Genomic DNA, 57,671 nt, shown 5'->3' with positions numbered 1-57,671 from the left:
GGTTCTCTTCTCGTAGCCCTGGAGATTCACCACTCTCAGTGCCCACTGAACGCGCTTTGTTACCTCCTCCTCACTCAAACCGAGGTTCTTCGGCCCGAAGGCAACCTCCCTGAAGACGTCCTCCTCAAAGAACATATGCTCGGGGTTCTGAAAGACGTAGCCGACGACTCGCGAAAGCTCTGCAACCGTGTGTTCCCTCGTGTCCATGCCGTCTATGGTTACCTTTCCCCGGGTGGGCTTTAAAAGGCCGTTCAGGTGTTTGGCTAGCGTCGTTTTTCCGCTTCCGTTCTGTCCGACGAGCGCCACTATCTCCTCGCTCATCTCAAAGTCTACGCCCCTCAGGGCCTCCCTCCCGTTCTCGTAGACGTGCCAAAGATTTTTAACCCGGATCATCGTGAACCTTTCAAGTTTTAAGTTTAAAAACTTTGCAAGGTGGACGGGATGAACGGCAGAGATGTGGCATTCACGGCGCTCTTTGCGGCCCTAACCGCGGTCGGTGCCCAGATAAGCATACCCATAGGCCCGGTTCCGATAACGCTTCAGGTTCTGGTCGTTCTCCTGAGCGGGCTCGTCCTCGGGGCGAGGCTCGGCTTTCTGAGCCAGCTCGTTTACGTGGTCATGGGTGCCGTGGGGCTCCCGGTGTTCGCCGGTTTTCAGGGCGGGTTCGCGGTGCTCTACGGGCCGACTGGGGGTTACATAGTCGCGTTTCCAATAGCGGCGTCCATAGCGGGGTATGTGGCCGAAAAAACTGGAAAGAAAAGCGGCATGCTCGGAGGCTCCCTGGTCGGGGTCGGGGTAATATACCTCCTCGGCTGGCTGAGGCTCGGCCTTTTCCTTGGGGGAGACTTTCAGAAGGCCTTCCTCCTTGGGGTGATGCCGTTCCTGCCCGTTGATGCAATAAAAGCTGGAGTGGCGGTTTTGATAGCAGACAGGGTCAGAAAAGCAATAGAAATAGGGTGAATGGCAGATCACCAGTCGGCCATTCCCTCTTCAAGTATTCCTACTGCCTGCTTCTGGTGAAGCGCCGCCTTTCTCAGGTCTATGAAGATGTAGATCCTCGGGAAGTTCGCAACAACTGGCCCGTACTGGCTCGCGTTGGCATAGTAGTCAGCGGCTGTGTCGTTCTGTATTGTCGCCAGACCGAGGGTTTCGTTGTCCAGCCCCCCATCGAGGGCCTCCCCGTAGAGGGTGTTGTATCTGTCGAGGTTCCTGTGGTACTGGATGTAGTAATAGAAATTGAATAACATCACGTTTATTCCCTTTTGAGCCGGCGCCTCAGGTGTGGGAACCACTTGGGAGTAACCTAGGTTGTTCAGTATCATCTCCCTGTAGAACGCCTCCCATTCGGGCCCCTTTCTTGCGACGCTGTATTCGATGGTAAGGCCTGTTACAAACACCCTGCCGTTTCCAAGGGTGTAGACTGCAGTGCTCGGCCTGCCGTATTCGGGAGTTCCCGATGGTGCCTGAACTGTAATTATCTCCGCGTCGGCGGGAAGGTTGTTGAGGTAGGCGTGGCTTGCGTAACTGCTGGCGAGGGTCGTGTTGTTGGCGATAACGTAATCCCTGCGCGAGTAGCTCTTGGTCAGCGTCACGTCCCTGGGCAGGGGTGTCGTCCACACTCCACCGCCCCAGCCCCAGTTGGCGGCGTGGATTTCGAGGACCCTTCCTGCCCTTACGTAATCCTCCAGCTTGCCCATCTGTGGCCCTATCTCGTCATAAAAGTCCTGGGACTGGTCGCTTACAATGATAATCATGTCGTACGCATCTATTAGGTTCTGGGTTGTTCTGTTCTGAAGTTCAGCGCTTGTCATAACGTCGTAGGGGATGCCCATGTTCGTGAGCGTGTTTTCAACGCTGGGAGAACCCCAGGCGTCAGAGTTCTTTAGAACCAGCACGTTGTAATCCGTCAGGGGCTTTGCGGAAGCCGACGGGGGCCCCAGCACTGCCACCAGACTGAAAAGCATGAGCAGCGATACCGCTGCGCTCAAAATTTTTTTCATAATACTCTCTCCTTTTTGGTCCGAACCGAGCAGAAGAACTTTTCGGGACTCCTACCCTTAGTTTATTGTAGGCTTTGCACTATTTAAGTCTTCTTACACAATTTTGAAGGATTTCCAATCAAATTTGGCCTCTCATCTTTTCCAGCGTCTCCTCCGCGAACCTGACGTCGAAGGAGTTCCTCACCCTGAAGAAGCTCAGCGTGACCTTCGGGTTCCTCTTCGCCAGTTCCTCAATTGGCAGCGGTTCGTAGTCGAGGAACTCCACTACCCTGCCCAGGCTCCGGTAACCCTCGGCCATGGCCGCCTCAATGGCATCGGAAAGGGCGTCAGGCTCGTAAACCGCATGTGTAACCTCCGCCGTTCCATCCCGCCAGACGGGTATCAGGGCCTCCGGCTCGTTCTCGTAGAAGAGGCCCGTCATGTAGTTCACGAGGAAGGGCATTATCAGCGGCATGTTGCCTTCGACGAGAAAAAACGGCGCTTTCGGGAGGGCCTTCAGAAGAGCCTCCATCCTGCTCCTCGCGGAAACAGGAAGGGGATTCGAGACGTGAAGGGAATATGTCCTGAGCCTGTCCCTCCTGACCACAGTGATGACCTCGTCTATCCTCTTGCTGAGCCTGAGCCTCCGCTCCGTCAGCCCAACAACCGGCTCACCGGCAACTGGCAGGGTGTAGTTCTCCCATCGCTTCTCCGGAAACGCCAGGATGTATGCCTTCATGGGCCGGACTACGACCGGACGCTTAAAAACCTTTTTCCGGCTTTCTGTCATTCAGACAATTTCGTCTCCAAAAATCTTAAGTAATGCCAGTTCTTTGCCATTTTGGTGGGATGAATGATACCAAGAACGATGAGTACTCAGCATCCTGACAACGTATTTATCCCCTTTTTTGCCGGCAGTCCGACGATGGGCGGCGAGGACGAGGTGGTCGAGGCCTTCTACGCCTTCAGCGTCCTCGGCATAGAGGAGCAGATGTGGGACTTCGAGGGCAAGGAAGTGGACGAGTTCGTCGTCAAGAAGCTATTCGAGCGCTATGGATATTTCTTCAAGCACAGAAAGCTCGGGAAGGAGCTCAGGCTGACGCCGCGAGTCCCCAACCCCAGTGTCGAGAGGGCGGAGGCGAAGCTTCTCCTGGAAACGTTGGAAGCGATACCTCGCTCGGCAGACTACGCGAGATTGTTCTACGGTGAAGAGCTTCCGCCCATTTTCGAGGTTATCCTCCCGATGACGACCTCGGCCGAGGAACTGAACAGGGTTTACGAGCTTTACAGACACTACATAGCGGGAAAGCAGTACAAAAGGGTTCACGACATCAAGCTCCACGAGTGGATAGGGGAGTTTTACCCCTCGGAGATAGCGATAATCCCGCTCTTCGAGAGCCGGGAGGCAATACTCCACGCGGCGGGCATCGTCCGGCGGTATCTGAGCGGGAAGGAGGTTGAATACCAGCGCGTTTTCCTCGCCAGGAGCGACCCGGCCATGAACTACGGCCTAATCAGCGCGGTGCTCTACGACAAGCTGGCGCTCTTTGAGCTGCAGGAGCTTGAGGAGGAAATGGGGTTGCCAATCTATCCGATAATCGGCGTCGGTGGCGCTCCGTTCAGGGGACACCTCACGCCGGAGAACGTCGAGGCGGTTCTCAGGGAGTATCCAAGCGTTCAGACCTTCACGGTACAGAGCTCCTTCAAGTACGACAGGCCTCCCAAGGAGGTCATAAGGGCCGTTGAGAGAATCAGGGAATCCAGGAGAAAGGAAGCCCAGCCCGTTCCGGGGGAGGTCTTTGAAATCCTCGGTAAGTACGAGCTCAGGTACTCCACCGAGCTGAGGGCCCTGGCACCCCTGATCCGTGAGGTGGCGAAGTTCGTTCCATCGAGGAGAAGGAGGAAACTGCACATAGGCCTCTTCGGCTACTCCCGCGAGGTCAACGGCTCAGCGCTGCCGAGGGCGATCAAGTTCACGGCCTCGCTCTACTCCCTGGGAATTCCACCGGAGCTCCTCGGGCTGAGCGCGCTGGGTGAGGGGGAGCTTGAGTTCCTCGGCGAGCACTACCTCGGTCTTTACAGGGACATCGAGTTCGCCTTCCGCTACTTCAACCCGAAGGTTGCCGAGAGGTTCCCGTTCCTCAGGCCCCTCGCGGAGATGGCCAGGAACTACGAGAGGGACGAAAGGCACCTGGAGATAACATCAAGAATCCTGGCCGGAGAGCTGAGCGGTGAACTGATAGTGGAGGCGGCCGGGATTAGGGGCTTTTTGGGGTGAAAATGGATTCTTTCGTCTTTTGTATGGATTTTCCATTTTCGGAAAAATCTGTTCTTGCGGTTGCCTTTCTCCGGCGAAAGTTTTATATACTAAAAGTTACTAAAATTCTCGCGAAGAAAACGGAGGTGATGGCAGTGGCGGAGATGGTGATTCCGTATCCCCAGCTCCAGAAGATACTCGAAAGAACCTGTGAGCTGGCCGTTATTAAGCCCCGCGCCGAGGAGATGATGGAGATAGTCGAGAAAAAGCTCGCTGACCTCTTCGAGGTGGCCTACGAAAATGCCAAGGCCGAACGCTCAAGCACGATAAAGCTCAGGCACATACCCATCACAAAGGGCTTCAGGAACAGCCTCAACCTCTTTAGAGCGGTCATCGAGGACGAGAAGGTTCAGATCGAGCCCATCAGGAAGTACGTCCTCAGGAAGATACCCGGCGACATTCCCCTTGAGGAGGAAGTCGTAAACGAGCTCCCAATAATAGCGGGAACCCTCTTCGTGCTCGTCGGGAGGGTCATCAAGGCCCTGCACCCGGAGATAAAGAACGTCTACCCCGAGCACATCGAGGAGGCCAAGAGGGTTCTGGACTACACGCTTTGATGCCCTTCTTTTTTCTCCGAGCTGAGCCTTAGCCCCTCGAACTCCTTCCTTATCCACTCGAAGTGCTTATCCTCCGTGACGAGCCTCAGCCCCCTGTTCATCGCCACGGCGGCAACTATCGCGTCAACCGCCGGGACAGGCGTCCCCCTCCTCACCATCGCCTGCGATATTTTAATCGCCAGCAGGTAGTCTTCGAGGCTCGGCGTTATCACCGTCAGTCCAAGCTCAAGAGCCCTCGGGAACTCCACGACGTTTAGAACGGTTGTGTATCCGTTCAGCTTTTTTCCGGATTTTGCCGCTTCAATCAGGACGTTGGTGTCGTAGAGAGCCTCTTCCATTCCGCATCCCTCGTTTTCCCGAGTGCCTTCTCGTATTTCTCAAGGGGGGTGCTCTCAAGCTCCCTCCTGAAGTCCTCGCCGAGAAGGTACAGTATCTCCTCCGAACCCAGCTCCTCGGCCTCGATTTTGGCCAAATACTCCGCTATGGCCTTTCTCGCTACCTCACTCCACTTTATTTCGGGGTGTTTCTTCATTCGCCTGTAGAGGTCGGGGGGGATAGAGAGGGTTATGTTCGGCATAGCATCACCGCACTGGAATATGTGGGTTCACGTATTTAAGTGTTGCGAAAAAATGGAAAGGCTCACTCCTTGAGCCACCTCTCCATCCACCCGGCAATCAGCTCCAGACGCCTAACGCGGTGCTTCGGCTTTCCGCCCCTGCTGAGATCGTGGTTCTCGCCCGGGAAGAGGGCAAGCTCAACGGTCTTGCCGAGGTACTTCAAGGCCGTGTAGAACTGCAGAGCCTCCGGCAGCCAGCAGCGGTAGTCCTCCATGCTGTGGATTATGAGGAGGGGCGTTTCGACGTTCGGCGCGTACTTCAGCGGGCTCTTCCCCCAGTAGCCCTCCCTGTTGCTCCAGGGGTCGCCTCCTATCTGATCCGGCGCGAAGAAGTAGCCGATGTCAGTCGTGCCGAAGAAGCTCACCCAGTTGGAGATGGAGCGCTGGGTTACAGCGGCCTTAAAGCGCTTCGTGTGTCCAACTATCCAGTTGGTCATAAAGCCGCCGTAGGAGCCGCCGGTGACGCCGATTCTCTCTAGATCGATGAAGCCGAAGCGCTTTAAGGCCTCGTCCACAACGTCCATCAGGTCCTTATAATCGCGCTCGCCGTAGTGCCCCCTGATGTCGGCAAAGTCCTCACCGTAGCCGTCGCTGCCGCGCGGGTTGGAGAAGATTACCACGAAGCCTTTGGCAGTAAAAACGTGGAACTCGTGCATGAAGGAGTAGCCGTAGGCGGTTTTAGGCCCGCCGTGAATCTCCAGAACGGCCGGATACTTCTTTCCGGGCTCAAAATCAACGGGCCTCATTATCCATGCGTCTATCTCAACGCCATCGCTGGCTTTAACCTTGAAGTGCTCGGGCTTCGAGAGGGTATACTCTCTTATCCAGCCGTTGAAGTCCGTGAGCTTTTTCTCCTTCCCGTCGCGGAGAATGTAAAGTTCCAGTGGTGTAACCGCGTCCTGGGCGGTGAAGGCTATGTAGTCACCGATGGCGAAGCTCTCGACGCTCCTGTCACCACCGATGACGCGCTCTATCTCCCCCCCAAGGTTCACCCTGAAGAGGTTCGCCCTCGGGCCGTCCGTTGCCACGTAATAAACCCAGCCGTCTTTAAAAGCCAGCTCCGCCCTCTGAGGCCCTCGAACATCGCAGTTCAGGGAGTTGTAGGCTGAGCGGTCGAGCTTAGCGGTGAGCTTCCTTAGCTCTCCCGTCTCGGGGTTGTAGTGGTAGATGTGGGTGTTCGTGGGAATACCGCGCTCGCGGGTATTGGCCTTGAGGATGAAGGTTCCATCGTTGAGGGGAATGAAGTCACTCACGCTCCACTCCCCGGGGGTTAGTCTCCTTGCCTTCCTCCCCTCGAGGACGTAGAGGTCGCTCACCATCGGCTTCCTCTCGCGGTCCTCCTGAGCCACAAAGTAGAGCCTGCCACTGTGGAAGCGTATCTGCAAGACGTCAAGGTTTTTCGGCGTCAGCCGTCTCTTCCTGCCGGTCTCGATGTCCACCAAGTAAACGACGCTCCTCTTCCCGTAGATCCAGCCGACGCCGTTGAACCAGAAGGGAATTTCCCTGATGACGTGGACGTCGTCCTTTGGTCTCTTCTCAATGTCTATCGGCGTGACGACCGCTATTCCCTTCCCGTCCTCGGTGAAGCGGAGGTTTTTGATTCCGTACTTGAACCTTACTAAAAGCCTCGCCTCCCCGCCGTCCGTGGGGATAACGTAGAGCTCGGCCTCCCTGCTTTCCCTATCGCGCTTTGAGGTGAAGGCTATCAGCTTTCCGTCCGGGGAGAAGCGCGGGTTCGCGTCCTTCTTTCCAGAGGTGAATGGTTTAACTTTCCTCCCGTCGTAGAGGTAAAGCCTTGAGAAGTAGTCGTCCTTCTCCACGCTTATTTCGGTGACCTGGAAGACGAGCCTCCTTTTGAATGCGTCGATGTTTCCGACGAGCTTGAATTTTCCTAAGTCTTTCTCACCCAGACCTTTCACCATAGAAACCACCGAACTAACTCGGCCTTTTTCGTATAAAAGCTTAGCGTTTCGATGATTATCGAGAAACAAGCAAAGCCTCCGAACCTTTTTAAATCCCCCGTCTCCCCTTTATCCGGGAGGTGGCGGCCGTGACCGTGAAGGTCCGCTTTGATAAGGAAGTGAGAGAGTACGCAAAGGGCGAGAAGGTTAAGGACTCCGTTCTCAAGCTCACCGAGACGGCTTTAGCGCAGGCTCTGGAGAAGTTTCACAGGAGAATGATAGTCATAGAGGGGGACACCCTGAGAAAGGCCGAGCTGGCAGGCATTCTCGCAGGGGCCTCTGCCAGAACTCTGGGGGAGATTCTCGACGACCTCCGCGAGAAGCGGCTGAGGGACGAGAGCGAGAAGGAAATCGAGGTTCTCTACGCCACCGATGCCCTAGGCGAGGAGACCTTCGGGCGGAAACGCTACGAAGCGTTCAGGAAGCACTTCGACGTCCTTGCCGGCTCAAGCGCCAGGGTTAAGGCCGTCACCTTCAAGCACACCCGCGATATCCTCGGGAGGACGTACGACCTCCTTATACTCGACATGAGCTACGACTACTCCCCCAACGACCTTGGCAGGATTATCGAGACCGTCCGTGGCGGCGGTTTGATATTCATCCTCGCCCACCCATTTGAGAAGTGGAAGAAGATGTGGACGGGCTTCCACAAGAGCCTCGTAACTCCACCGTACACGATAGACGACGTGAAGAAGCGCTTCAACAGACGCCTTATAAGGAAGTTCGCCGAGCACGACGGAATCTACATCATCACCGAGAACGGGAAAGCGAAGAAGAAGCCGAAAAGGAGCAAGACCCAGGCGAAGATTAAAGCCCGGAAGGGTGTCGAGATTCCTGAGGAGACCCTCTTCCCCCGCGAGCTCTACGAGATGGCCCTCACCGAGGGGCAGGTTGAGGTTCTTAAGGCATTCGAAGGGCTGGTTGAGGATGAGGGGATGCTCGTCCTCACCGCGGACAGGGGGCGTGGAAAGAGCGTCTCCGTAGGCATTGCCGCGATAGGCTTTGCCCTGGCCCTCGGCAAGCGTACAAGGGTGGTCGTCACGGCCCCCGAGCCGGAGAACGTCCAGGCCCTCTTCCGCTTTGCCAAGAGGGCCCTTGAAAGGCTCGGCTTCAGGCCCCACGTAGTCGAGGAGAAGGGCCTGATAAAGGAGCTCTACGCGAGGAAGATTGGGCTCAGGTATTACCCCCCCGCCGAGGGCTACCGCAAGACCGCCGACCTGTACATCCTCGACGAGGCCGCTGGAATCCACGTGCCGATACTCCACAAGTATCTAAGCAAATCCCGTGTCGTTTACTCCTCCACAGTACACGGCTACGAAGGAGCTGGCAGGGGATTCTCCGTCAAGTTCCTGAAGAAAGCCAGGGAGAAGCGCTCCTTTAAGGAGCTCCACATGGAGGAGCCGATACGCTACGCTGAGAACGACCCCATCGAAAAGTGGCTATTCGACGTCCTCCTGCTCGACGCGGAGCCGGTTGAGCTCACGGATGAGGACTACGAACTGATAAGGAACAAGGAGGTCTACTTCGAGGAGCCCGACCTCGATGACTGGTTCGAGAACGACAGGCCCGACCTCAGGAACTTCGTGGGCATCTACATTCTCGCCCACTACCGCAACAGGCCGAGCGACGTGGCTTTGCTTGCCGATGCTCCCCATCACAGGGCGCGCGTGCTCCGCCTGAAGAACGGCAAGATAGTGACGGCCATCCAGATAGCAGAGGAGGGCAACATCCCGAAGAAGGTAATCGAAAAGATGGCCAAGGGCTACAAGCCGAGGGGCAACATAATCCCAGACATGATGGTCAAGCACCACATGGCGAAGGAGTTCGCGAAGCTGAAGGGCTACCGCATAGTGAGGATAGCCACCCACCCCGATGCCATGGACATGGGGCTGGGCAGCAAGGCGCTTGAACTCCTTGAGAAGGAGGCCAGGGAGAAGGGCCTCGACTGGATTGGCTCTGGGTTTGGTGCGAGTGAGGAACTGGTCCGCTTCTGGGTCAGGAACGGCTTCGCGGTGGTGCACCTCAGTCCCGCCAGAAACCCCGTCAGCGGCGAGTTTACGGCCATAGTCCTCAAGCCGATAAGTGAGAAGGCCAAGAAGCTCATTCGCCAGGCCAACGACGAGTTCAGGATAAGGCTCACGGAGTGGCTCGGCGACACCCACAGGGAGCTTGAACCTGAGATAGCGCGCTGGCTCTTCGAGACACCCTTCGGTGAGGCGGTGGATTACCCGGTTCACCTCACGGAGGTGCAGAGGAAGAGGTTGGATGCCTTCACGGGCAAGGTTCTGACCTACGACACGGTGGTTGATGCGGTGAAGCCGGTAGTCAAGCTCTACTTCCTCGACGGCTGGATGAAGCCCTACCTCGATGAGAGGCAGATTAAGCTCCTCATCTACCGGGTTCTGCAGGCCCACAGCTGGGAGGAGACTGCGAGGCTCATTGATAGAACCGAAACCTTCACCATGATAGAGGTGCGCGACATCATAAGGGGACTCTGGTACTATTACAAGAGGGTCATTTCCTGACCCTAAACTAACTTTTTATAGGATTGACGCGTAGTTCCCTCGATGTATCATTGGTGTATCCATTCCAACGGTGACTCCTATGCCGGGTGGCAACTGGGAGAAGATAATTTCGATAACGAAGGATGGCATGAGGAGCATAGGAACGATGAGGCGGAAGATAAGCAGGGGTAAGAGGATAGCACTTCTCATAGACGGTCCCAACATCCTCAGGAAGGAGTTCGGGGTAAAGCTTGAGGACATAGTAGAGGCCCTGGAGGGACTGGGCGACCTCAGGGTGGCGAAGGTGATTCTCAACCAGTACGCTCCCCAGGGACTCATAGAGGCGGTGTCGAACCAGGGCTTTGAGGCGATCGTCGTCTCGGGCGAGACAGGTGTGAAGCTCGCCGTCGAGGCCATGAGGGAGATATACAATCCCAACATCGATGTGATAGCCCTGGCCACCAGAAACGCGGAGTTCCTTCCGGTGATCCTAAAGGCCAAGGAGCGCGGCAAGGAAACCATCGTCATCGGAATCGAGCCCGGTTTCTCGGCGGCGCTGAAGCATGCCGCCGACTACACCATAATCCTCGAGGGCGGTGAGGAGAAATGAAGGAGCGCTTTTTCAGGGTTCTGAGGCGCGGGGAGAAGGAGGTTAGGGAAGTCAGCGAGGAGGCGCCGAAGCCCAAAAAGAAGAGGAGCATAGGCCTCATCATAGACGGTCCCAACATCCTCAGGAAGGAGTTCGGAATAAAGCTCGAGGACATAATAGACGCCCTTGAGCGGATCGGAAAGCTCAGGGTGGCGAAGGTGGTTCTCAACCAGTACGCTCCCCAGGGACTCATAGAGGCAGTCGTGAACCAGGGTCTTGAGCCTATAATAGTCGCCGGGGACACAGACGTGAGGATAGCCATCGAGGCCATGGAGCTAATCTACAACTCCGACGTTGATGTGATAGCCCTGGCCACCAGGGACGCGGACTTCCTCCCGATAGTCAACGAGGCGAAGCGCAGGGGGAAGGAAACGATAGTCATAGGTGTCGAGCCGGGCTTTTCGGTTGCACTCCAGAACGCGGCCGACTACGTCATCAAGATGGAGGGTAAGGGTGGCGAGGCCCACGAGGTCAAATAAACTTTTAAGCTTTCGATCCAGCCCTCTTCTGGTGGGAGAAAGTGATAGTTGAAATCATCCTCTTTGCCCTCGGTCTCGTCCTGCTCATCAAGGGGAGCGACTATTTTGTTGAGGCCGCCTCACGGGTTGCCAAGGGCTTTGGCGTCAGCGAGTTCATCATAGCACTCGTCCTGGCGAGCATAGCCACCACCCTTCCGGAGGTAACAGTCTCGGCCATCTCCTCCTACCAGGGGAACCCTGACATAGCGCTGGGCAACGCGATTGGAAGCGCTCTCGCCAACATTGCTCTCATCCTCGGTGTTTCCGCCCTGCTCCGGCCGTTAAAGGTGGAAAAAACCGCCTGGAAGAACGCCCTTTTTATGATAGGGGTCACGACCTACGCCGGCATTCTCATGTACGACGGTACGATAAGCCGGCTCGACGGCGCGAGTCTGATATTCATCTACTTCGGCTTTCTCTACTACCTTTACCGGAAGCACATGACTTTGGAGGAGATTCCAGAAGGAGGGCGCGGAAACCCGAAGAGGGATGCCATTATAATGTTCGGGAGCGGCCTGCTCGTCGTTACCGGTGCCAAGCTCGTTGTTGACAGTGCAGTCACAATCGCCAGGGCCTACGGTGTCCCGGAGATCGTCATAGGGCTCACCATGGTCTCAATAGGCACCTCCCTGCCGGAATTCACCAACTCCCTTATGGCCACCATCAAACGGCTCCCGAACATCAGCGTGGGCAACATAATAGGCGCAAACATCCTCGACGTGCTCATGGTCATCGGGATAGCGGCTTTGATAAACCCCATAAAGGTTGACGCAACGATATACACCTTCACGCTCCCGCTCACGCTCCTCGTCATGGGCATACTCACCGCCGTCCTCCGCCTCACCGGCAGGATAGACAGGCTCACCGGCGGAGTGCTGCTGGCGATTTACTCCTACTTCATCTACGTCTACCTCTCCGGCGGCGTCCACCTTCCTCAGGGCTGACCTTTTCTTTTCTCTGACTTCCGAGGCCACAATTCTGGGACACAAAGCTTTTTAATTGGTGGTATTACCCCATTATGAAAACCCAAAACCGATTCATGGAGGTGAAAGAATGAGGAGGCTCGCCACCCTCTTGCTCACCCTGCTGCTCCTCGGGGCCATCGGCGCCGCGAGGCCAGTTAAGGCCGAGGAGATGCTGACGGTTTACTCCTACGACAGCATAGAGTGGTGGATGAAGGAGATAATTCCAATCTTCGAGCAGAAGTACGGGGTCAAGGTGAACCTCGTCCTAATTGGCGATGCTGGAGAGGTTCTCAACAGGCTGATTCTGGAAAAGGACAACCCGCAGGCGGACGTGGTGGTCGGCATAGACAACAGCTACCTCGCCAAGGCCATCGACGCCGGAATCCTTGAGCCATACAGGCCGGCAAACGCCGACGTTATTCCAGACTGGATTATTGAGAAGTTCGACCCGACCTTCCACCTCACCCCCTACGACTACGGCTACATAGCCATCAACTACCGCAAGGACATGGTCCAGAAGCCTCCTGAGAGCCTTGAAGACCTCACCAAGCCAGAGTGGAAGGGCAAGCTGATAATCGAGGACCCGCGCACCAGTTCGCCGGGAATGGCCTTCCTGCTGTGGACGATAGCGGTCTATGGCGATGACTGGCTGGACTACTGGGAGAGGCTCAAAGAAAACGACGTCCAGATAGTCGAGGGCTGGAGCGCGGCCTGGAACGCCTTCACGAAGGGCGAGTACCCGCTCGTCCTCAGCTACGCCACCTCACCGGCCGCGACCGTTTACTACGACAACAACACCAACGTCGGCGCCGTCGCCTTCAGGGAGGGCAACTACCTCCAGATAGAGGGTGCCGGGATAGTCAAGGGCGCCAAGCACCCCGAGCTGGCCAAGAAGTTCATCGAGTTCCTCATCAGCGAGGAGGCCCAGGAGAAGCTCCCGCTCAACCAGTGGATGTACCCCGTCAACAGGAACGTCAAGCTCCCGGAGGTCTTCAAGTACGCGGTGAAGGTGGAGAAGCCCGTCACCGTCGACCCGAAGGATATCGAGAAGAACTACGACCTCTGGCTCAGGCAGTGGACCCAGCTTATGGTCGAGGGCAAGAGCCCGGAGGAGATAACCGGGACGACCTCAACCTCGCCGGAAGGGGAGAACGGCGGTATCTGTGGACCGGCACTCATAGTTGGCCTTGCCATCGTGCCGCTCCTCCTCAGGAGGAGGCGGTGAGCTTTCTCCCTTTTCTCCCCACCGCAACTTTTATAAGAGCGCTCCGGCACCTTAGGAGCGAGGGCCCGTAGCCTAGCAGGATAGGGCGCCGGCCTTCTAAGCCGGAGGTCGCGGGTTCGAATCCCGCCGGGCCCGCCATAACAGCCCTTGCTTGCGCAAGCGCTGGCGGAAGAGTGCGTGCAATTCTAAGAGTTCTCGGTTCCTGAGTGGGTTTACTCTTCAATTGTTGGTTTTACAGTGTTCCACTCTCCACAAGGCGTCCTTCGGACGCCAGAAAACAAAGCTGAAACCACTTAAAGGGACTATCCTTGAAGTTAAACACTCTCCTCAATGACAGTTTTTGAGAATGCACGCTATCATATCAGCCTTTTTGAAGGGAAAAGGAAATCTTTTGGTCAAGCTTTTTCCAGAAGCTTGTTGCCAAGCAAAAGTTTGATCAAGGTTCGTGATTGCTTTTCAAAGTGTCTTCTTTTAGAGTGTACCTTATCAAAAGGCTGATTCTAGCTGGATTTCCTTTGCTCCGGTTGGTTCTCACAGAGCCATTCAAATACGACGTCCTATTGGCGTTAAAAACAAAATGGACTCCAAAGTTTATAGACAGGTTCTGGGTTATGTGAAGCATTTCGATGGAGTTATTGCAGTATCCTTGACGGAGCTGATGTTGACTTAGAACGACACATTCAAAAGCTCAAGAACCTTAGCGCGGAAGTTGTGGTACTCCATGGAGATCTACGGCGGAAGGGGAACACTAGGGAGATTATCATTAAAGACATTGATTAGGAAAGTAGTGATACGATGAGCTTTTTCTTTATTTCATCTTCGCCAGCGGCTCGATGATTTTAGCGTCTGAGTTGTGGTGGTTATTCATCTCCGAGGCCTCCCCTTCCCGGAACTGTTGCCGTATTAGTACGGAATAAATATGACATTGTCTAAATAAGGTTTGCAAATTTTTCTCACTGAAATGTCAGTAAAAGGGTATAGCTTGCTGTTAAATGACAGCGACGTCATGTGCCGCGGGATACTTTGGAGACGTTTGGATTATAAATCGCGTGAGAAAAGTAAAATCTTGCCACTAAAATCAAGCGTAAAGATTACGTACGGAAATTATTTAAAGGATAACACCACATTTTGGGTGGTGATAGATAATGAGCAATAATGTGTTACACAGAACAATCTTGTTCTATAAACTACAGATAAGTAGGGAAATACCGCAAAGAGATGATAACGGGCAGAATCCGTCAGAAGATTCCCTGTTAAACTCTAAGGAGATTGTGCAGCTATTTAAATGTATAACTGAGCTCTCAACAGATTTCACAGCAGACTCAAATCGTTTTGTCCAAATCTCTAAGTCTCCTGACAAGTATATGTTTATGCTAATTGATGGCACTTTTGAAAAAGAGAACGGGCAGGATGTCCTTAAATACCCTATAAAAGGCAGGCTAATTCTTGCTAGGAAGGATGATATATCCCAATGGGTGTACAACGATGGATCTGTTAAGTTTCCAGAACTCCCTTCTGAAGTATTGGGACAAGGAGAGATAACTCATTTTGTTCTTTTTGATGATGGGACCGAAAGAACAATTGGAATAGAATATAATCCGCACGGCCCTAGGATTTCTAAGCTATGTGAATATTTATTTGAACTCGGGAATAATAAATGTAACAACCAGATGAGACTCTCAGATGTGAAATATGTCGCTATTCCCAACGAGAACGTTCTTACTGATTTAATCCAAAGTGAGGTTGGGTTTAAGTGGGTTACCTTTGGTGTAGACTTGACACCAGGATTAAAGGAATTAATAAAAAGTGATAATGGACCGTTCACTGGCCTTATTGGGACAGCAACATTAGAAGACAAAAATATGGGAAAGATTGTCATAATGATTAAAGCAGAACGAGGAACCTCAATGGGCTCCAATGGTATATATAAGCCTTTAAAGCAGATATTGAGAAAAATAAAGAACGATGAACTCCCTAATATAACAGAATTAAAAGTAAAAACTGAGCTAGGTCAAGAAGTTGATTTGCTCAATCCAGTTGTCAAGTCTAGAGTTGGGGTTGAAGTAGTCTCATCTGGCGATAATTCTGGCCGCAGGATTGTCAGTACTGCAGATATGTATGGTAAGATAATCGAATTGTATAGTACTGTGCTTAAAAAGCAAAAGAATACGTAGAATGCCAGGATATGACAAAAAGCTTAAATTTAAGTCTAAATAATAGCGGCAGGGGAAATTATGAGAATCATAGAATGGTACCAAAAACATATCTTGTTTTATAACTTGTTACTAGCTGCTATTATCGTTGGCATCTTGGAAAAAACAAACAGCCTCTCTGTCTTATCTGAATTAAGTGATACTTTCTTCGGGACATTAGCTGGCATTTTTGTTTCAATTTTGGGGTTTTCAATGGCTGCTGTTTCAATTTTAATAGCAGTTATCCATGGAATAAATGAAGAAAATGAAAAAATCGAGCTCGTGAGAAGCAGCCAGTGGTATGGTAAGATCTACGATATGTATCTTTATACTATATTATTTAGTGGTATTTCGGCAGGGCTATCTGTACTTTCGATGAAATCAAATTCTATAGAGGTTAGAGTTTTGTGGGTATACTCTAGCCTACTGTCCACAATGTATCTTTGCCTGAGCATTATAATACTGAAACTTATCATATCGTTATTGACACATACTCACAATAATTCCAAAGAAAACACGGAATCCAAGAATAATCATGAGAAGATAAAGAACAAAATCAAAGAGTGGTTTATTAGGTAGATCAATAATGCCATAAAGGTTTGCAAATTTCCTCTAGGAGAATTTAGAATTTGGCTATTTTCCAGCGCGTTGCGGCGAAATGTTCTTATGGTTTGAAGTAATAAGCTTGTAAGAAACTCTCGGTGGGGCGGTGGCGATGGAGGAGCTATTCCGGGCAATAGAAGATCTATTTGAGGCATTTGGTAAAAGTGTGAATGAGGGTGTTGAAGGCATTAGGATGGCGTTATTTCTATCGACTATGGGCATGATTATATCTGCTCTCAGTACGCTACCTGGTGGAGACTTTGTAATTGAATATTGGTTCATGTTCCTTGCTATAATGTCACTAGCAGATGTTTTAATGATATTTGTAGTTGCTCAAGAAGCATTAGAAGCTTCTATAGGTTATATTCTCGGAAGGGCAGTTGGACTATTGTTAATGGCTTGGATTGGCAAAATTATAGGAGTATCAATCAAAATATATGTGGTTAGTTATATCCTGCTCTTGGTAATTCTGATTTTGAAGGTATACCTAGTTTTTCAGGAGCAGAGGGGATATTATCGTTGGTAATTTTTAGAAAAGGTGAACATGTTGCTGTGAGGTGATAGCTTGACATTACTCCCAAATATTTCGTCACATCTTAAAATGCCAATAGTTTGTATCGTAGGAGAGAATGTTCCGATCACAGTCCAAGTCAAAAACTTGACCAAGGAGAGGTATCCATCTGAAGATGATAATTACCTGGTAATTGAAGTGTGGGATGAGATGATCAAATATTATCCTGGACGAAAAGGACACACAACATTAAACATTCAATTTTCTAAACCGTTTAAACTTAACCCTCAGGAAGTCAAAGAGTTCAAATTCTATTTTGAGCTTCCAGAACAGGCTCAGTATAAGATACGTGCGAATCTTAACCTTGTCAAGGTAGTAAAGACTAATGGAAATCCGAAATGGGAAAACCACATAAGTGGCCGTCTCAGTAGTAAGCTTGGAAAAACTGCAACGCTTCAATTTGAAGAAGGGCAAGTTATTCTTGAGGTTCTTGATGTGAAAGGGGTTAGTAAAAAGAAGAGTTGCACTACTAACCACAATTTAATAGTAATCGTTGGTTCGATTAGTGCAATCCTAGCCGCCATAGCTTCCATTGTGTCCTTGATATTACAACTTGGAAAGTGAGAAGAAAACGCTTCAAGGCAGATCATTGATTATGCAGAGTTTTTCTCCAATCTTTTTGCCTCAACACATCTAGAAACATGCCCTCTTTCTCCTCGATGATGCGCTTGAGGATGATTATGGCCTCACAGATGTTCTCCTTGACGTCGGGCTGGAACGAGTGCTTTTCCGCCGCCTTCAGCCTCCGAAGCACGAGGAGCATCAGCACCGAGTTAGTTCTGTCAGTAGAAGAAGCAGAAAGCTTTGAGGAAAAATAACGCCGGTCTCTGTAGCCGCGTTCTCGTGGAGCATTTTCATGTTGTAGGTCGCCGTGTTGATGGCCCATTAAGCTCGTCATTAACGTCCTCTCATGAATTCCAACTCAAACGCAAAACCTTGTAACAAAAAATTGAGAATGAATCACGAACTTTGGTCAACCTTTGCCTTGCAAAGGTTGCTACGGATACAGCCTGCTCGGCGTCCTCGGGAAGAGCGTGGCCCAGCGGACATGGTCGAGCTTCAGAACCCAGGCGACGAGCCTCTCCAGGCCGAGGCCGAAGCCGCTGTGCGGAACAGAGCCGTACTTCCTCAGGTCGAGGTACCACTCGTAGTCCTTCGGATCCATTCCCTCGTCGAGAATCCTCTGCACGAGCTTGTCGTAGTCGTCCTCACGCTGTGAGCCGCCGATGACCTCGCCGTAGCCTTCCGGCGCGAGCATGTCAGCGGCAAGAACCTTTCTCGGGTCCTCCGGGTCTTCCTTCATGTAGAAGGCCTTGATGTGCTTCGGATAGCCGTAGACGAAGAAGGGGCTCTCGAACTCCTGCGTTAAAATCCTCTCCTCGTCGGCGCCCATGTCCTCGCCCCACTCTATCTGAACTCCCTTGCTCTGGAGTATGTCGATTGCTTCATCGTAGCTTATCCGCGGGAAGGGCGGGGCCGTGTTCTTGAGCGTGGTGAAGTCCTTCCTGAAGGTCTCGATGTCGCCCCTCCTGAGCTCAAGCGTCCTCTGCACCATGTAGCTGACCAGCTCCTCCTCCACCTTCATGATGTCCCAGAGGTCCATCCAGGCGGCTTCAAGCTCCAGGTGCCAGAACTCTGTGAGGTGTCTCCTCGTCCTGCTCTTCTCGGCCCTGAAGCTCGGAGTTAGCGACCAGACCTTTTCGAGGCCGAAGATGGCAGCCTCAAGGTAGAGCTGGGCCGACTGGCTGAGGTAGGCGGTCTTGTCGAAGTACTTGAGCTTGAAGAGGGTCGCGCCGCCCTCGACGGCACCGGTGACGAGTATCGGCGGGAAAACCTCGTACCAGCCGTCCTGGAGGAGCCACTCGCGAGCGGCCTGCATCATCGTCGCCTTGACCTTCATTACGCTGGCAACCTTCGGTGAGTGCAGGTGCAGGTGTCTGACATCCAGCAGGAACTCGTCGCTCGCGTCCTTCGTTATCGGAAAGAAATCCACGTTCTGGATGATCTCTATCCTATCGGCCTGAACCTCTACCCCTGTGGGCGCGCGTGGGTCGGCCTTAACCACACCCTCGATTATCACGCTGGACTCTATCCCAACTTTTTTTGCCTCGGCGTAGGCTTCCTCACTAAGCTCCTTCTTGAATATCGTTTGGATTATTCCGCTTGAGTCGCGGAGGACTATGAACACCTTCTTTCCGACCTCTCTCTTCCTGTAAACCCATCCGGCGAGTTTAACGCGTTTGCCTTCCATATCGGGCCGAACATCGGCGCAGTAAACCTTATCAATCATCCTTACCACCTCCAGAGGCTTTGAAAGGGGCTTTATAACGGTAGCGATTGAACTACCAGAAGAGCATCAATTTATCCAAAGGGGGAAAGCCCCGATTCTGTGCTCGACGACTATCATCAGCGGCATGGGTGTAGGTTTGAAAACCAGAATTTAAATTCTTTGTCCCCTTGGTTGTCATTTCATCATCACGAGGTGGAGCTTTACCTAAAATGTGACAACATACCGTGTTGGGCGCTCTCGAAGGTGTTGTGGGTAATCCAATTCTTGGATAGATTTTATCCAAGCTGGATAAACCTTCAACAATGGAATATCTATCGGGATAATAATTACATTTTGACAAGTTGAAAAGGGCTATTAGTTCACAAATGGTAACATTTATATAGTATTGTGCTCAACATATTTTGGTGGGAATTGGAGAGTCTTTAATTGTTGCGGGGTAGTGGTGGGGGGATGTTCAAATGTTCATTGATCCCTTTGTAATTCGCTCTATCAACCGCAGTGAACTTAGGAAGAGGATACTCTTTTATCTCGATGAAATATATCCCACCCCCACCTACCTCTCTGAAATTGCGCGGGTGGTCAAATCAGACCCCTCAAATGTGAAAGGCGCTCTTATTGGTCTTGGAAACAGGTACAATGGTCACAGTTCCCTTGTGAGCCTTGGCCTGGTGGAGGTCGTTACCGAGAAGGGTTTCAAGTACTACAGGCTCACGGAGTACGGAAAGCAGGTCGTTAAACTCCTGAAGTCCTACCACTCCTACTACTCGAGGTACACATGAGGTGACTGCCATGAAATCCCTCGCGGAGATACTCGACAGGAATCTTGAGGCGATAGTGGATTTGTCCCTTGGACATCTCCTCAGGCTTGGGCTAAAGTATGGAATTTTCCGCAGGCTCGCGGGTGGAGTGCCCCGTGAAGAGTTGCTGACTATGATTCCCGTTTCCAACAAGGCCTATCTCGGGAAACTTATAGACACTTACCTCGCCCTTGGCTTTGTTGAGGAATCCGATGGCGTTTTAAAGATGCCCGGGTTCTCCTACGAGTTCAGTTTAAACACGGAGGACGCAGGAAAGCTTCTCTCCGACTGGGTTCAGATAGTGGAGGAACTTTACAAGATGGCTGATTACGCCTTCATCTCCGCGGAGCACCCGAAGATACTCATGGACTTTGATAAGGGCGCAGACTTCTGGGACATGCGACTACTGATGGAGCTCAACCGGACCTACCGGCAGCTTGCATCAAACCTACTGGGCCTTGAGGACGGCATGAATGTTCTTGACCTCGGTTGCGGCTCCGTTTCCCCCGTGGAACTTGGGGAGGCCGTTGGTCCTAACGGGAAATACGTCGGCGTTGACTTTTCTCCAGGCTTGCTGAGCATAGCCAAGACTCGTGTCAGGAATGCCCGCATGGATTGGGTGGTTCTGAGGGAGATGGACATCAGAAGACTCGTGATTAAGAACACGTACGATGCCGTGGTTATGAGCTTTGTCTTGGAGTATCTGGAGAATCCCGGAGCGGCCGTTAGAAGGGCCATCGAGACTCTAAAACCTGGAGGGAAGATTGTTATAATCGAGCCCTTTAGGGATAACTATCCGCGTATCGCTGCCCTGGAGTTCTTTGAGAGCCTGACCAAAGAATTCACCCGCTTCCCGAGCTCGGAGGATATAATTGCCGCTGTTGAAGAGAGTCCATACGATGTGAGGGTTGAACCCATAGGTAAATCCACCCTGCTGGTCACACGCTTGATGTGATCTTCTCCACTTATCCGCCATTTTGTCGTTGGATCACCAACTCTGTGTTTATTTTTTGTAGTAGTATCAACCTACATATGTAGGTACACCAGTTTCTACATAACTACCAACAAAAAATCGATTTATATTCAAAGCAACATAGGATATATTGCAAAATCCCTAAGGGAGGTGCCAGGAAATGAGGTTGCTGAAGAAGAAGAGGGGTGCCGTTGGTATCGGTACCCTGATAGTGTTCATAGCCATGGTTCTAGTGGCTGCAGTGGCTGCTGCAGTTCTCATCAACACCAGCGGCTACCTCCAGCAGAGGGCTGAGGCCACGGGCAGGCAGACCACCAAAGAAGTCGCCAGCGGAGTCAAGATAGACTCAGTAATTGGTCATGTCAGTAGCAACAAGATTGATCTTATGGCAATCTACGTTTCACCAAACGCGGGAAGTGAGGGACTCGACCTCAGCCAGGCTAAGCTCTACCTCAGCGACGGTTCTAGCTCTTATATTCTGGGATACAACTCCAGTGCGTTTACCGATGATGCGAGCTTTGGAGGGGATGTTTTCTCAGCAACATTCCCAACTGACAAGAGCTTCGGAATCATCGTGATCCAGGACGCGGATGGTTCTCTAACATCCACCAATCCGACTCTCAACGCCGGTGATATAGTGATCCTTGCAGTAAACACAAGTGCCGTCTTCGGAGGAATCGATCCCAGAACAGAGATTGTTATTGAGCTTAAGCCAGAGTTTGGTGCTCCTGGCTACGCTAAGGTTGTTACTCCACCCAGCTACGGAACCGACACCATCATAGAACTCAAGTGAGGTGGTTGACATGAAACCACTCTTTGGGAAGAAGAGGGGTGCCGTTGGTATCGGTACCCTGATAGTGTTCATAGCCATGGTTCTAGTGGCTGCAGTGGCTGCTGCAGTTCTCATCAACACCAGCGGCTACCTCCAGCAGAGGGCTGAGGCCACGGGCAGGCAGACCACCAAAGAAGTCGCCAGCGGTTTGAAGGTTGACAGCATAGTTGGGCATGTCGGGACCAGCGGCATAAACATGCTTGCGATATACATTTCACCAAACGCGGGAAGCGAGGAGATTGACCTAAACCAGACCAAACTTTACCTCAGCGACGGCTCCAAGCTTGCTGTCCTTAAATATAAGGTAGGAGCCATTGAGAGCATAACAGATATGGGTGGCAACATATTCAACACTGCAACGCTACCGTGGAACTCCACCGGAATCGATAGTGACTCAACACACTTTGGCATAATCATCGTCCAAGATGAAGACGGCTCACTTTCCGGTGACTCCCCAACCATCAACGCTGGCGACATAGTCATACTAGCAGTCGATGCTGATGCTGTCTTTGGCAGTGAGATTGGCACCAGGACTGAGATCACCGTTGAGGTCAGGCCAGAGTTTGGTGCTCCTGGCTACGCTAAGGTTGTTACTCCACCCAGCTACGGAACCGACACCATCATAGAACTCAAGTGAGGCCCTTACCATCTTTCCTTTTTCATATCCCATAACTTCCCTCGCGGGTGATTGGAATGTCGTTTTCGTACCTGAAGAACAAGTTCAAGAAAAAGAAGGAGGGTGAGGAGAAGACAGAGGACAACAGGGAGATAATAAAGCTCGATGAGCTGGAGCAGGAAGCCCAGGAAACCGCGGAAGAGACTGCCCAGCGGAAAAAGGAGGAAGAGGAGCTTATCACTCAGGTCATGACGAGGATAAACGAGATTGAGAACGACATCCCTCGCATAAAGGTGAGTATCGACACCCTCAAGACCCAGATAAACGAACTCCGCGAGGAAATAGACCGTCTTGATAAGGTGATAAAGGACGTTATGGTCCTCTATGAGATAGTCTCCCAGCAGATTAACCCATTTAAGGATGTTGATTCCGCTAATCCGTTACTCAGCGAGATTCAGGAGCTGAGTGAGGAGATTGAGAGTTTGAAAGCCGAAATAGCTCAAATAAAATCCGATCTGAGGCTCCTTGTGATCGATGGCATGGACCTCGATGACCTGATATATGAAGCCATCTCGGAGGGAGGGGTATGATTACCGAAACCGAAATTGAGGAGAGGCTCAAGCGCCTCAGGGGCAAGGTTCCGAACTTCCTGATTGATGACCTTAAGGATCGCCTCATGAAGAAGCGTGACATACTGACCCCTGAGCAGGTTGATAGGATAGTTGACAAGGTACTCCGCACCTACGCGGGGCAGATCGAGAAGCTCTCCCGCCTCGACAGCCGCGTGGATGAAATTGGAAGGTACTTGGAGGAGATACGCAATCACCTCATGAACCTCTCGCAGGCCGCTCAGGCTAATCAATCGCCGTGGGGTGAGCCTCAGAATCGACCAGTGGGAGGGGCCCAGGTCGTGGAGTACGGTGAAGTCATGGGTGCCGGAAGCGGCGGCGGTTTCGGTGAGGGGCCCCTCACCAGTGAAACCCGGGTGGAGGAAGCACCGTCTCAGGAGCCCCCCTCCCAAAACCCGACGGAGGTAGAGTCCATGGAGAAGGAGTTTGAGCTTTCCAGGGGATTTGAAATCCCCTCTGAAATTAGGGACGTCCTGATCAGCCCTCCACGTACCAAGGCAAGGCTTGAACACATCCCCAACGACATGGTCTCGACGATGATGGCACTGAAGTGGCTGGGCTTCCTCATAGACAGGGTTGGCATGCAGAACCTTGAAGATGTCCTTGAGTTCTACTACCAGATCGGGTGGATTTCCGAGGAGGTGCTGAATACTCTGCTCAGGTACGCTGAGGGCATAAGACCCCACCACAGAGAGCCGGACTGGAGGCCGGATGAGAAGCTCACGATACAGGACCACCTCGTTTCGCTGCTCTTCATAGAGCGTCTCAGGGGAGTCAGGATAACCAGGGAACTGCTGGATGCCATAGAAAGGGAAATGCGGGTGATTGGCAGGGTGCTGGAAGACGTGTACGGTGTTTAGGGGATTCGCATGGGGGTCAGTGTACCAGCGGCCTTCGCTGTGCTGCTGATAGCAACGCTGGTTTCCTTCGGCATGCTATACGTTTCGAGTGAGAACGCATACTCGATGGTGCATCAGGCAACGGAAGACTACAATCAGATGGCCCTCAGGGTGAAGACATCGGAGCTTGAGCTCACGGGGTATAACTACTCAACCCAGGCAAACGTTACGGTTTACGACATCACGTTCAATATAACAAATGAGGGGAGCACGCTATCCCCGGCGAAGTGGACGTACATATACAACGGAGACCTGACCGCGTCGAAAGTCCTGACCTCCGGCAGGGAATATCTCCTGCCCGGGGAGTGGATGGAGCTGACGGTTCAAAACCTCCAGAAAGATCAGACCCTGGTCAATTCCCTCGTGATAAGCACCGAGATTGGCTGTGGGCTGAAGATAAAATGGAAGTGGGTCGGTAATGCGACCAACGGATCGCCGCAGGTGATTAGCAGTGCCTGGTACTGCCCTGTGGAGGGGTAATAATGGCGAGTTCAGTGGTGTCGGAGCTTGTACTGTTCATCGTCTCACTACTGGTAGCGGGTATGGTAGCCGGAGGTCTGTACGTGGTTACCCAGGATATTTCAGGAGGCATTATCACGAAAGGCCAAGATGTGGCCGAGAGTCTGCGCACTAATTTTGAAATAATTAACGATCCGGAGAACATTCCCGTTTCTGGCTCTTCGTACGTCTTCTACATCCGCAACACCGGTAAGGACTCCTTCTCTTTTGACCCCAATTCCGTTGTTGTCATGATAGACGGCTCGATAATCCCGCCCGCAAACCTTACCTTCGATCCATCGGGCGTGCTTGCTCCGTACGAAGTCGGTAAAATATACGTCCCGACTGCCTTCATCTCATCATCCGGGTATCACAAAATCACGGTCGTCATCGAGACTGGAAAGAGGAAATCACTCGTGTTTGAGGTGGGGTGATGACCATGGGGAGCCTCCTTAGGATTCAGATACCTAACGACGAGCTTCACAGGCGTCTTGGAGGCGGCATTCCAGCGGGGAGTATAGTACTGATCGAAGGAGACAGGGGTACAGGTAAGTCCATATTCTCCCAGAGACTCCTCTACGGGTTCCTGAGAAACGATTACACCGCCACCTATGTTTCCAGCCAGTACACCACCCCCGAGTTCATAAATCAGATGGACTCACTGGGATACAGCATAATCCAGGATTTGATAAAGAGGCGTCTCATGTTCGTCTCGCTCTATCCTCTGTTGGTTGGCGTTTCTGACAGGCGGAAGTTCCTGTCGAGATTCGTTGGGGAGCCGAGACTGTGGAAGACGGACGTAATGATAATCGATTCACTCTCCGCTCTCCTGCCCTCTGAGCTTGATAGAGAGGAAATAAGGGCCTTTTCCCTCCATCTGAAGAGGCTGAGCTCCCTGGGAAAGGTCACGATAATGACCGTGAACCCTGCTGATATAGAGCCTGAGTTCCTTAAGATACTGGAGGAGGCGTCCAGCCTGCTCATACGGCTGAGCGTGAAGACGTTCGGCGGTGACCTGAAGAACTCGGCAACCATCGTCAAGTACAACAATGCCATGGGCATCTTCCAGAAGATAATCCCGTTCAGGGTAGAACCGAGGGTCGGGTTCATAGTCGAGATAGCCGCGGTGGTGTGATATGCCGGTCAAGAAGGACGTCAGCGACAACATTGAGGTTGCAATGGCCCGAAACCCACACCTTCGAAGATATGTGGAGGGATTCGTCAAGAAGACCGGTAAGTTTCCGGAGTTCTACGCCCAGCTCAGCAGGGACATGAAGGACATCAAGTACCCGAACATACTCTATCCGGTGGGGGATCCCATATTCATCCACATCTACGGTGACATAAACACGGAGAAGAGATATATAGTCATCGAGCCCAGGATAACCAGCCCGGAGGAGGAACAGAAGTACGAACTCCTGAAGGACAAGATACTCGAACTCGCACCAGAAAAGAAGATTCCGGAGGAGAGCGAGGAGTTTGAGCGCTTTCTGGACGACCTAATGGACGAGGCGCTGGGAAAGATTGGAGGGGGTCTGTTCAACCGCAGACGGGTTTCCTTCACGGCTGAGGAGGTGGCCAAGTTTCGCTACCTTCTCAAGAGGGACATAGTCGGCATAGGACCCCTTGAACCCCTTATGCGCGACCCCTACATCGAGGACATCCACATAATTGGCGCCAACTACGTCTCCCTCATCCACAAGATATTCGATGCCATGGAGACCAACATAACCTTCGGCGATAACCTCCGTCTGGCGGATTACTTCAAGAACCTCAGCGAGAGGATGGGCAGGCCAGTCAGCGACAAAAACCCGATCGTCGATGGAACCCTTCCGGACGGTTCGCGTATCAACATAATCTACTCTCCCGACGTCAGCATTCAGGGTCCGAGCGCAACCATACGTAAGTTCTCGGCGACCCCGCTCAGCGTCGTCCAGCTCGTCAAATGGAACACCTTCTCCGCTGAGGTTGCCGCCTACCTCTGGCTGGCCCTTGAGTACGGCATGAGCATCTTCGTCTGCGGTGAGACGGCAAGCGGAAAGACCACAACGCTCAATTCAATCATCCCCTTCATCAAACCAGACGCTAAAATCTACACCGCTGAGGATACTCCTGAGGTCGTCGTTCCACACAAGAACTGGCAGAGGCTCACCACCAGGGAGCGCGGGCCGGAGGAGAGCAGGGTTACGCTCTTTGACCTCCTGAAGGCGGCTCTTCGTTCGAGGCCTAACTACATCATAGTCGGTGAGATTCGTGGAGCCGAGGGTGCAATAGCCTTCCAGGCCATGCAGACCGGACACCCGGTCATGGCGACGTTTCACGCTGGCGACGTTAGAAAGATGATACAGCGTTTCACAGGCTCACCGATAAACATCCCAGTCACGTTCATAGACAACCTGAACATAGCCCTCTTCCAGCAGGCGGTCTACGTCCGTGGCAGGTTCCTGAGGAGGGTTCTCAGCGTCGTCGAGATAGAGGGCTACTACGAGGAACTCGGCGGGGTTGCCACGAGGAACGTTTTCGAGTGGGACGCAGTAACTGACAGACACATCTTCCGTGGAATGAACAACTCGTACATTCTCGAGAGGAAAATCGCGGAAGTTGCCGGCTACGAGGATCCGAAGGAGATATACAACGAGCTCTTCCTCCGTGCGAGGATAATCAAAAGGATGGCGGAGCTTGGCATAACGGACTATTACGCGGTTCACCGGGAGATTAAGGCGTTCTACGAAAAGGGAATAGAGGGGCTGAGCTTCAGGCTGTGAGGTGGGAAAATGGCCGGGGAGAAGGCGGGAGTGCTGGCACAGTCGGGCATTACCATGCACGAGTACTTCAGGAAAGTTCTGCTGCCCAGTATAGTGGGTTCCATGGCCCTCTTCGTTGCCGTGTCAGTTCTCAAGAGGTTTGTATCCCTTTCCAGCGTGATAACCTTTGTCCTCTATGCAATTCCGCTCCTTCCACTCATCTACGCCGTTGGGTACCCCTATGCCAGAATCAGCAACAAGAGGGTTCAGATAAACTCCAAGATTCCCTTCTTTGCAACGTACTTCGCGGTGCTATCTACGAGCGACGTGAGCAGGAGCGAGCTCATCTGGAACCTGGCCACCGAGAAGATTCTGGAACCGATAGCGAGCGACATGAAAAAGGTGTACTACCTTATAGCAAAGCTCCACAGGGGCATGCCGGAGGCCCTGAGGTTCCTTGCCAAGAGAACGCCCAGCAAGGTTTTCGCGGATTTCCTCGATAGGCTCGCCTATTCCCTCGATAGCGGTGTAGAGCTCAGGGACTACCTCCTCCAGGAGCAGAAGACGGTTATGGACGACTACGAGACCTTCTACGAGGGAACCCTCTACGACTTGGATGTCTTCAAGGAGGTGTACTCCTCACTTATAATCTCGGTCGTCTTCATGGTGACGTTCATAATCATAGGTCCGATACTCACCGGTCAGGACATTGTCAGCCTTAGTGCCTTTATGTTCGTGCTCGTTCTTGCTACCGAGATTGGAATAATGCTCGTCATAAAGTACAGAATGCCGGAGGACAGGATATGGGCCGACTACGCCATGACCTCCGAGAGGAAGGCCAAGTTCATCAAGGCCGCGCTTATATCCGTCGCGGGCATCATGGCAGCGGCGGTTCTGGTTGTGCTGGTGGTGAGACCAAGGTTCGACCTTCCACTCCTCGTTCAGGTTGCGATAGTGCTCACCCCGCTCATGTACCTGGGCAAGGTGCTTGAGAAGGAGGAGAAGGCCATCCTTGTGAAGGATGAGAACTTTCCGGCATTCATGAGGAGCCTCAGCTCTTCCCTTGCCGCAAGCGGTGCCGCCCTTCCCCTCGTGCTCAAGTACCTCAGTGCCCATGACTTTGGAGTCCTAACTCAGGACATAAGGAACCTCTACCGTAGGGTCTCGATGAGGATAGACAACAGCAAATCCTGGCGCTACTTCACCATAGACACCGGTAGCTGGCTAATAGGTATCTTCTCCGAGATATTCAACAAGAGCATAAACCTCGGTGCAGAGCCTGACTACGTTGGGATGGTCATATCGAGGAACTTCGAGCGCCTGGTGAGGCTCAGGAGAAAACGCGCTCAAACTGTGGCGAGTTTTAGGGGCGTTATCTACGGCATAACGGGAGCGTTTGCCTTCTCAGTTGCGGCCGCGTTTCAGGTTTCCGTTTACATGAACAAGCTCTTCTCAAACCTGACCATTCAGGGAGACTTCCTTCAGAACATAATCTTCGTTCCGTCAAAGAGCGGCTTGGAGATGACGGATTACATCCTCATGGTTATCCTGATCATCCACTGCCTCCTCTCTGCCCTCTCGATAAAGTTTGCCGATGGCGGGCACATGGGGATTACTGTCTACTATTTTGTGGTTCTCGTGTGGCTGGCCGCCATTGGCCAGTACCTGGGAACCGTCGTGATGGGCAAGATGATGACGTTTTCCTCGCTGACGGGGGTGGTTGTAGGCTCCCTGGGGGTGATACCGTGAAGAAGTTACTCGTTTTGTTCCTGGCGTTCATGTTACTGCCCGGAGTTGCGGCCAGCTCCTCGATAACCGGGTGGCTCCAGTTCCCGGCCAGGGTGGGAGTATATGACGGCGACATCCTCATCAAGGACATCTCCCTGAGCGACGGCTCGGTTCTAGTCTATCCTGCTGGCTTGGGCATGAGGGTGGTTCCGATTGGGGGGAGCATTCTGTGGGACGGCTATTCATTTTCCTTCAATGATGCACTCTACTCTTCGGGGGTATCGTATCTGAACCTCTCTTACACGTTCCCCTACCTTCTCGAAGGAGAGAAGCTTTTTGTTGGAGGTTATGAGGTTTCTCTGAAGTCTGTGAGTGAGAAGGGCGGCACATTGGTTGTGTCAGACGGAGAGACTTCTAAGGAAATCTACTGCGCAGCTGGGAAGGAGGTCTCGTACGAAAACATGAGGATATCACTGACTTCGATGCCGATTCTGTTCGACGGCTATCTGAGGAGGAGCAAAAACGTGTCTATCGGAGAATGGAGTGTCGTGTTTTACAATTATACTGTATCCTCGGAGAACGGGCAGCTGACGGAGATAGTGGACATCCGTGTGAATGGCAAGCAGTACCTGGCAGAACCAGGGGAGACGATAGATGCGGACGGACTGCTGATTTCCACCGGTGAGCTTGTGGGTTCGGAATACCTGAAGGCCACGATACGGTTGAAAGGCGCGTATCTCCGCGTAAAGGTTCTTCCTTCCTTCGATGGATGGCTCCGCGAGGGCAAGACCGAGAAACTCGGCCCGTACCTGATTAAGGTCGACAAAATATTCGACGACAGCGCCTACGTCTCCATAATGAATCCGTGCGGCAGGGTCATAAGATCGGGATTCATAACGATTGGCAACTTCTCCTCAGGAATGTACTACGGTGGCCTTCTCATAGGTTCAACCGCCTCCAGAAAGCGCGATGGAGCGATGGAGATTCACGTGGTTGCCTTCATAGATGAGGAGAAGGTTCCCAGGGTAAGTGATGTTGCGCTCCTCAACGTGTCCTTCCTTGCTCCCGGAAATGCCACTCAGTTCGTTCCATTCGACGCGAGGATAACCATAACCAACGAGGGGCCGAGCGATCTCAAGTACGTCGAGGTGAGCCTCAACCTGTCCGATGGATTCAAAGCTCTCGGCGACTATCCGGCCTATTTTGAGGAGATTCCAAAGGGCAAGAGCGTCGAGATTCCTTTGAAAATCCTCCCCGAGAAGGCGGGCAATCTCTCACTGGGCAACGTGGTCGTAACGGGACACGCCCCCTACGCCCTCTCCTGTTATGGGGTTGAACAGGTGAGCTTCAGCTCCGAGAACAGGGTCGTTGACGTTGCTCCGGCCAAGATTGGCTACCTTGTTAAGGTCTCGGCATTGAACGGCAGCGTTGGAGGAGAGATACCCCTAAACGTGACCGTGATCAATACCGGAAACGTGGGACTTCCCTTCACCCTCACCGTTGCCCTCCCGAAGGGCTTCGCTTCTATAGCCGAGAACTTCACCGCCTATGGAAAATGGCTGACAAGGACTGACGTACTTCCTCCGAACGGGAGCAGAACGTATTCCCTGACGGTCATTCCGCTGGTTCCCGGAGAATACGAGATAAGTGCGGGTGTTGAAAGCCATGGCGAGGTGTTCTACAACTCCACGACAATCAGAGTTGTCGGTGAGGCCAGCATCACCCCAGGAAACTCATCACTCGGAATTTCCAACGAGAGCACCAATTCAACGTGTGAGCCAAAAGTGGTTACCGAAGTCATTAAGGTTCCGGTTCCGTGCAACGAGAGCAACGTGACGACCACCCTTTCCGAGGAAGGTATGTCGCTGAAGGATAGGCTCATCTACATCGGAGGGTCTTTCGTGGGAGGTATCGTCTTCATCCTGCTCCTCGCGTGGATAGCGGCAAAGATGGAGGAGAGGGGGTAACCCAAAGGTTTAACTGAAACCTCGACCAACTTCAATCGGTGAGCGTATGAAAGCCCTGGTTGGAACCGTCGTTGACTGGCAGGGTGTCAGGGAGAGCACAGCGGTCATAATAGATGGGTCCGTGATCAGAGACGTCGTTCCCGCAGGGAGCATGGGTCAGTACGACGTTGATGAAGTTTACGGGGGCAGGGGTTACTTGATACTCCCCGGATTGGTCAACGCTCACACCCACGTGGCGATGGCGAAGTTCCGCGGCCTCGGCGAGGACCTGCCGATGGAGAAGTGGCTGGGCGACGTCATCTGGCCGGCCGAGCTCGAATGGACGCGCGAGGAAATCCACAGGTGGGCCCTCATCGGCATGGCCGAGGCGCTTTCGAACGGCTCAACGACGGTAAACGACCACTACTTCTTCGCGGACGAGATAGCTAATGCAGCACTGGAGCTCGGAATTAGGGCGTTTGTCGGTCAGACGGTAATGGACTCGGTGGACTTTCCGATAGCCGAGCCCGGGGAAGGCTTCCGGTTCTTCAAGCGCTGGGAGGGGGAGGAAGAGCTTGTGAGGCCGGTTCTCGCGCCCCATGCCACCAACACAGTTTCCCTTGAGCTGATGAAGGAGATAGCCGAGTTTGCTGGAGAGAAGAACGCTCTGGTTCACGTTCACCTGTCTCAGAGCAGGGGTGAGGTTCTGGAGGTGAAGCGGCGCTACGGCCTGTCCCCCGTGGAGTATCTCGGGAAGGCCGGGGCCCTGGGTGAGAACCTCATCGGCGTTCACGGCATATATCTGGGTGACGATGAAGTCCGGCTTTACTCAAAGAGCGGTGCCACACTCGTCCACTGTTCGCTGAGCATGGCGAAGCTTGAGGGGAGGATCGCGCCGATAATCGAGCTGGTGGAGGGCGGGGCAAACATAGCCCTCGGCAACGACTCGCCGAATCCAGTCGGATTGATGGACCTCTTCACCGAGATGCGCTTCGCGGCGGTTCTCAACAAGGTCTGGCGGAGGAGAACTGACGTGGCCCCCGCGAGGGAGGTCTTCCGCTGGGCAACCCTGGGAGGGGCGAGGGCGCTCAAGCTGAGGGCAGGCTTGATAAGGCCGGGTTATCTCGCTGACCTTGTACTCGTGAACGCGCGGAAGCCCCAGTTCCTGCCCGGGGAGGACGTTTATTCGCACCTGGTTTACTCCGCGAGGGGAAGTGATGTCGAGCTGGTCATGGTTAACGGAGAGCCAGTCTATAAAAACGGAATATTCATGAAGCTCGGAAAGACCCCGGAGGAGCTGTGGGAGGAGGTTCTGTGAACCGGGTTCAATAAGTGACCCAATTCTCACCCACCAATCGCCTTTATAAACCCCTGCTCCCTTCTTGCCCCAGGTGAGAGAGATGGGAAGGCCGGTCTACCTCGGCAAGGCTTACATAAACTGGTGCGAGAAGTGCAACGTCCCGCTCATCGGTGACAGCTGCGCTCTCCACGGGAAGGAGAGCGTTTTCAGGCTGAATATAACCCCTCCTGGCGACCTGCGCTTCGCCTTCGAGAGGGACATCGAGCTGATCCGCTCGATATTTCGAGAGCACTACGGCGTCGACGTGGGCGAGCTTTTCGATGGCAAGGTCATCCTCCTCAACAAGACGCCCGGGGAAGATGACTCCTACGAGATAATCCTCGATGGCTACGTCTTCGGCTGGATACGCTTCGACCCGCTGGAGCTCCGCTGGAAACCCGGCCTGAAGGTCGAGGGGGCGACTGCCCTCTGGAAGCGCTTCGGGAAGGCGATGAAAAAGTGGATAGTCATCGATGAAGGTGCCATAGAGCCGATACTGAACGGCTCCAACCTCCTGCCCGTTGGTATAATCGAGGCTGAGCAAAGCATAAAGCGGAACGACGACGTAATACTGGTCTCCCAGGCCGGCGAGGTCATCGCAACGGGCATAGCGAAGAAGGACTACGAAGCCTTAGCCAGCAGGGAGCGTGGAACCGGCGTCAAGGTGAGGAGGCAGAGGAGCATCAACTACCGCGAGGGAAGGAAGGCCACGATGGAGGACGTGCTGAGGGCCAACTCCATCGAGCTTGAGAGGAAGGTGATGGAAGCGAGGCGCTTCATGAGGAAGGTCTCCACCCGCTACTCCGACCTCCCGATAGCGGTGGCCTTCTCGGGCGGGAAGGACAGCTTAGCTGTTCTCGGTCTGGCGCTGGAGGAGTTCGGCGACGAGGGCTTCACCGTCTTCTTCAACAACACGGGCATAGAGTTCCCGGAAACGCTCGAATACGTCGAGAAGCTGAGGAAGGAGCTTGAGCCGAAGGGGATTAAGTTTGTCGTTGCCGATGCCGGCGACGCCTTCTGGCGCGCCATCCACGTCTTTTCCCCGCCGGGGAGGGACTACCGCTGGTGCTGCAAGGTCACCAAGCTCGGCCCCATAACCCTCTCCATCAAGGAGAACTACCCGAAAGGCGTCCTCATGTTCGTCGGCCAGAGGAAGTACGAGAGCATAAAGAGGTTCAAGCAGCCGAGGGTGTGGAAGAATCCCTGGGTGCCGAACGAGACGGGGGCATCGCCGATATTCCACTGGCGCGCGCTTGAGGTGTGGCTCTACATCCTCAGCAGAGAGCTCCCCTACAACCCGCTGTATGAGAGGGGCTTCGACAGGATAGGCTGCTTCCTCTGCCCGAGCGCCTCCCTGGCGGAAATCTACACCCTGAAGGAGGAGAAGCCCGAGCTGTGGGCCAAGTGGGAGGGCGAACTCAAACGCTGGGGGAAACGCTTTGGAATGCCCGACGAGTGGATAACCTACGGCTTCTGGCGGTGGAAGAAGCTGAGCAAGGGAGAGAAGGCCATAGCGAGGGAGCTCGGCGTTGATATTCCAGAGGAGCGCTCGTGGGAGCCGGTGAGGTACACGGTGGAGAAAACCGAAACCGGTTTCGTAACCCGCTTTAACACAGTAGTTAACCTGAAACGGATTGGAGAAGTCGCCCCGATCCTCGGAGAAGTCAAGGAAGGCGAAAACTACATAAGGGCGGGTGATGTTACATTTAGACCAGACGGCGCCTACACCGATGACCCCAACGAGGCGGTACAGGCTTATTATCTCGTCAAGCGCGCCTACGAATGCGTCGGCTGCGGTGTCTGCGTCGGCAAGTGTCCGGAGGGAGCGCTGAGCATAGATGAGAGGAGCAGGAAGATAGTCGTGAACCCCGAGCTCTGCACCCACTGCAGGGAGTGTATGGACGTATGCCCGCTGCTGAAGATCAAAAACCCCGAGGAAGGAAGTCAGCTTTAATCGGGTTATTCCTTATTCTGTCTCTCATATTCCTCCCGTTGGTCGGTGCGGAGGAGTACGACTACGAGATAAACGCCTATGCAGTCTATTTTGAGGTAGTGGACCAGAACAACATCCGCGAAACCATCGAGATAGACCTGACGTCCAACACGAACCTCAGCGGATATGTCATCTACACCGCTTATCCCGTTGAGAACGCGAGCGCCGTGCTTGACCTTGGGAACAGAGTCGAGAAGATAAACGTGACCGTGAGGGAAATCTTGGGTGGAACCAACGCCATCTACCTGACATTTCCCACCCTAAACCCTGGGCAGAGCGCCAGGATAGAGCTCACCTTTATCACAAGGGGCATGATAAGCGAGAACGGTGGGAACGAGCAGTTCACGTACTACATCAAGTTCAGCCAGCCCGTTGGCGTCTTCCACATGCAGCTACTCGTCCCAAGGGGGTACGCCATACTCTCGCCGATAATCCCATCGCCCGACAGGGTCGAGAGCTCAACCGATAGGCTTCTCCTTGAATGGAAGCGCAGCAACGTCCGTCCTGGGGACGAGTTCTACTTCATAGTTGGTTTTTCAGGGGAGATAACCGTTCCAAAGCCACCTTCGCCGTGGCTCTACGTTGGCCTTTTTATAATCGGCTTTCTCTTAGGAGGTGGCTCCGTTTACGGCTACATCCTCTACCGCGAGAGGAAGCGCGAGGAGGAGCTCACCCATCTGCGGAGCGACGAGGAGAAGATACTCGCCATGCTGAGGGAAGGCCCCGTCCTCCAGAGCGAGCTCGCCGAGAAGCTTGGAGTTTCGAAGGCGAAAGTCAGCATGATCCTCCGTGAGATGGAGGAGAAAGGTCTCATAACGAGAACCAAGGAAGGGAGAACGTACAGGGTCTTCCTGAGGGAGTGAGGCAAAAGTGGTAAAGTCCACTTCTCCAGAATCTCCAAGATTTGGTAAAGTTTAGTTGGCCAATTCTCGATGCTCCAACGGATTCGCCTCGAAAGAACACCTTTATAAACGCCTTCCCTCTTCTTCCCTCTGGTGAGAGACATGGAGGAGTACTTCATCTGTCCAGAGTGCGGTAGCGATGACGTCGAGGTCATCAAGGAGAGGGGAAGGGAGCTCACCCTCCGCTGCAACGAGTGCGGCAACGTCTGGATCATAACGCTCCCCAAGCTCGTGAAGGTTCCGCTCATTGTCAGCAAGCACGAGAGGAGCTTCAAGGGCGAGGTTGAATTGCCGGAGGGCGAGGAGATAAGGGTCGGCGACATCGTCGAGACGGATGACGACGAGGTCAGGATCACGGGCATAGAGCTTGAGGGGGACAAACGCGTTAACAAGGCCGAGATAGGCGAGATAAAAACGCTCTGGGGCGAGAGCCTGACCTATCCAAAGGTCATCAAGGTCTCGATATATCTCCCAAAGGGAGTGACTCAGGCCTTCAAGGTTAAGGTCCCGAGAAACGAGGAATTCGTCGTCGGCGAGGTTCTTGAGGTCGGCCGCTACACCTTCCGGGTTGAGAAGATAAAGACGGAAACCAAGATGCTCCACCACGGCAAGGCAAAGGCCGACAGAATAGTTGCGCTGATGGGGCACAGCATTCCCCGCGCGAGGGCAAGGAGGAGCCTTGAGATATACCGGGGCTACGGAAAAGAATCCGGTGGAAGCTGAGTGATGAGGACTTTTTCCTTTCTCTGACCCTATTGGGGATGAGGAGCTTGGCCGCTGCTGAGCTTTAATCTTCTATCCAATAATCCCCCGGAACCAGTGTCACCACGTCAACATGATGGAAGTCTCTGTCAAGGGTTGCCAGCTTGTCGGCTTCATGGGCCAGCGCGGTGGCCAGTATCCTTGCGTCGCTGGGCAGCAGTCTGTATTTTTCAGCCAGAGCGATAATATCTTCCCAAAGAACCTGCTCTGGGACCAGTATCACTTCATTGGCGATGAGGGTGGCCTTAACGTAGCTATAGGCCTTTCCAATAAGTTCTGAGGGAATCGACCCTTTGTTAAGGGTGAGTTTTAGTTTTCGGGGAGATGTAATCCCGTAGTTTTCCTTTGCTAGCTTTCTCAAAAGCAAAAATAGCCTCGTTAACAACAGTGTCGGATGTTATCTTGGGCTCATTAAGGGACAGCACTTTGAGGGAGTACTCAGTTAGTTCCGTCTCGAAGATATAGTTGTAGAGGATGTTGGCATCAACGTAAATCAAACCCCATACACCTCATCAGCGTATTCATCGAGCTCTTTTGATGAGGCTTTTCCACCGAATCCGGGCCGGATTGTTTTGAGGAGTTCGGCAACTTCCTTCTCAATTCTTGCTTTCCTGACGTCAACCTCGATGAGCGAGAGCAGCCGTTTCTTTACGGAGTTGGATTCTCCATTGGGAAGATTCACCCTGAGAATGATCTCCGACATGGACTTACATTCTCATTTCAGGTTATTAAACCTTTTGAGTTTGCCGTATCGAAACCCTTTTAAATCCTCCCCATGAACTCAGCACGCAAAACTCGATGAACGATGAGGTTTCGGAGGGATGAAAGATGGCGAAGCCAAGCTACGTCAAGTTTGAGGTTCCGGCAGAGCTTGCCGAGAAGGCCCTTGAGGCTGTGGAGCTCGCTCGCGACACCGGAAGGATAAGGAAGGGTACCAACGAGACCACCAAGGCCGTTGAGAGGGGCCAGGCCAAGCTCGTTGTCATCGCTGAGGATGTTGACCCTGAGGAGATCGTTGCCCACCTCCCGCCGCTGTGCGAGGAGAAGGAGATTCCGTACATCTACGTCCCGAGCAAGAAGGAGCTCGGTGCCGCTGCTGGAATTGAGGTTCCGGCAGCCAGCGTTGCCATCATCGAGCCCGGTAAGGGCCGTGAGCTCGTTGAGGACATCGCTATGAAGGTTAGGGAGCTCATGAAGTGAGCTCCTTTTCCTTCCTTCACCGTAAGGAAAGGTTTAAGTTCATCCGTGCGAGGGATTTTTAGGTTAAGGGGTGTGAGAAATGAGCGACGAAGGATACCCGGCTGAGGTTATTGAAATTGTCGCCAGAACCGGCGTCACCGGTGGCGTTACTCAGGTCAAGGTTAGAGTGCTGGAAGGCCGCGACAAGGGCCGCGTCATCAGGAGAAACATCAAGGGCCCGGTTCGCGTCGGCGACATAGTCATCCTCAGGGAGACCGAGCGTGAAGCCAGGGAGATTAGGACCAGGAGGTAATCACGATGGCAAGGTGGAACGTCTGCTCCTACTGCGGAAAGGAGTTCGAGCCGGGAACGGGCAAGATGTACGTCAGGAACGACGGCAGAGTCCTGTTCTTCTGCTCCAGCAAGTGCGAGAAGTACTACTTCATGGGCAGAAACCCGAGAAAGCTCAAGTGGACCAAGGCCTTCCAGGAGGCAAGGCTTCAGAGGGCCAAGAGGAGGAAGTGATTTCTTTCTTTCCCTTCCTGTTTCTGACTTCGACGTTTCTTACGTGTCGATACATTTCCAAAAAACCTATTAACCACCCGGCCAACTAACTTCGGTGTTGCCAATGGCCGACAAGCAGATAGAGAGGACGCTCGTTATTCTGAAGCCCGATGCCGTTGTCCGCGGATTGATGGGCGAAATAATCTCCCGCTTTGAGAAAAGGGGCCTTAAAATAGTCGGTATGAAGATGATATGGATTGACCGCGAGCTGGCCGAGAGGCACTACGAGGAGCACAGGGGCAAGCCGTTCTTCGAGCCCCTCATCGACTACATCACCAAGGCTCCCAGCGTCGTCATGGTGGTCGAGGGCAGGTATGCCATAAGCGTCGTCAGGAAGATGGCCGGCGCCACAGACCCGAAAGACGCCGAGCCCGGAAGCATAAGGGGTGACTACGGCCTCGACATCGGCGACTCGATATACAACATCATCCACGCCTCCGACAGCCCCGAGAGTGCCGAGAGGGAGATAAACCTGTACTTCAAGCCTGAAGAGATCTTTGAGTACTGCAAGGCCGCCGACTGGTTCTACCACACCCATGCAAAGGGAAAGAAGGAGTACCTCGACAGCATGAACTGCCTTGAGCGTTAGGCCTTTTTCATTCTCTTCCCCGCGTTGGATGAGGGCCTGAACCGTCCCGCTCCCTGTTCTTCTTCGCCAGCTCCTTCACCTTTTCCAGCGTCCTCTGGAGCGTTTCCTTTCCGAGCTCGTTTGCCACGAACTTATCAGTTGCCGTGCGTATCTGGATTATGTAAGCAAGGTCAACTCCCCATGACAGGAGCGTCAGAAAGCCCGCCCCGGCAAGCTTGAGGTTCCAGTCACCTATATCCGTAACTATCATCCCCGATATGAGGAACACTATCAGGCCGAGGATGAGCTGCCGTACCGCTATCCCCCTGCTCTCGACGTAGGCCGCCTCAAGCACCATCACCTTTGCCTCGTCGGGCTCAAACTCCAGGAGCTTCTCGCCGATGAAGAGTCGCCTTCCCGTCAGCAAAGCCGTGAAGCAGTTTCTTACACCGTATACCTCCTCCACCTCTATGCCGTACTTCCTCAAGAAGCCCCGCACCCAGCCAAGATCGAGCTTTTCAGCGTTCGTCATGTTTTTAATAATCTCCCCGCGGTTTTTGAGGATCCAGGCTCCGATTACCAGGTAGAGAACCGCGTAAACGCCGAGAAGCTTGGGATAAAAGCCAACCGATATCAGCGAGAACAGAAGGATAATCTTCCCCACGTTGTTCTCCCACGAGGCGGCCCCCTGAAGCGTCAGGCCGGCACTTCTCACGAGCAGGTATGCGATAAGGTAGTCGAGGTATACCGCAAAGAGGAGTGTCAGGCCGATTTCACGGCCGTAGCCTGTGTATCCGGCCACCAAGTCGCCGCGAAGTGGGTTGAGGGTTGCGAAGTAAACCATCCAAACGTATGCTATGGTGAGGGAGAGAAACATACCGTAGACCGAAGCACGGTAGCGGTTCTTTCTCCAGATTAGAAGTGGAATCCCAAAGCCAATAACCGTTGAAATCAGTGCAACGGCTAGGTCTGCCGGCATCTCACCACCCCTCTGGAATTACCACCGGGACTTTTAATCCTTCCGGCCGGACGAACCTTTAAAAGCCCACGCCGGAGTTAGGCTTAGAGGTGAGGAAGATGAAGAGGATTAGGCAGCCGATCATAGCTGTTCTCGGTCACGTTGACCACGGAAAGACCACTCTCCTTGACAGGATCAGGAGAACCAACGTCGCTGGAAAAGAAGCCGGCGGAATAACCCAGCACATAGGTGCGACCGAGGTTCCCATCGAGACGGTCAAGCAGCTTGCCGGTCCGCTCATCAAGCTCTGGAAGGGCGAGATAAAGCTCCCAGGTCTGCTCTTCATCGATACTCCCGGTCACGAGGCCTTCACAAGCCTTAGGGCGAGGGGTGGAAGCCTCGCAGATCTTGCGGTTCTTGTCGTTGACATCAACGAGGGCTTCCAGCCGCAGACGATAGAGAGCATCGAAATCCTCAGGAAGAACAGGACGCCCTTCATAGTGGCGGCGAACAAAATCGACAGGATAAAGGGCTGGAAGGTCGAGGAGGACGAGCCGTTCCTGGTGAACATCAAGAAGCAGGACCAGCGCGCCGTTCAGGAGCTTGAGACAAAGCTCTGGGAACTGATAGGTAAGTTCTACGAGATGGGCTTCCAGGCCAACCGCTTCGACCGCGTCCAGGACTTCACGCGCGAACTGGCGATAGTCCCGATTTCAGCCAAGTACGGCATAGGTGTTCCCGAGCTTCTCGTCCTTATCGCGGGTCTTAGCCAGAAGTACCTGGAGGAGAAGCTCAAGATTGAGGTCGAGGGGCCGGCGCGCGGCACGATCCTCGAAGTCCGCGAGGAGCTCGGCCTCGGAACCACCATAGACGTCATAATCTACGATGGGACGCTCAGGAAGGATGATACCATAGTCGTTGGTGGCAAGGACAAGGCGATAGTCACCAAGATACGCGCCCTGCTAAAGCCGAAACCGCTGGACGAGATTAGGGACCCGCGCTTCCGCTTCGACCAGGTTGAAGAGGTCACCGCCGCGGCGGGTGTCAAGATAGCCGCCCCGGGCCTTGAGGAGGCCCTCGCCGGCTCTCCGGTCATAGCGGCCCGCTCCGAGGAGGAAGTCGATAGGGCAAGGGAGGAGATACTGAGCCAGATCCAGAGCGTCGTCATAAGCACCGGTAAGGTCGGCGTTATAGTCAAGGCTGATACCCTTGGCTCTCTTGAAGCCCTCAGCAAGGAGCTCCAGGAGAAGAACATACCGATAAGGAAGGCCGACGTTGGGAACGTCAGCAAGACCGACGTGATGGAAGCTTTGAGCGTCAAGGATGAAGAGCCCAAATACGGCGTCGTCCTCGGCTTCAACGTCAAGGTGAACGAGGACGCTGCAGAGGTTGCCAAGGCCAAGGGGGTGCCGATATTTACAGGCAACATCATCTACAAGCTCATCGAAGACTACGAGGCCTGGGTCAAGGCAGAGGAGGAGAAGAAGAAGCGCGAGCTCCTCAGTAAGGTGACATTCCCGGGCGTCATAAGGCTCTATCCGGACGAGCGCTACGTATTCAGGCGCAGTCACCCGGCCATAGTCGGCATCGAGGTGATTGAGGGCAGGATAAGGCCCGGAGTGACGCTCATCAAGCAGAACGGCCAGAAGGTCGGCGTCATCAAGTCAATCAAGAACAAGAACGACTTCGTCCAGGAGGCCAAGAAGGGCGACGCGGTGGCGATAGCGATTGAGGGAGCGATAGTCGGCAGGCACATACACCCGGGAGAGACCCTCTACGTCGATCTGAGCAAGAACGACGTCATAATCCTTGCCAAGCAGCTCAAGAACGAGCTGGACGAGACGGACATAAAGGCGCTGAAAATGACGGCGAAGGTAAAGGCCCAGGGGGACCCGTTCTGGAAGGCGGTTTGAGTTCTCGGATTTCTATCCTTTCTCCTTGAAATCCTCCAAGTCCCAGACGAGCCAGCCTTCAGCTCTCAGCTCTTTTTTTCCCTCTAAACTCTTGGCCATCAGTCCATAGCTCTTCTCCCAGTCCTCCAAGCCAACAAGTCCTGCCTTTCTCTCCAAATCCTTCAAAATCCCCCTAGCCTCCCTCTCGCTCAGCTCCTTCCACTTGACTTCAATGAGCAAAGCCCTCTTCTCCATCTCGTTCAGGGCCAGCAAATCAATCTCCTCGCCTTTTCTCCACCAGCGGCCGAGCTTCGTGAAGCGGAACCCCGTGAGCCTTAAGAAAACTTCCGGATTCCTGATGAGTTTCTCGAAGACGGAACCCATGTAGGCGTTAAAGTCGCTCTTTGAGCGCTCCCAGACTTCCTCCGCCAGTCCTGCCTCAAGATAGCCCTTGTTCGGCAGCACGTAGCGGAACCAGAAGGCGAAGTAGTTGTCGGCTATCGAGTACAGTCCTCTCTTGCTTGCTTCCTTAAGCGTCGCGGTAACGGGGACCTCCCTCTCCACAATTCCGAGCCTCTGGAGAACGGCTAGGTACTTCGACACGAGGCTCTTGTCGAGTCCGGTGGAGTTCACTATCTCCCCGAACCTGCTCCTTCCGCTCGCTATGGCCTGGAGTATCGCGAAGTAGTTGGCCGGTTCGCGGAGCTCCTCGCGGAGCAGAAACTCCGCCTCCTCGTAGAGAAAGGCGCCCTTCGAGAGTACGTTTTCAACCACGTTCTCGTCGAAGTCCTTTTTCGGGTCGAACTGGAGCAGGTAGGCCGGAATTCCCCCGGTGATGCCGTACACTTTCACAAGGTTCTCAACGGTGTAGCCGGGCAGAAACTCCCCGATGTGGAAGAAGGGAATCTCGGTTAAGCGCCACTGCCCGGTTCTCCTTCCGTAAAGGGGGCTTTTGTAGGCCAAAACCTCGCTTTCCATCGCCGAAACGCTTGAACCGCAGAGGATAAGCATTATCCTTGTCTCAGACAGCTTCAGGTCCCAAGCCTTCTGAAGGAGCGAGAGGACCGGGCGATGGTGCTCGATTAACAGGGGAAACTCGTCGATTATCAAGATTACCTTCTCGTCCCCAATCCTTTCGGTGAACGCCATGAGGAGCTCGTCTACGTCCTCAAAGGTCACCTTCCCGAAGAGCCTGTCCCCGAGGAATTCCGACAGGAGTCTCTGGAGCTCCCTCAGGTTGTCACGGTAAGGCCTCTCCGTTGCCAGGAAGTAGACGTGTGGCTTATCCCTTGCGAAGTGCAGCAGCAGTTCGGTCTTGCCGATTCTCCTCCTGCCATAGATCACAAGGAACTCGGCCCTATCGCTGGAGTATGCCCTCTCAAGGAACTCCAGTTCGCGTTCCCTGTCTATGAACTTTTGTCTACTCATGAGTATAATACTCGCGTTTCAACTATTTAAAAGTTGCGGGAGCAATGTCCGCTGGATAGTTACCCTTCCCTCACGAGCTCCACCACGGCCTCAACGTGCGGCGTGTGCGGAAACATGTCCACCAAGATCGCCCCTTCAACGCGGTAGGCCTTCCCCAGGTGGTTCTCGTAGTCGAGTTTAAACGCCCCTGGATTGCAGGAGACGTAGACGATTCTCTCAACGCCGCTCTTCACCAAGAGCTCACCCGCTTCCTTCAGTCCCCTCCTCGGCGGGTCGACTATGACCGTGTCATAATCGCCGATTGGTGTTTCCTCAGATTTTCCAACTTTGAAGACCGCATCAACGCCGTTCAGCTCGGCGTTCCTATTGGCCATCTCCACCGCGAAGGGGTTCGCCTCGATTCCCTCAACCGAAAAACCCCTCTTCGCCAAGTAAATGCCAAACGTCCCAACGCCGGAGTACAGGTCGAGGACCTTTTCACCGTCGGCGAAGCCCTCAACCGCCCTGAGGAGCAATTCTAAGGCGTAACTGTTGGTCTGGAAGAAGCTGTTGGGGTGGATGAGGTATGTAACGTTCCCGATGCGCTCGCGTATCAGCTCCTCCCCGGAGACGTGAAGCGGCTCGCCCCTCGGGTCGTCCCTTTCATCGGCCTTGACGCTCCAGTAGATGGAATCGGCGAAGGAGAAGTAGTCCACGAAGGCCTCCAGAACTTCCTCCGAAGGCCTGACGTGGGCGATGAGGTTCACCATGACCTCGCCCGTGAACTTGCCCTCCCTGATCTGAAGGTAGTGGACGTCGCCGGCTTTCCTCTTCAAGTCCCAGGGCCTCAGGCCAGTCTCGGCCAGAAAACCCCTCAGGGCGCGAAGATACTCGCGCGTCCTCTTCGAGAAGACCGGGCACTCTGAAAGCCCAACGACGCCGAGCGGGTTTCCGTACTCCTTGAGGCCGATTCCAGCGGTTGTAACTATGAAGTTGCTCACGTTCCTGAAGCCCCATATCCTCGGCGAGCCCCTGGTCTCGGCGCTTATCCCGGTTATCCGCTCGAAGAGCTCCGCTTTGAGTTTCAGCTGTTCCTTATACTTCATTCCCTGCCAGAGGCAGCCGCCGCATTTACCGAAGTGCCCGCATTTAGGGGTTGCCCTGAGCGGGGAGGGTTCTAAAAGCTCAAAGTCCCGGGCGATTAACCTTCCAAACCGCCTTTTCGTTGATTTAATCCGAACGCTGTCGCCGGGGTAGGCGAAGGGAACGTAAACGGTTTTGTTCTCGGCGTGCAGAAGGCCGAGGCCGTCGTCGCTGAGCTTCCCTATCTTCCCTTCAACGTTCATGCCCTGAACTCACCGTCAGGGTTTTTATATCCCTCGCATACCCTTGATGGGGGGGTGGGAACATGAAACCGAGGGTTCTCATCACGCGCGCCATTCCCGAGAACGGCATCGAGATGCTGAGGGAGCACTTCGAGGTCGAGGTCTGGGAGGACGAGCACGAGATTCCGAGGGAAGTCCTGCTTCAGAAGGTTAAAAATATGGACGCCCTCGTTACAATGCTCAGCGAGCGGATTGACGCCGAGGTCTTCGATGCGGCGCCGAGGCTGAGGATTGTGGCGAACTATGCGGTGGGCTACGACAACATAGACGTCGAGGAGGCCACCAGAAGGGGAATATACGTCACCAACACTCCCGACGTCCTCACCGACGCCACCGCTGACTTCGCCTGGACGCTTCTGCTCGCCGCCGCAAGGAGGCTCATAGAGGCGGACAAATTCACCCGCTCTGGCGAGTGGAAGAGGAAGGGCGTCGCATGGCACCCGCGCTGGTTTTTGGGTTACGACGTCTACGGCAAGACCATAGGGATAATCGGCTTCGGGAGAATCGGCCAGGCGGTGGCGAGAAGAGCCAGGGGCTTCGGCATGAGGATACTCTACAACTCAAGGAGCAGGAAGCCGGAGGCTGAAAAGGAGCTTAACGCGGAATTCAGGCCCCTCAACGAGCTCCTGCGCGAGAGCGACTTCGTGGTTCTGGCCGTTCCTCTCACGAGGGAGACCTACCACATGATAGGTGAGCGGGAGCTCAAGCTAATGAAAAGCACCGCGATACTGGTAAACATCGCGCGCGGTAAGGTCGTTGATACCAGCGCGCTCGTTAAGGCCCTCAAAGAGGGCTGGATTGCCGGGGCTGGTCTGGACGTCTACGAGGAGGAGCCGTACTACAACGAGGAGCTGTTCAGCTTGGACAACGTGGTTCTGGCTCCCCACATAGGCAGTGCGACCTTTGGAGCCCGGGAGGGAATGGCGGAGCTGGTTGCGAGGAACCTCATAGCCTTCAAGAACGGTGAAGTCCCGCCGACGCTGGTCAATAGAGAAGTTCTAAACGTCAGGAAGCCGGGGTTCGAGTAACCCTCGGCGATGATGACGACACCCTCGTCTGACCCATGATGAGCTGGATCCGTGCCTGAGCCTATCTGAGAACGGAGAGCTCGGGAACATCGTCGAAGTCGGTGTCGAACGTCGCTATCTTCCCTATTCTATTTAGAACGCAGGTTGCCACTATCTGTGCATCCCTGGGCATCAGACCGTATTTAACGGCGTAGGTCTCCACGATGCCGGGACTTGAAGCGTCTTCGACCAGTTGAATCTCATATTGAAAGACCACACCAAGAACGAAGGCAAAGGCATTCTCGATTAGTTTCTTGCCTTCGGACGTCTTTAGGTGCCTCTTGGCATCGTATCTGTTTCGTATCCCCCTCTCGGAGAGCAACTTCCTGAGAACAACATAAACGGCCTCTTCAACCGTGGAAAAAGAAGTCACAAGTTCACCTTTATGTTCCTCCAGAAGGATGGACGCGCGTTTAGTCAGGGGAGTCTCGAAGAGATAGTTGTAAATCACGTTTGAATCGACGTAAATCACCGCCCTACCTCCTCAGCGTAGCCCTCCAGCTCCTCGACGCTGGCCTTCCCCAGTATTCCCGGGCGGATTTTTTTGCTCATTGCCCTGATGAGAAGCTCGGCATCGCTTTTTAAGAGCTCCCTGAGTCGCTCAGCGTCCACACCAGGGGGTATCTTAATCACGATCTCGCCCATAACGTCATCCCCATGAGTTCTAAACCCCGTGAATATAAAGCCCTATCGGTCGTTCAGGGTTGCCTTCAACCTCTTTGCGTCCCTGCACATGTCCGAGTTGTTGAAGAAAACGAAGCTCTCCGCGCGGTTCCAGTCGAGAACCCTTTCCCTTATTTTTCCCAGCTCTTCATCGCTGTAGGAATAGCGGTAGATTATCCTCCCGTCCTCATAGCGTCCGTGGAGGCGGTAGTAGCTGGTCTCTCCCCTGTGGAGCGGAACCCTCACCAGCGGGTCGGTTACGTCTATAACATCGAAGTCCCTCACGAAGTGCTTTATCCCCCTCTCGCTCCAGCCGCGCAGCTCAACGGCTATCTCGAAGTCACCCCTCTCAGCGGTCTCAAAGAACCTCTCCGCGTTGGCAAAGCTCTCCTCACTCTCTTTGAAACTCCTCGGCAGCTGGATAAGGATGAACCTTGCCCCCAAAATCTCAGCCTCCCGCAGGGTTAGACGCCAGAAGTGAAAAACGTCGCTCGTTGGCCTCAGGAGGCCTACCTCCTTACCCGGCCTCACGTTGCTCCTCCGCCATGTCGGACTGTTCGGTGGATGAGTTACGCCCTGAAAGGCCTTGATGGCAAAGGTAAACTCCTCCGGGGCTTCCTTCCTCCACCGTTCGAGCGTCTTCTCCCTCAGAATCCGGTAGAAGGTCTGCTGGATCTCTATCGCATCGAAGTCCCGGTAATAGCGGGAATGGCTCTCGCAGAAGCCGCAGGTTCCGACGCGTATCACCGCCACCACCCTGGGGATGTTCCCTCCAAAAGCCTAAATACTTTCGGGGCCAATCCAGGCACATGAAGTGCCCCGGAAGAATCCTCCTCGTCACGGGAAGGCTGGCGGAGCCCCTCGTGAGGAAGTATGGCCAGGGCTGTGACGTCTTTGTCACACCGGTGAGCGTTGCGGCTTTCCTAACGCCCAAGATGATAGCGGGCTATCTAAAAAAGGCCGGTATAAAGAGTGAGGACTACGACCTAATCTTAATCCCCGGACTCGTCCGCGGCTCTGCCCAGGGCGTAGAGGATGAGCTCGGAATCCCTGCATTCAAGGGGCCCAGGAACGCGATGGACATTCCCCAGACGCTGAAGGCGGTTGAAAACGGCTTCAAACTGAGCAAAGAGGTTCCCGCGGACAAGCTCTTCTCCTTCGATGCCCTCAGGAGGGTTGAGGACATAAGGAACAAAACGAGGAACAGGCGCTACATCGAGAAGGCCCTCAAAAAGCCCTGGAACGTCCGCATAGGGAACCTTCCAGTCGGAAGGGACTTTCCGGCGAGGATACTCGGCGAGGTCGTCGATGCCCCGAGGCTCGGAGTTGAGGGGACGATTGAGAAGGCCCTCCACTATCTCCACGAGGGAGCCGATATAATCGACATCGGGATGATAGCGGGCGAGACGAACCTCGACTTCATCGAGCTGATCCCTGAAATACGCGAGGGGCTTAAAGAGAAGGGCTTCGACGTCCCGGTAAGTTTTGACTCGCTCAACACGGCTGAAATCGAGAAGGCCCTAAGCTACGCCGACTTCTTCCTGAGCGTTGATGCCGGCAACCTTGAGGAGCTCGTAACCGAAAAGCCCGTCGTTTTAATCCCGACCAACCAGAGGAAGGGTTTCTTCCCGGCCAAGCCAGCTGAGAGGGTCGAGTTCCTTGAGGGACTGAAGGAAAAGGCCCTTGACCTCGGTTACAAGGTGGTGATCCCGGATTTAATACTCGAGCACGTTCCCCACCTGGCGCGCTCTGTAACGGCATTCCAGCTCTACCGCGAGAGGAATCCGGACGATGTTCTTCTGGCGGGAGTTGGAAACGTCGTCGAACTCTACGACGCCGACAGCGTCGGGATGAACGCTTTGCTCGCTGGAATCGCGAAGGAGCTTTCAATAAACCTGCTTCTCACAACGGAGACGAGCGCCAAAGCCAAAGGTTCGGTAAGAGAGCTTAGAAGGGCAATAGACATGAACCTCTTTGAGATGCCGAAGGATTTAGGCTTCGACCTGCTGATTTTAAAGGAAAAGAGAAGCCCGGAGTGGAGCTTCGAGCCGGCAGAGGAAATCATCGAAGCGAGGGAAAGGCCGGTGGAGCTTGAGCCGGTCTACTTCCGCATCTGGGTCGAAAACGGAAGGATATGGGTGAACGCCCACAGGGGAACCAAAGCAGTTCTGACGGTAGTCGGAGACGAGCCAAACGCGATAATCGACACGATCCTTGAGCGCTTTGAGATAAGCCCGAGGCACGCCTTCTACCTCGGCAGGGAGCTTGAGAGAGCTTACACCGCTTTAAGGCTCCGTAGGAGCTACGTCCAGGAGGTCGAGCTTTTCCCGGACTTCTACTCAAAAGATTGAAAATGTTAGCGTCTTCTAATTGCGACGAGGATCACCAGGATGACCATTATTCCGGGCCCGCAGGTTTTTCCTGAGCTGGTGGGGGAGGATGTCTTTTCTGGACTTGAACTCTCGGTTGGGGAACTGGTCTCGGTTTCCGTTTCCGTGGGACTGAACTCGTAGGAGACCCCCGCCTGTCTGAAGTAGATATGGGACTTCACGGGGCTGTCGTCCCATCCACCTATGAGAAGCTGGAAATGGGTGGCGTTTTCAAACTCCCTCGTTGAGGCGTTTTTGATCAGCTCCCCCGATTCCCAAAACTCGACGTGGTCTTTGTAGAGGACGACTTTGAATGATTTGTACTCCCTGGGAATCTGCCTGGCTTCGCTGAGAGTCCCACCGGGCAAATCGTAGGCTATCTTGTCTGAAGGCCAGCTTATGTAGCGCATTCCCAGGTACTTTCCCGAATCGACATCGTAGATTCTGAACCACATCTCAGCAGTTCCCGGGTCTGTGAACTTCCACACACCGAAGAACTTTATGGAGTCCCAGTCATCAATCGTTATCACCTTGCTTCTGAGGAAGACGTGCTCCTTGTGGTAGTCCCTGAGCCTGAGGCCGTAGGTTTCGAAAACCGCCGCACCGTCCTCTTCGCTGAATCCGTTGCCCTTTCCGGCTGTATCCAGGCTCCATTTCCCCTCTATGCTTCCCGAACTGAAGTCATCGTAGAAGGCCACTTTCTCTGAAGGAGTTCCCGCGGTCAATCCCGAAAAGGCCAGAAGGCACGAAAGAAATAGGAAAAGGAACAGGCTTTTTCCCACCTTCACCGCCTCCTGTATGCGTAGGCTATAAGCGCCAGAATAACCAGCGCCGCAAGAACGTAATAGGTCGTGTTACCCCCTTCCGGAGCTCTTGCAGGGGTCGTTTCGGTCGGGCTTTCCGTGTGGGTTGGTGTTTCCGTCTCTCCAGAGGTTTCGTTCTCAACCTTCACCTTCTCCGCCACTGCGAAGAGTGAAAGCGACGGCACGCTGACCTTGTAGTACGCGTATCTCAGATCCTCGTACTCGAACGTCGGTTTGTACTCCTTCCAGCCGTTCTCGTAGTGCAGGAGCAGCAGCGAGGTCCTGCTCACGTTGTGCCTTACCATCCACTCCTTCGAAACCCTGAAGCGGAGCGTTGCATTTGCTATGCTCCAGTTCTCGGGGTGGGTAACGTTGAAGACCGCGTAGGTGATATAGTCGTATCCTTCCTGAGCCTCGACCTCCCCGGCCCTCTGGTAAACCGCCACCACTCCGCTCACCTTCACCCTTGGGAGGAAGTAGAGCCTGTAAAGGTCGGTCTTCGTGGAGACCGCCACCCAGTCACCAGAGTCAGCGGAGACTAGGTTGCCATCGGCCTCGTTCCGGACTTCGGGCCTCTTCAGGAGCTCGATCGTGAAGGCCTTCTCCACGCTCAGGTTTCCGTAGGTGCAGATGACGGTGAGCGTGTGGTTTCCGGGTTCAAGTTTCTCGGTGGGTACGAAGGCTCCCTCTCCGCTCAGGCTTCCGAGCCTCCAGGCTAGGGGGCATGGCTTGGACGTCTCTATTCCCACGGTTCCGCCGATGTAGAGCCTTTGGGGAGCAACATTTATCTCCGGCGGCTCCACCGTCCCGTTCTCCGGCACCGCAATGACAACGCTTCCGTTGGCATCTCCCCGGGATGTTTCCACGTCCCCGCCGATGGACGTTTCCACGTTGGAAGGCTCGATTCCGAAGGCCGGCTTCAGCTCGACGGTGCCCCTGTAGTGTCCCCTTCTCTCTATCGTCGCGTTGGTGAAGAGCCTTCCAACGCTCATGGTCACGTGGATCTCCTCGTCCTCCGGGAGTGCAACGAGCCTTCCCTCGGCACTCAGGATTATCGTATCGTTCCTGATTCTGACGTCGAAGGAATCAATGCTGGTAAAGTACGAGCCCAAAAACGCCTCGGTGAAGGCACCGTTCCTGAAGAGGGCGAACACCATGGAGGCGTTTCTCGGATCGGGTTTTATCTCCATCCTGAGGCTCCCCCGCATCTCGCCCTTCCTGCTCCCGGTTATCTCGACGCTCATTTCCTCCAGCGTCCCGTTGAAGAGCGATCCGACCCTGGTGAGCGGTGTGGGAACTATGTACTCCGCCCTGTAAATGTCCGTCTCGCCGAAGTTGAGGCTCACGTTGCCCCAGCCGTCGAGGCTTCCTCCCTCTCCCCCGAGGAGTATCGCCGTATCGAGTCTCTGGGCCTCAACGGTGTAGTTCGCCGGCGGGTCGAGAACCTGTATGCTCACCGGGAGCGGCTGTGTTAGGGTGGCGTAGATGTTGTAGAACGCCCACTCGCCCAGCGTGATGAATGTATCAACCGCTGCAGCTATCGAGCCCTTGGCGTCCTTTAGGGCCTTTTTCTGCTTCTCCGGGGAGAGGGACTGGAACGACTTCTTCTTCTTGATCTCCTTCACCACCAGCTCCTGCGCCTTTTCCTTGGCGATCTTCTTTGAGGTCTCGCTGAAGTCCTCCGCCATCTCCTCCTCCGGCGACTTCGGGTTCGCGGCGTCCTGAGCCTCCTTGTAAATCTCGTTCAGATCGTCGTTGTCTATTATCTCCAGCACGGTCTCAAGGAACAGAATCTGCAGGTCCTCGTCACCGAGTATTGCCTTCCCGTACTTCTTCACCACCTCAAGTTCCCTGGGCAGGGGGATGTCCCCGAAGTTGGCAACCTCCTCGTAGAACTGCCTGTCCATCCCGTAGTTCTGCTCCAGCCTCGCCATCGTGTTCAGGTCGAGTATGGCCGCGTACGTTGCGTCGTCCGCCGCTATAAGGTCGTTGGTCTCCGGTGAGTTCTGGGCCATCCAGGTGAAGTTCTTGTCCTCGTCCGGGAAGTCTATGTTCTCGACGATGTTGGTTATTTTGAGCATGCTCTTGGCTATGGCCATCGCTATGGTTCTCGCGGGAACGTCGATGTCATAAACGCCCAGGCCGCCCTCCACGCCTATCGCTATCAGGTCTATCTCGTTGAAGAGGAGGGAGTACTCGACTCCAACCGTGACGCGGTAGTGGGGTATAACGGTTCCCGGCTCTTTACTGTGGTCTGCTATCGCCTTGAACTCGAAGCCGGGTGGAATAACGTGGTACCATACGTAGCCCTCGGGGTTCATGTCGTAGTCTCCCTCCGCGTAATAGCTGTAGTAGACGTTGTCGTTGGTGTTCGTGAGCTTGAGGTATGTCTTGTTTCCGTTCACGCCTATGACGTCAACCTGAACCGGACCGACGTTTTCGGTGAAGGGTATGAAGCTCTTGTCGAGGGCCTCGACTGGCGTTTTCACGTAGTTTACAGGTATCGTCACGTAGTAACCCTGCCTGGGCTGGCCGTTTACGGTCTCGTTGTAGATCACGTTCATGGAGCTGAGGTACTCGCCGGAGAAGTTCACGGGCGGTATGAACCTCGGTGGAGCATCGAGCCACCAGGGCATCCACGCACCGTGGACCCACCTCTTCTCCCCAGGCTTCACGAGCCTCGTCAGGTTCTTCGACCAGACATCGGCCATGAAGGTGGCATCTCCCCCGCCGAGGAGTGTAACGGAGTTCCTCTTGAGAAGCTTGTTGTGCAGGTTTGGATCGCGTTCCGGAATGTAGTCCCTCACGCTGAACGACCGCAGATACGCCGGCCTGTCCCCGATGTTCTGGAAGGTGATGTCGAAGTGGTGGCTCTCGGCCGCTTCGAGGTTCTCGTCCCCATCCCCGTCGTAGGTGTAGCTGTTCAGGCCGTAGTTCTTGACGTGGCATTCCCCGCTCCCCTGGCACCACTGCCTTGTGTACACGTAGGCATCGTACTCGTTTATCTTGAAGACCGGTCCGAGGTCGAACTCTATCGTGGCGTTCCTCTCGTCCCTCAGTATTCCATCGGTGTCGTAGAGCCTTATCTTGAGCGGTATCTTCCCGTCGCCCGGCAGCTCGTCGGGCAGGGGGTCCCAGGTGAGCGTTATGGGGTCGAAGACCGTTATCGGGATGAGGGCGTTGAAATACCCGGTGGTGTTTCCGGGGACGGCAACCAGCAGGTTCACCCTTCCAGTGTGCCTCTCGATGTACTCCGGCAGGACGAGCTCGATCTTCGCAACGCCCGTTAGCCCTCCGATGTTCTTCAGGAGAACGCTCACGTTTGCAAAGCGCTCGTCGTAGGGGATGGAGGTTCCGTAGTAGTCCGGGTCGCGGCGGTAGACGTAAACTGCCGTGGGATGGCTGATCGAAAAGCCCTCTATCCTTATGTCGGCGTTCCCGAAGCGCACCTTCCTGACGGCGCTGATGCTCGTTCCCTCCGCGTTCTTTGCCGTGAACTTCAGGTAGCCGGTACCGGTGAGGTTCCTTCCGAGGGTGTCCAGCGTTATGTAGTCGTAGTACTCCCCTGAATTGGGTGTGCTCTCGCCGAGTATCTCCTCGGTGCCGTTGTAGATCAGGGTGTAGTTCACCTTGGTAATGGGGCTCCGGGATGTTGCCCTTCCGGCGAGGCTCACAACGCCCCTGACGGTGTCGTTCTCCATCGGGTACAGGTTGAGCGAGACGCCGAGCAGGCTGGAGCCCCAACCGGGGCCCGTGCCGACGGTGCTTCCCGGTGAGATGTTACCGGTTTCGCTCAGGATGTCGTAGTTCTCCTCCTCTTCCCCGCTGGCCGTGTACATCGTCCCGCCCGTGTAGTTTTTCACGAATTTCGGCTCGTGGCCTCCCCAGTCGGTGTTGTTGATGGAGAGCGAGCCCGCTTTCTTGGTCAGGTGTATCCCCTTCCCGTTCACCAGCGAATTGTTCTCCAGCGCGAGAATCGCGTTCCCGTCCACGAGGAGCCCGAGTCCGTTGTTCTGGACGATGCTGTTGGTCAGGCTCACCCTTCCGCCGTTCCCGCCGGTTACGGAGATTCCAACGCTCCCCCCGGTTACCGTGTCGTGGTCCAGGAGAAGGTTCGTCCCCTTCCAGGTTCCGAGGACGATTCCCTCCCCGTTGTCGAAGAGCAAACTGTTGTAAACCGTTCCGTTGACCTCGGAGAGGTCCATGCCCCTGCCGTTGTGCATGACGTAGTTGCTCCGTATATCCGCCCTGGCCTGGCGTATCCACAGCCCCACCTCGTTTCCGGTTATCGTGCTCGAGACTATCTCAACGCTCCCCTTTGAACCCAGGGGGAGGAGGTGAACTCCGTACTCGAAACCACTCACGGTGCTCCCGTTGATGATGATGTCAAACCTGCCGTCCGACCACACCCCGTAACACGTTCCATCTCCCGTTATCTCGCTCCGCTCCATCTTCAGGTACCCGGAGGCCTCAACGCTCCCGTGAACCGTTGAGCCAATTATCCTGACTCTGGAGTAATACTCCGACGTCACGTTGCCGTTTATCTCGTCCCCCGCCAGGATGAGCCTCGCGGAGCTTCCATGGACTGGAGCATTAACGACGCTGTCCCTCAGACCGGCCGCTCCGCCCACGGTGTAAAGGGTTCCCCTGAAGGCCCCGAGCTGGAGGTATGGATAACGGTTCGGGCTCCTGACGTGAACGGCTATGACGTTATCCCCCGTTCTCAGATAGCCGGCGATGTCAACGAGCCCCATGAGCGGATGGGCGCTTATGCTTCCTCCGCCCCAGCCCTGGACGAAGGAGAGCTGGGCCTCATGGTCGAGCTCGTCAACCACCTTCCTTCCGTTCACGTATATCTCGACGCCGCTTATCGCGTAGTAGTCCAGCCAGGCCAGGACCGGCAGTTTCTCAAAGCTCACCACCTTCTTCAGGTACAGGTCGGTGAATTCTCCCACCTCAGTTCCCGACGTGAAGTGAGAGCGGTACATATCGGCCGAGAACGGAGCCGTTCCAGAGCTCATCCCTGTGCTTTCCGGCACGTACATCCAGTTCTCCCCGGGCTCGCTGGTGGAGTAGAACCACTCGGCGTTCTCGCCTATGACCGTGCCTCCGACTTCTGTGTCCTCTTCGCTCCAGAACATCGGGGTGCTGAAGGAAACGCTCCCGCCGTCTATTCTGCATCCCCTCAGCAGAACGTCGGTCGACAGGGTTCCGAAGGTCGAATCCTCAAGCCGGGAGTTCATTATTACCATGTGGGACTGGGCCGAGCCGTTCCGCAGTCCCTCAACCGTCATGTTTCTGAGGACACTCGCGTCCCTGTCGAGGTCGCTCGTTGCGGGTATGCCGTCCACGTCTTCGACGCGGAGCGTCCCATCGGGCTTGACCTGGATCTTTCCTCCCTCGATGGTGTAGCTTCTCAGCCTCAGCTTTCCATCAACGAACGCGAAGAAGCGGCCCCCCTTTCCGCCCTCGAAGGTTGATTCCTTTCCTTTGTCCACGTAAACCATCAGGTAAGTTAGATACGGGGACACGTCGCCGGTGACGTTAACGTCGTGAAGTTCTATCCCCCCGGCGTTGATGGCGTGGAAGGCGTAGTCGCTGCCCGTGACGTTGGTGTCGTAGAGATAAATCCAGTTGCTTCCCAGCTCAAGCTCGAAGTTCCTCTCTCCGTTGGACTCTATCAGGGAATCACGGAAGCCCAAACGGATCTTCTTCGCGCAGACGCCCTTTCCGTTGTTCCTAACGGTCACGTTCTTCAGTTCCTCTATGGCGTAGCCGTATCTGGGGGCCTCAAGGTAAAGCCCGCATTCGCGGTTGTTCTCCACGAGCAGGTTTTCCATCTTCCAGTACCAGTCCGAGGCAACTCCGACGAACTTTATTCCAAAATCGTTGTTCCTGAAGGTGCTGTTGGCGATGATGAGGCTTCCTGATGAGTTCCAGAGGGGTCTGAGGTAGGTGAGTCCCTTCCCGTCGTGGAAGCTGCTCCCCCTCACGCTCAGGCTCCCGCTGGCGGTTATTTCTCCCACGACCTCGCTCCCATCAAGCTCGACGGTCGAGAGGTTGAAGACAAGCTCCCCGGTGAGCGAAGAGTGCAGGAAGCTCGCGGTGCCCGTGAAGTTACCACCGTCAAAGCCCTTCATGCCAGACTCGCTCACCTCAACGGTTCCGCCTTCACCGTAGAGACCCAGGGAGGTGCCGTAGATGAGCGAGCCCTGAAGAGCCCTCAGCGTTCCGTTGACCTCCACTTCACTGCCGAGGAGATGAACCCTGCAGTTTCTCAGCTCAAGGGAGCCGCTTCCGGTTATCAGGAGGCTTCCGTTGACGGTGTAGTCCCTCCCGTTGCAGGTCTGGACGTTATCAACGACCCAGTCACCCGTCAATGGCGGTCCCTCGACCTTGACCTTGAAGACCTGGATCACGGCTTCCCCGCAGAGGTCAACCGCCTTTACCTTTACGATGTTGTTGGCGTAGGGCTGGAGATACTCCGAGACATCCATGCCGGGGGAGTATTCCATGTAGCTGTTTCCGTTTATCGAGATGTATATCCCCTCGAGGTTTCCGTTCGGGTCCTTGGCTTCGATGACCGGCACGACGGCTTCACCGGGCCTCACCGAGTCGGGGAGCTCCACCTTCAGCTCCGGCCTCTCGTTGCCCTTACAGACCGTAAAGCCCGTTTCCGCACTCACCTCGTTTCCGCACGGCCCCTTCGCGGTTACCTTCAGTATAACCGGCTCTCCACCGAGTTTTTCCATATCTTTCATGAATGGCCGCATGTCGAGGACGAAGCTTCCGGTAAGGCTCAGCCTTTCACCCTCCCACGTGTAGCTGACGTTCGGTGAGAACTCCTCCGTGTAACGCAGGTTCTCGATCGTTAGTGAGTAGTTCGCCGGGAGGGAGTTGCCGGTCATCGTGAAGTTGATCGGGATGAACAGGCTCATCACGTTGCCCTCTGGAGACCTCAGCTCCAGGGCGCAGTCTTCAAAGCAGGGCCAGAGAACCTCAACGTGCCTCGTCTGAAGGGCCTTGAAATGTCCGTAGCCATCTGAGACAACGGCGTAGAAGCTGTGCCCTCCGTTGAGGTGTCCGCTAAATGTTTTTTCGCACGTGTAGACGAGCTTGGAGTGGATGTTGCCCCTCTCGTCCACTTGGCTGACCCAGTGATATTCTACTGGCACGCTGTAGCTCGCTCCGTCCCAGACTATCCTGCACGCACTTATCTCGTCCTCAGATGAGACCTTGACGGTTATCCTATCCGTGTCGGAGGGAAGCTCGGCACCGTCCGCTGGGGTTGGGGGCACGTACCGGACGTTCAGGCTCGGATATGGTATCTTCACGCTCTTCCACGTTGCCTCGCCCCTGTTGCCGTACCTGTCAACCGGAACGACGGAGATGTTGTAGGTCTCTCCCGTGGTTAGGAAGGCCGTATAGCCCCCTATCGAGCCCGGCTCCCCCGTGAAGTTCCCCACCAGCGTTTCGTTTATCCAGAGCTCGGTGTGGTTGAAGTCCTCGTCGGACGGGTTTTGCCACGCTATCTCGGCGCCACCGACGAAGGGATATATCTGGAGGTATGCTATCTTCTTCGGCGGGGTCGTGTCCCTGACCGTGAGGAAGAAGTACCTGTCGTAGCCGAGGTGGTTGAGGGCATCCGCAACGGAGATGAAGTAGATGACGTAGCCCTCCTCGCTGGTGTTGAAGGGTATAAAGAACGGAACCTCGCTCTCCCACTCTCCCGCTCCGAGCCTGTACCAGCCGGCCTGGGGCGTGTTCGCGTCTGGGTTGAAGTCCACCGTGTACCAGCCCGGATGGGGGTCCCTTGCGGTGATCCAGACCCCTGCCTTTGAGAGCCTCTCGGCCACCACCCAAACCTGGTCTTCCGTCCCACTAACGACCGTCAGGTTAACGAGCTCGTCCACCACCTCCGGGTCGGTTGAGTCCGTGACAACGGTTCTCGGTTCACTTGCCCCGGTTGCCCCTCCCTCGTCCGTTCCGTAGGCCCTGAACGTATGGGGCCCATCATCGACCAGAACCGGGCCGAACTCCCAGCTCTTCCCGGAACCGCTCATGGTGTGGTTGAGGCCGTCCAGCTCAAGAACGGCCGAGCTGAGGTTCTCGCTGGAGTTTATCGCAAAGGAAAGCCACCCTGAGCCGAGCAGGGAGCCGTTTTCCGGTGTTGGTGGGACGAACTGAATTTCGGGAGGCTCGTTCTCCGGCGGATTCACGTGCATGAGCCACCAGTGCCTCGCGAGACCGTTCCCGTTCCCGGCGATGACGCTCACGTTCCAGAGGCCCGGAATCAGGGTCGAGTTCGTGTACGTGGATTCGTTTCCTACCTCTTCAAAAACCTCCGTCCCGTTGACGAACCACGTGACGTTTGCAATCTGGTTGAGTTCCACCGAGAAGACCGCTGTCCCGTTGTGGGGAAGCTCCACCTCGCTGCTTTCTGGGGAGAATGAGATTATCCTCAGCCTTTCCCCGACGCGGAAGCACAGCTCCGGTGTCTCGTTCTCGTTCCCGAAGGTGTCGTTCGCCCTGATGTACCAGCAGAAGACCTTCCCCGCGAAGTTCCCGTCGGTGTTTATGCTCCAGTTGCTCCAGCCGCCGGCGATTTCGAGGGGAACCTCGCTCCAGACGAAGGCTCCGTCAACGAAGGTCGCGTTCGTCACCAGAACGGCCCCGTCGAGATGGGCATCGCTCCACCTCGCGAATACCTCAATGCTCTCCCCTTCAAGAACCTCGTCCGAACTCTGGCCGTATTCGATGAACCCCGGGGCCGTTGCATCTATCTCTATCGTTCTCTCCTCGGTGGCGTTGCTAACTCCGTCGGCCGAGCCGTAAACGCGGAAGGTGTAGGTTCCATCGGCGAGGTCTTCCTTGGTTGCCCACCAGCTCCTTCCGGAGCCGCTCATGCTCTCGTTGACGCCGTTCCATTCGAGGGTTGCGCTTTCAAGGTCGAGCGACGAGGTGACGTTTATAACCACTGTTCTCACGTTGAGCCTTGCCCCGTTTTCCGGCGTTGGCCCGACGAAGCTCACCGTGAGGCCCGGCCTCGGATAGACGTACCACGCCCAGAACTGGCTCGCCGAGCCGTTGGCGTTCTCTACCGCCGCCCTTACCCCGTGCTCCCCCTCTCCAGCGTCGGAGTTGGTGTAGGTGGACGTTTCGACGTTCTGTTCCGTCTTTACGGGGTTCCCGTCGAGGTACCAGGTGACGT

Annotated in this window: 53 protein-coding genes and 1 tRNA gene (2 of these 54 only partly in view); 36 read left to right on the top strand and 18 right to left on the bottom strand. The window is 54.5% G+C overall.

Translation table 11 applies throughout. From position 1 onward, the window contains the following. On the bottom strand, window positions 1–393 hold the 5' portion of the coding sequence (locus E3E37_RS08445) for an energy-coupling factor ABC transporter ATP-binding protein (protein WP_167716579.1). Its footprint begins 399 nt before the window's first position; 393 of the gene's 792 nt are visible here — the first part of the coding sequence; it begins with the start codon at window positions 391–393; its stop codon lies off the left edge, out of view. 48 nt (window positions 394–441) lie between these two features. Here E3E37_RS08445 and E3E37_RS08440 point away from each other — a divergent pair, with 48 nt between their 5' ends. Continuing rightward, window positions 442–960 carry a biotin transporter BioY gene (locus E3E37_RS08440; protein WP_167716577.1) on the top strand — a complete coding sequence of 173 codons (519 nt, stop codon included), beginning with the start codon at window positions 442–444 and terminating at the stop codon, window positions 958–960. Window positions 961–968: 8 nt separating this feature from the next. On the opposite strand, the gene E3E37_RS08435 is transcribed toward E3E37_RS08440, so the two are convergent. Together E3E37_RS08435 and E3E37_RS08430 are read right to left on the bottom strand one after the other, a co-directional pair. Then, window positions 969–2,000, bottom strand: coding sequence for a pyrolysin (locus tag E3E37_RS08435; RefSeq protein ID WP_088864880.1), 1,032 nt, complete (start codon window positions 1,998–2,000; stop codon window positions 969–971). A 118-nt stretch (window positions 2,001–2,118) separates the two neighbouring features. Continuing rightward, entirely contained in the window at window positions 2,119–2,718 is a 600-nt protein-coding gene (locus E3E37_RS08430) for a molybdenum cofactor guanylyltransferase (protein WP_167716575.1), read from the bottom strand. A gap of 114 nt (window positions 2,719–2,832) precedes the next feature. Here E3E37_RS08430 and ppcA point away from each other — a divergent pair, with 114 nt between their 5' ends. Then, entirely contained in the window at window positions 2,833–4,257 is a 1,425-nt protein-coding gene (gene ppcA, locus E3E37_RS08425; RefSeq protein ID WP_167716573.1) for a phosphoenolpyruvate carboxylase, read from the top strand. Window positions 4,258–4,391: 134 nt separating this feature from the next. Next, window positions 4,392–4,853, top strand: a complete 462-nt coding sequence (locus tag E3E37_RS08420; RefSeq protein ID WP_167716838.1) for a DUF1931 family protein — start codon at window positions 4,392–4,394, stop codon at window positions 4,851–4,853. Here E3E37_RS08420 and E3E37_RS08415 read toward each other — a convergent pair. The 3 genes from E3E37_RS08415 to E3E37_RS08405 form a co-directional block, all read right to left on the bottom strand. Continuing rightward, the gene (locus E3E37_RS08415) at window positions 4,841–5,191 is read right to left on the bottom strand and encodes a PIN domain-containing protein (protein ID WP_167716571.1); all 351 of its coding nucleotides are present in this window, start codon (window positions 5,189–5,191) and stop codon (window positions 4,841–4,843) included. The two genes, E3E37_RS08420 and E3E37_RS08415, sit on opposite strands and share 13 nt — an antisense overlap. Next, the gene (locus E3E37_RS08410) at window positions 5,158–5,430 is read right to left on the bottom strand and encodes a hypothetical protein (protein ID WP_167716569.1); all 273 of its coding nucleotides are present in this window, start codon (window positions 5,428–5,430) and stop codon (window positions 5,158–5,160) included. Before E3E37_RS08410 ends, E3E37_RS08415 begins: the two co-directional genes overlap by 34 nt. A gap of 62 nt (window positions 5,431–5,492) precedes the next feature. Beyond that, window positions 5,493–7,391 (bottom strand): S9 family peptidase, encoded by a 1,899-nt coding sequence (locus tag E3E37_RS08405; RefSeq protein ID WP_167716836.1) that lies wholly within the window; start codon window positions 7,389–7,391, stop codon window positions 5,493–5,495. Window positions 7,392–7,519: 128 nt separating this feature from the next. Here E3E37_RS08405 and E3E37_RS08400 point away from each other — a divergent pair, with 128 nt between their 5' ends. From E3E37_RS08400 to E3E37_RS08355, 10 genes are all read left to right on the top strand, one after another. Then, window positions 7,520–9,955: a tRNA(Met) cytidine acetyltransferase TmcA gene (locus E3E37_RS08400; RefSeq protein WP_167716834.1), complete on the top strand. Its 2,436-nt coding sequence runs from the start codon at window positions 7,520–7,522 to the stop codon at window positions 9,953–9,955. A gap of 79 nt (window positions 9,956–10,034) precedes the next feature. Continuing rightward, a complete protein-coding gene (locus E3E37_RS08395) occupies window positions 10,035–10,544 on the top strand; it encodes a TIGR00288 family NYN domain-containing protein (RefSeq protein WP_088864874.1) in 510 nt (169 codons plus the stop codon). Then, on the top strand, window positions 10,541–11,062 hold the full coding sequence (locus tag E3E37_RS08390) for a TIGR00288 family NYN domain-containing protein (protein WP_088864873.1): 522 nt from the start codon (window positions 10,541–10,543) through the stop codon (window positions 11,060–11,062). Before E3E37_RS08395 ends, E3E37_RS08390 begins: the two co-directional genes overlap by 4 nt. Window positions 11,063–11,103: 41 nt before the next feature. Then, on the top strand, window positions 11,104–12,045 hold the full coding sequence (locus E3E37_RS08385; protein ID WP_167716567.1) for a calcium/sodium antiporter: 942 nt from the start codon (window positions 11,104–11,106) through the stop codon (window positions 12,043–12,045). 109 nt (window positions 12,046–12,154) lie between these two features. Beyond that, window positions 12,155–13,291 carry a thiamine ABC transporter substrate-binding protein gene (locus E3E37_RS08380; protein WP_167716558.1) on the top strand — a complete coding sequence of 379 codons (1,137 nt, stop codon included), beginning with the start codon at window positions 12,155–12,157 and terminating at the stop codon, window positions 13,289–13,291. A 61-nt stretch (window positions 13,292–13,352) separates the two neighbouring features. Further along, window positions 13,353–13,429: transfer RNA gene (locus E3E37_RS08375), tRNA-Arg, on the top strand. 1,007 nt (window positions 13,430–14,436) lie between these two features. Then, complete coding sequence (locus E3E37_RS08370) at window positions 14,437–15,465, top strand: hypothetical protein (RefSeq protein WP_167716557.1); 1,029 nt, start codon at window positions 14,437–14,439, stop codon at window positions 15,463–15,465. A 60-nt stretch (window positions 15,466–15,525) separates the two neighbouring features. Then, a complete protein-coding gene (locus E3E37_RS08365) occupies window positions 15,526–16,062 on the top strand; it encodes a hypothetical protein (RefSeq protein ID WP_167716555.1) in 537 nt (178 codons plus the stop codon). Window positions 16,063–16,192: 130 nt separating this feature from the next. Next, window positions 16,193–16,612 carry a hypothetical protein gene (locus E3E37_RS08360; protein WP_167716553.1) on the top strand — a complete coding sequence of 140 codons (420 nt, stop codon included), beginning with the start codon at window positions 16,193–16,195 and terminating at the stop codon, window positions 16,610–16,612. Window positions 16,613–16,651: 39 nt separating this feature from the next. Continuing rightward, a complete protein-coding gene (locus tag E3E37_RS08355) occupies window positions 16,652–17,221 on the top strand; it encodes a hypothetical protein (protein ID WP_167716551.1) in 570 nt (189 codons plus the stop codon). Window positions 17,222–17,243: 22 nt separating this feature from the next. Here the strand turns inward: E3E37_RS08355 and E3E37_RS08350 are convergent, their stop codons facing one another. Both E3E37_RS08350 and asnS read right to left on the bottom strand, forming a co-directional pair. Beyond that, complete coding sequence (locus E3E37_RS08350; protein ID WP_167716549.1) at window positions 17,244–17,426, bottom strand: hypothetical protein; 183 nt, start codon at window positions 17,424–17,426, stop codon at window positions 17,244–17,246. A 228-nt stretch (window positions 17,427–17,654) separates the two neighbouring features. Further along, complete coding sequence (asnS, locus tag E3E37_RS08345; RefSeq protein ID WP_088864868.1) at window positions 17,655–18,947, bottom strand: asparagine--tRNA ligase; 1,293 nt, start codon at window positions 18,945–18,947, stop codon at window positions 17,655–17,657. Window positions 18,948–19,405: 458 nt separating this feature from the next. Between asnS and E3E37_RS08340 the strand changes: the two genes are divergently transcribed. From E3E37_RS08340 to E3E37_RS08265, 16 genes are all read left to right on the top strand, one after another. Next, window positions 19,406–19,726: a helix-turn-helix domain-containing protein gene (locus tag E3E37_RS08340; RefSeq protein ID WP_088180656.1), complete on the top strand. Its 321-nt coding sequence runs from the start codon at window positions 19,406–19,408 to the stop codon at window positions 19,724–19,726. 10 nt (window positions 19,727–19,736) lie between these two features. Continuing rightward, window positions 19,737–20,699, top strand: coding sequence for a class I SAM-dependent methyltransferase (locus E3E37_RS08335; RefSeq protein WP_167716547.1), 963 nt, complete (start codon window positions 19,737–19,739; stop codon window positions 20,697–20,699). Between the two features lie 178 nt (window positions 20,700–20,877). After that, complete coding sequence (locus E3E37_RS08330) at window positions 20,878–21,510, top strand: flagellin (RefSeq protein ID WP_167716545.1); 633 nt, start codon at window positions 20,878–20,880, stop codon at window positions 21,508–21,510. 10 nt (window positions 21,511–21,520) lie between these two features. Further along, window positions 21,521–22,186, top strand: a complete 666-nt coding sequence (locus E3E37_RS08325) for a flagellin (protein WP_167716542.1) — start codon at window positions 21,521–21,523, stop codon at window positions 22,184–22,186. A gap of 56 nt (window positions 22,187–22,242) precedes the next feature. After that, window positions 22,243–22,755 carry a flagella accessory protein C gene (locus tag E3E37_RS08320; RefSeq protein WP_088864865.1) on the top strand — a complete coding sequence of 171 codons (513 nt, stop codon included), beginning with the start codon at window positions 22,243–22,245 and terminating at the stop codon, window positions 22,753–22,755. After that, window positions 22,752–23,654 (top strand): FlaD/FlaE family flagellar protein, encoded by a 903-nt coding sequence (locus tag E3E37_RS08315; protein WP_167716540.1) that lies wholly within the window; start codon window positions 22,752–22,754, stop codon window positions 23,652–23,654. Before E3E37_RS08320 ends, E3E37_RS08315 begins: the two co-directional genes overlap by 4 nt. Window positions 23,655–23,663: 9 nt before the next feature. Beyond that, entirely contained in the window at window positions 23,664–24,173 is a 510-nt protein-coding gene (locus E3E37_RS08310; RefSeq protein WP_167716539.1) for a hypothetical protein, read from the top strand. 2 nt (window positions 24,174–24,175) lie between these two features. After that, window positions 24,176–24,625 (top strand): flagellar protein G, encoded by a 450-nt coding sequence (locus E3E37_RS08305; RefSeq protein WP_088864862.1) that lies wholly within the window; start codon window positions 24,176–24,178, stop codon window positions 24,623–24,625. A 5-nt stretch (window positions 24,626–24,630) separates the two neighbouring features. Beyond that, a complete protein-coding gene (locus E3E37_RS08300; protein WP_088865783.1) occupies window positions 24,631–25,326 on the top strand; it encodes an ATPase domain-containing protein in 696 nt (231 codons plus the stop codon). 1 nt (window position 25,327) lies between these two features. Further along, entirely contained in the window at window positions 25,328–26,956 is a 1,629-nt protein-coding gene (locus tag E3E37_RS08295; protein ID WP_167716537.1) for a type II/IV secretion system ATPase subunit, read from the top strand. Window positions 26,957–26,965: 9 nt separating this feature from the next. Further along, a complete protein-coding gene (flaJ, locus tag E3E37_RS08290; RefSeq protein ID WP_088864860.1) occupies window positions 26,966–28,684 on the top strand; it encodes an archaellar assembly protein FlaJ in 1,719 nt (572 codons plus the stop codon). Further along, on the top strand, window positions 28,681–30,630 hold the full coding sequence (locus E3E37_RS08285; protein ID WP_167716535.1) for a hypothetical protein: 1,950 nt from the start codon (window positions 28,681–28,683) through the stop codon (window positions 30,628–30,630). Before flaJ ends, E3E37_RS08285 begins: the two co-directional genes overlap by 4 nt. 46 nt (window positions 30,631–30,676) lie before the next feature. Beyond that, entirely contained in the window at window positions 30,677–31,927 is a 1,251-nt protein-coding gene (locus tag E3E37_RS08280) for an amidohydrolase (protein ID WP_167716533.1), read from the top strand. 82 nt (window positions 31,928–32,009) lie between these two features. Beyond that, a complete protein-coding gene (locus E3E37_RS08275; protein ID WP_167716826.1) occupies window positions 32,010–33,902 on the top strand; it encodes a phosphoadenosine phosphosulfate reductase family protein in 1,893 nt (630 codons plus the stop codon). Window positions 33,903–33,940: 38 nt separating this feature from the next. After that, on the top strand, window positions 33,941–34,804 hold the full coding sequence (locus tag E3E37_RS08270) for a MarR family transcriptional regulator (RefSeq protein WP_240921957.1): 864 nt from the start codon (window positions 33,941–33,943) through the stop codon (window positions 34,802–34,804). A gap of 141 nt (window positions 34,805–34,945) precedes the next feature. Further along, a complete protein-coding gene (locus tag E3E37_RS08265; RefSeq protein ID WP_167716824.1) occupies window positions 34,946–35,566 on the top strand; it encodes an HVO_0476 family zinc finger protein in 621 nt (206 codons plus the stop codon). A gap of 64 nt (window positions 35,567–35,630) precedes the next feature. On the opposite strand, the gene E3E37_RS08260 is transcribed toward E3E37_RS08265, so the two are convergent. Together E3E37_RS08260 and E3E37_RS08250 are read right to left on the bottom strand one after the other, a co-directional pair. Beyond that, the gene (locus tag E3E37_RS08260; protein ID WP_167716529.1) at window positions 35,631–35,966 is read right to left on the bottom strand and encodes a PIN domain-containing protein; all 336 of its coding nucleotides are present in this window, start codon (window positions 35,964–35,966) and stop codon (window positions 35,631–35,633) included. A gap of 132 nt (window positions 35,967–36,098) precedes the next feature. Further along, on the bottom strand, window positions 36,099–36,308 hold the full coding sequence (locus E3E37_RS08250) for a hypothetical protein (protein ID WP_167716526.1): 210 nt from the start codon (window positions 36,306–36,308) through the stop codon (window positions 36,099–36,101). A 125-nt stretch (window positions 36,309–36,433) separates the two neighbouring features. Here E3E37_RS08250 and rpl7ae point away from each other — a divergent pair, with 125 nt between their 5' ends. The 4 genes from rpl7ae (at window position 36,434) to ndk (ending at window position 37,937) form a co-directional block, all read left to right on the top strand. Then, entirely contained in the window at window positions 36,434–36,805 is a 372-nt protein-coding gene (gene rpl7ae, locus E3E37_RS08245; protein WP_055429498.1) for a 50S ribosomal protein L7Ae, read from the top strand. A gap of 79 nt (window positions 36,806–36,884) precedes the next feature. Continuing rightward, window positions 36,885–37,097: a 30S ribosomal protein S28e gene (locus E3E37_RS08240; protein WP_088180639.1), complete on the top strand. Its 213-nt coding sequence runs from the start codon at window positions 36,885–36,887 to the stop codon at window positions 37,095–37,097. 5 nt (window positions 37,098–37,102) lie between these two features. Then, window positions 37,103–37,309: a 50S ribosomal protein L24e gene (locus E3E37_RS08235; RefSeq protein ID WP_055429496.1), complete on the top strand. Its 207-nt coding sequence runs from the start codon at window positions 37,103–37,105 to the stop codon at window positions 37,307–37,309. Between the two features lie 103 nt (window positions 37,310–37,412). Then, entirely contained in the window at window positions 37,413–37,937 is a 525-nt protein-coding gene (gene ndk, locus E3E37_RS08230; RefSeq protein WP_167716823.1) for a nucleoside-diphosphate kinase, read from the top strand. A gap of 7 nt (window positions 37,938–37,944) precedes the next feature. Here ndk and E3E37_RS08225 read toward each other — a convergent pair whose 3' ends face one another. After that, window positions 37,945–38,895, bottom strand: a complete 951-nt coding sequence (locus tag E3E37_RS08225; protein ID WP_167716524.1) for a hypothetical protein — start codon at window positions 38,893–38,895, stop codon at window positions 37,945–37,947. Window positions 38,896–38,993: 98 nt separating this feature from the next. Here E3E37_RS08225 and infB point away from each other — a divergent pair, with 98 nt between their 5' ends. Then, window positions 38,994–40,787 (top strand): translation initiation factor IF-2, encoded by a 1,794-nt coding sequence (infB, locus tag E3E37_RS08220; RefSeq protein ID WP_167716821.1) that lies wholly within the window; start codon window positions 38,994–38,996, stop codon window positions 40,785–40,787. A 12-nt stretch (window positions 40,788–40,799) separates the two neighbouring features. Here infB and E3E37_RS08215 read toward each other — a convergent pair whose 3' ends face one another. Together E3E37_RS08215 and rlmD are read right to left on the bottom strand one after the other, a co-directional pair. Then, window positions 40,800–42,194, bottom strand: coding sequence for an ATP-binding protein (locus tag E3E37_RS08215; protein WP_088864848.1), 1,395 nt, complete (start codon window positions 42,192–42,194; stop codon window positions 40,800–40,802). Window positions 42,195–42,253: 59 nt separating this feature from the next. Then, complete coding sequence (gene rlmD, locus E3E37_RS08210; RefSeq protein WP_167716522.1) at window positions 42,254–43,519, bottom strand: 23S rRNA (uracil(1939)-C(5))-methyltransferase RlmD; 1,266 nt, start codon at window positions 43,517–43,519, stop codon at window positions 42,254–42,256. 62 nt (window positions 43,520–43,581) lie between these two features. Between rlmD and gyaR the strand changes: the two genes are divergently transcribed. Then, complete coding sequence (gene gyaR, locus E3E37_RS08205) at window positions 43,582–44,586, top strand: glyoxylate reductase (RefSeq protein ID WP_167716520.1); 1,005 nt, start codon at window positions 43,582–43,584, stop codon at window positions 44,584–44,586. A 61-nt stretch (window positions 44,587–44,647) separates the two neighbouring features. Here the strand turns inward: gyaR and E3E37_RS08200 are convergent, their stop codons facing one another. The 3 genes from E3E37_RS08200 to E3E37_RS08190 are packed head-to-tail and all read right to left on the bottom strand — an operon-like array spanning window position 44,648 to window position 46,035. Then, window positions 44,648–45,097 carry a PIN domain-containing protein gene (locus E3E37_RS08200; protein ID WP_167716517.1) on the bottom strand — a complete coding sequence of 150 codons (450 nt, stop codon included), beginning with the start codon at window positions 45,095–45,097 and terminating at the stop codon, window positions 44,648–44,650. Continuing rightward, window positions 45,094–45,270 (bottom strand): hypothetical protein, encoded by a 177-nt coding sequence (locus E3E37_RS08195; protein ID WP_167716515.1) that lies wholly within the window; start codon window positions 45,268–45,270, stop codon window positions 45,094–45,096. Before E3E37_RS08195 ends, E3E37_RS08200 begins: the two co-directional genes overlap by 4 nt. 42 nt (window positions 45,271–45,312) lie before the next feature. Next, window positions 45,313–46,035 (bottom strand): DUF72 domain-containing protein, encoded by a 723-nt coding sequence (locus E3E37_RS08190; RefSeq protein WP_167716819.1) that lies wholly within the window; start codon window positions 46,033–46,035, stop codon window positions 45,313–45,315. 62 nt (window positions 46,036–46,097) lie between these two features. On the opposite strand from E3E37_RS08190, the gene E3E37_RS08185 reads away from it, so the two are divergent. Further along, window positions 46,098–47,639 carry a dihydropteroate synthase-like protein gene (locus E3E37_RS08185; protein WP_167716513.1) on the top strand — a complete coding sequence of 514 codons (1,542 nt, stop codon included), beginning with the start codon at window positions 46,098–46,100 and terminating at the stop codon, window positions 47,637–47,639. A gap of 5 nt (window positions 47,640–47,644) precedes the next feature. On the opposite strand, the gene E3E37_RS08180 is transcribed toward E3E37_RS08185, so the two are convergent. Both E3E37_RS08180 and E3E37_RS08175 read right to left on the bottom strand, forming a co-directional pair. Next, a complete protein-coding gene (locus E3E37_RS08180; protein ID WP_232460681.1) occupies window positions 47,645–48,445 on the bottom strand; it encodes a CGP-CTERM sorting domain-containing protein in 801 nt (266 codons plus the stop codon). Further along, window positions 48,442–57,671 carry the 3' portion of a right-handed parallel beta-helix repeat-containing protein gene (locus tag E3E37_RS08175; protein WP_167716510.1) on the bottom strand. It continues 2,947 nt past the right edge of the window, so only the last 9,230 of its 12,177 coding nucleotides appear in the window; the start codon falls outside the window, past its right edge; the stop codon is at window positions 48,442–48,444. Before E3E37_RS08175 ends, E3E37_RS08180 begins: the two co-directional genes overlap by 4 nt.

This window comes from Thermococcus sp. ES12 (genome assembly GCF_012027515.1).
In the GTDB taxonomy this organism is placed as follows: Archaea; Methanobacteriota_B; Thermococci; order Thermococcales; family Thermococcaceae; genus Thermococcus; species Thermococcus barossii.
This window is presented reverse-complemented; position numbering and strand designations above follow the sequence as displayed.

Bases quoted from the DNA above. Each gene is read 5' to 3' on its own strand.
- E3E37_RS08440 (WP_167716577.1), top strand. From the start codon at position 442: ATGAACGGCAGAGATGTGGCATTCACGGCGCTCTTTGCGGCCCTAACC.
- E3E37_RS08435 (WP_088864880.1), bottom strand. From the start codon at position 2,000: ATGAAAAAAATTTTGAGCGCAGCGGTATCGCTGCTCATGCTTTTCAGT.
- E3E37_RS08430 (WP_167716575.1), bottom strand. From the start codon at position 2,718: ATGAAGGCATACATCCTGGCGTTTCCGGAGAAGCGATGGGAGAACTAC.
- ppcA (WP_167716573.1), top strand. From the start codon at position 2,833: ATGATACCAAGAACGATGAGTACTCAGCATCCTGACAACGTATTTATC.
- E3E37_RS08415 (WP_167716571.1), bottom strand. From the start codon at position 5,191: ATGGAAGAGGCTCTCTACGACACCAACGTCCTGATTGAAGCGGCAAAA.
- E3E37_RS08410 (WP_167716569.1), bottom strand. From the start codon at position 5,430: ATGCCGAACATAACCCTCTCTATCCCCCCCGACCTCTACAGGCGAATG.
- E3E37_RS08405 (WP_167716836.1), bottom strand. From the start codon at position 7,391: ATGGTGAAAGGTCTGGGTGAGAAAGACTTAGGAAAATTCAAGCTCGTC.
- E3E37_RS08395 (WP_088864874.1), top strand. From the start codon at position 10,035: ATGCCGGGTGGCAACTGGGAGAAGATAATTTCGATAACGAAGGATGGC.
- E3E37_RS08390 (WP_088864873.1), top strand. From the start codon at position 10,541: ATGAAGGAGCGCTTTTTCAGGGTTCTGAGGCGCGGGGAGAAGGAGGTT.
- E3E37_RS08380 (WP_167716558.1), top strand. From the start codon at position 12,155: ATGAGGAGGCTCGCCACCCTCTTGCTCACCCTGCTGCTCCTCGGGGCC.
- E3E37_RS08370 (WP_167716557.1), top strand. From the start codon at position 14,437: ATGAGCAATAATGTGTTACACAGAACAATCTTGTTCTATAAACTACAG.
- E3E37_RS08365 (WP_167716555.1), top strand. From the start codon at position 15,526: ATGAGAATCATAGAATGGTACCAAAAACATATCTTGTTTTATAACTTG.
- asnS (WP_088864868.1), bottom strand. From the start codon at position 18,947: ATGATTGATAAGGTTTACTGCGCCGATGTTCGGCCCGATATGGAAGGC.
- E3E37_RS08340 (WP_088180656.1), top strand. From the start codon at position 19,406: ATGTTCATTGATCCCTTTGTAATTCGCTCTATCAACCGCAGTGAACTT.
- E3E37_RS08335 (WP_167716547.1), top strand. From the start codon at position 19,737: ATGAAATCCCTCGCGGAGATACTCGACAGGAATCTTGAGGCGATAGTG.
- E3E37_RS08330 (WP_167716545.1), top strand. From the start codon at position 20,878: ATGAGGTTGCTGAAGAAGAAGAGGGGTGCCGTTGGTATCGGTACCCTG.
- E3E37_RS08325 (WP_167716542.1), top strand. From the start codon at position 21,521: ATGAAACCACTCTTTGGGAAGAAGAGGGGTGCCGTTGGTATCGGTACC.
- E3E37_RS08320 (WP_088864865.1), top strand. From the start codon at position 22,243: ATGTCGTTTTCGTACCTGAAGAACAAGTTCAAGAAAAAGAAGGAGGGT.
- E3E37_RS08315 (WP_167716540.1), top strand. From the start codon at position 22,752: ATGATTACCGAAACCGAAATTGAGGAGAGGCTCAAGCGCCTCAGGGGC.
- E3E37_RS08310 (WP_167716539.1), top strand. From the start codon at position 23,664: ATGGGGGTCAGTGTACCAGCGGCCTTCGCTGTGCTGCTGATAGCAACG.
- E3E37_RS08305 (WP_088864862.1), top strand. From the start codon at position 24,176: ATGGCGAGTTCAGTGGTGTCGGAGCTTGTACTGTTCATCGTCTCACTA.
- E3E37_RS08300 (WP_088865783.1), top strand. From the start codon at position 24,631: ATGGGGAGCCTCCTTAGGATTCAGATACCTAACGACGAGCTTCACAGG.
- E3E37_RS08295 (WP_167716537.1), top strand. From the start codon at position 25,328: ATGCCGGTCAAGAAGGACGTCAGCGACAACATTGAGGTTGCAATGGCC.
- flaJ (WP_088864860.1), top strand. From the start codon at position 26,966: ATGGCCGGGGAGAAGGCGGGAGTGCTGGCACAGTCGGGCATTACCATG.
- E3E37_RS08280 (WP_167716533.1), top strand. From the start codon at position 30,677: ATGAAAGCCCTGGTTGGAACCGTCGTTGACTGGCAGGGTGTCAGGGAG.
- E3E37_RS08275 (WP_167716826.1), top strand. From the start codon at position 32,010: ATGGGAAGGCCGGTCTACCTCGGCAAGGCTTACATAAACTGGTGCGAG.
- E3E37_RS08265 (WP_167716824.1), top strand. From the start codon at position 34,946: ATGGAGGAGTACTTCATCTGTCCAGAGTGCGGTAGCGATGACGTCGAG.
- E3E37_RS08250 (WP_167716526.1), bottom strand. From the start codon at position 36,308: ATGTCGGAGATCATTCTCAGGGTGAATCTTCCCAATGGAGAATCCAAC.
- rpl7ae (WP_055429498.1), top strand. From the start codon at position 36,434: ATGGCGAAGCCAAGCTACGTCAAGTTTGAGGTTCCGGCAGAGCTTGCC.
- E3E37_RS08240 (WP_088180639.1), top strand. From the start codon at position 36,885: ATGAGCGACGAAGGATACCCGGCTGAGGTTATTGAAATTGTCGCCAGA.
- E3E37_RS08235 (WP_055429496.1), top strand. From the start codon at position 37,103: ATGGCAAGGTGGAACGTCTGCTCCTACTGCGGAAAGGAGTTCGAGCCG.
- ndk (WP_167716823.1), top strand. From the start codon at position 37,413: ATGGCCGACAAGCAGATAGAGAGGACGCTCGTTATTCTGAAGCCCGAT.
- E3E37_RS08225 (WP_167716524.1), bottom strand. From the start codon at position 38,895: ATGCCGGCAGACCTAGCCGTTGCACTGATTTCAACGGTTATTGGCTTT.
- infB (WP_167716821.1), top strand. From the start codon at position 38,994: ATGAAGAGGATTAGGCAGCCGATCATAGCTGTTCTCGGTCACGTTGAC.
- E3E37_RS08215 (WP_088864848.1), bottom strand. From the start codon at position 42,194: ATGAGTAGACAAAAGTTCATAGACAGGGAACGCGAACTGGAGTTCCTT.
- rlmD (WP_167716522.1), bottom strand. From the start codon at position 43,519: ATGAACGTTGAAGGGAAGATAGGGAAGCTCAGCGACGACGGCCTCGGC.
- gyaR (WP_167716520.1), top strand. From the start codon at position 43,582: ATGAAACCGAGGGTTCTCATCACGCGCGCCATTCCCGAGAACGGCATC.
- E3E37_RS08195 (WP_167716515.1), bottom strand. From the start codon at position 45,270: ATGGGCGAGATCGTGATTAAGATACCCCCTGGTGTGGACGCTGAGCGA.
- E3E37_RS08185 (WP_167716513.1), top strand. From the start codon at position 46,098: ATGAAGTGCCCCGGAAGAATCCTCCTCGTCACGGGAAGGCTGGCGGAG.